The 56,559-nt window shown below is 72.0% G+C and carries 48 protein-coding genes and 1 riboswitch; of the genes, 15 read left to right on the forward strand and 33 right to left on the reverse strand.

What is annotated here, in order from left to right; translation table 11 throughout:
- Positions 1–202: 202 nt before the first annotated feature.
- On the reverse strand, positions 203–616 hold the full coding sequence (locus ACWCQM_RS16210; RefSeq protein ID WP_073744384.1) for a cobalamin B12-binding domain-containing protein: 414 nt from the start codon (positions 614–616) through the stop codon (positions 203–205).
- 345 nt (positions 617–961) lie between these two features.
- On the opposite strand from ACWCQM_RS16210, the gene ACWCQM_RS16215 reads away from it, so the two are divergent.
- Both ACWCQM_RS16215 and ACWCQM_RS16220 read left to right on the forward strand, forming a co-directional pair.
- Positions 962–1,915, forward strand: coding sequence for an esterase/lipase family protein (locus ACWCQM_RS16215; protein WP_450915944.1), 954 nt, complete (start codon positions 962–964; stop codon positions 1,913–1,915).
- Between the two features lie 305 nt (positions 1,916–2,220).
- Positions 2,221–3,804, forward strand: coding sequence for a peptidoglycan DD-metalloendopeptidase family protein (locus ACWCQM_RS16220; RefSeq protein WP_450915945.1), 1,584 nt, complete (start codon positions 2,221–2,223; stop codon positions 3,802–3,804).
- Positions 3,805–3,885: 81 nt separating this feature from the next.
- Here the strand turns inward: ACWCQM_RS16220 and pcrA are convergent, their stop codons facing one another.
- A complete protein-coding gene (pcrA, locus tag ACWCQM_RS16225; protein ID WP_450915946.1) occupies positions 3,886–6,360 on the reverse strand; it encodes a DNA helicase PcrA in 2,475 nt (824 codons plus the stop codon).
- Positions 6,361–6,617: 257 nt separating this feature from the next.
- Positions 6,618–6,776, forward strand: a riboswitch (cyclic di-AMP (ydaO/yuaA leader).
- Here pcrA and ACWCQM_RS16230 point away from each other — a divergent pair.
- Positions 6,775–7,929, forward strand: a complete 1,155-nt coding sequence (locus ACWCQM_RS16230; RefSeq protein WP_450915947.1) for an NlpC/P60 family protein — start codon at positions 6,775–6,777, stop codon at positions 7,927–7,929. (Overlaps the previous riboswitch by 2 nt.)
- Positions 7,930–8,001: 72 nt before the next feature.
- Here ACWCQM_RS16230 and ACWCQM_RS16235 read toward each other — a convergent pair whose 3' ends face one another.
- A complete protein-coding gene (locus ACWCQM_RS16235; protein ID WP_073744376.1) occupies positions 8,002–8,355 on the reverse strand; it encodes a hypothetical protein in 354 nt (117 codons plus the stop codon).
- Positions 8,356–8,712: 357 nt separating this feature from the next.
- Between ACWCQM_RS16235 and ACWCQM_RS16240 the strand changes: the two genes are divergently transcribed.
- Entirely contained in the window at positions 8,713–9,780 is a 1,068-nt protein-coding gene (locus ACWCQM_RS16240) for an NlpC/P60 family protein (protein ID WP_450915948.1), read from the forward strand.
- A 12-nt stretch (positions 9,781–9,792) separates the two neighbouring features.
- Positions 9,793–10,548, forward strand: coding sequence for a GNAT family N-acetyltransferase (locus ACWCQM_RS16245; protein ID WP_450915949.1), 756 nt, complete (start codon positions 9,793–9,795; stop codon positions 10,546–10,548).
- Positions 10,549–10,572: 24 nt separating this feature from the next.
- Here ACWCQM_RS16245 and ACWCQM_RS16250 read toward each other — a convergent pair whose 3' ends face one another.
- Both ACWCQM_RS16250 and ACWCQM_RS16255 read right to left on the reverse strand, forming a co-directional pair.
- A complete protein-coding gene (locus ACWCQM_RS16250) occupies positions 10,573–11,268 on the reverse strand; it encodes a LuxR C-terminal-related transcriptional regulator (RefSeq protein WP_450915950.1) in 696 nt (231 codons plus the stop codon).
- Positions 11,265–12,551, reverse strand: coding sequence for a PspC domain-containing protein (locus ACWCQM_RS16255; RefSeq protein WP_450915951.1), 1,287 nt, complete (start codon positions 12,549–12,551; stop codon positions 11,265–11,267). The genes ACWCQM_RS16250 and ACWCQM_RS16255 overlap by 4 nt, the downstream gene beginning before the upstream one ends.
- A gap of 174 nt (positions 12,552–12,725) precedes the next feature.
- Between ACWCQM_RS16255 and ACWCQM_RS16260 the strand changes: the two genes are divergently transcribed.
- Complete coding sequence (locus ACWCQM_RS16260) at positions 12,726–14,060, forward strand: PspC domain-containing protein (protein ID WP_450915952.1); 1,335 nt, start codon at positions 12,726–12,728, stop codon at positions 14,058–14,060.
- Between the two features lie 156 nt (positions 14,061–14,216).
- Here ACWCQM_RS16260 and ACWCQM_RS16265 read toward each other — a convergent pair whose 3' ends face one another.
- The 5 genes from ACWCQM_RS16265 to guaA form a co-directional block, all read right to left on the reverse strand.
- A complete protein-coding gene (locus ACWCQM_RS16265) occupies positions 14,217–14,726 on the reverse strand; it encodes a DoxX family protein (RefSeq protein ID WP_450915953.1) in 510 nt (169 codons plus the stop codon).
- Between the two features lie 75 nt (positions 14,727–14,801).
- Positions 14,802–16,070, reverse strand: a complete 1,269-nt coding sequence (locus ACWCQM_RS16270) for a hypothetical protein (protein ID WP_267074083.1) — start codon at positions 16,068–16,070, stop codon at positions 14,802–14,804.
- Positions 16,071–16,199: 129 nt separating this feature from the next.
- A complete protein-coding gene (locus ACWCQM_RS16275; RefSeq protein ID WP_450915954.1) occupies positions 16,200–16,955 on the reverse strand; it encodes an SAM-dependent methyltransferase in 756 nt (251 codons plus the stop codon).
- 41 nt (positions 16,956–16,996) lie between these two features.
- Positions 16,997–17,605 carry a Uma2 family endonuclease gene (locus ACWCQM_RS16280; RefSeq protein WP_450915955.1) on the reverse strand — a complete coding sequence of 203 codons (609 nt, stop codon included), beginning with the start codon at positions 17,603–17,605 and terminating at the stop codon, positions 16,997–16,999.
- Positions 17,606–17,721: 116 nt separating this feature from the next.
- The gene (gene guaA, locus ACWCQM_RS16285; protein ID WP_450915956.1) at positions 17,722–19,308 is read right to left on the reverse strand and encodes a glutamine-hydrolyzing GMP synthase; all 1,587 of its coding nucleotides are present in this window, start codon (positions 19,306–19,308) and stop codon (positions 17,722–17,724) included.
- A 313-nt stretch (positions 19,309–19,621) separates the two neighbouring features.
- On the opposite strand from guaA, the gene ACWCQM_RS16290 reads away from it, so the two are divergent.
- Complete coding sequence (locus ACWCQM_RS16290) at positions 19,622–19,924, forward strand: chorismate mutase (RefSeq protein WP_450915957.1); 303 nt, start codon at positions 19,622–19,624, stop codon at positions 19,922–19,924.
- A 421-nt stretch (positions 19,925–20,345) separates the two neighbouring features.
- On the opposite strand, the gene ACWCQM_RS16295 is transcribed toward ACWCQM_RS16290, so the two are convergent.
- A complete protein-coding gene (locus ACWCQM_RS16295; protein ID WP_450915958.1) occupies positions 20,346–22,079 on the reverse strand; it encodes a peptidase in 1,734 nt (577 codons plus the stop codon).
- Positions 22,080–22,265: 186 nt separating this feature from the next.
- Here ACWCQM_RS16295 and ACWCQM_RS16300 point away from each other — a divergent pair, with 186 nt between their 5' ends.
- Positions 22,266–23,366, forward strand: a complete 1,101-nt coding sequence (locus tag ACWCQM_RS16300; protein ID WP_450915959.1) for an LAETG motif-containing sortase-dependent surface protein — start codon at positions 22,266–22,268, stop codon at positions 23,364–23,366.
- Between the two features lie 159 nt (positions 23,367–23,525).
- Here the strand turns inward: ACWCQM_RS16300 and ACWCQM_RS16305 are convergent, their stop codons facing one another.
- From ACWCQM_RS16305 to ACWCQM_RS16330, 6 genes are all read right to left on the reverse strand, one after another.
- On the reverse strand, positions 23,526–25,364 hold the full coding sequence (locus ACWCQM_RS16305; protein ID WP_450915960.1) for a GMC oxidoreductase: 1,839 nt from the start codon (positions 25,362–25,364) through the stop codon (positions 23,526–23,528).
- 53 nt (positions 25,365–25,417) lie between these two features.
- Positions 25,418–27,055: a succinic semialdehyde dehydrogenase gene (locus ACWCQM_RS16310; protein WP_450915961.1), complete on the reverse strand. Its 1,638-nt coding sequence runs from the start codon at positions 27,053–27,055 to the stop codon at positions 25,418–25,420.
- A gap of 227 nt (positions 27,056–27,282) precedes the next feature.
- Complete coding sequence (locus ACWCQM_RS16315) at positions 27,283–28,950, reverse strand: protein kinase domain-containing protein (protein ID WP_450915962.1); 1,668 nt, start codon at positions 28,948–28,950, stop codon at positions 27,283–27,285.
- A 117-nt stretch (positions 28,951–29,067) separates the two neighbouring features.
- A complete protein-coding gene (locus ACWCQM_RS16320) occupies positions 29,068–32,013 on the reverse strand; it encodes a protein kinase (RefSeq protein ID WP_450915963.1) in 2,946 nt (981 codons plus the stop codon).
- A 210-nt stretch (positions 32,014–32,223) separates the two neighbouring features.
- Entirely contained in the window at positions 32,224–34,344 is a 2,121-nt protein-coding gene (locus ACWCQM_RS16325) for a protein kinase domain-containing protein (protein WP_450915964.1), read from the reverse strand.
- Positions 34,345–34,749: 405 nt separating this feature from the next.
- On the reverse strand, positions 34,750–36,456 hold the full coding sequence (locus ACWCQM_RS16330; RefSeq protein ID WP_450915965.1) for a glycerol-3-phosphate dehydrogenase/oxidase: 1,707 nt from the start codon (positions 36,454–36,456) through the stop codon (positions 34,750–34,752).
- Between the two features lie 258 nt (positions 36,457–36,714).
- On the opposite strand from ACWCQM_RS16330, the gene ACWCQM_RS16335 reads away from it, so the two are divergent.
- Together ACWCQM_RS16335 and ACWCQM_RS16340 are read left to right on the forward strand one after the other, a co-directional pair.
- Entirely contained in the window at positions 36,715–37,977 is a 1,263-nt protein-coding gene (locus tag ACWCQM_RS16335; RefSeq protein WP_450915966.1) for a nucleotide sugar dehydrogenase, read from the forward strand.
- Positions 37,978–38,090: 113 nt separating this feature from the next.
- Positions 38,091–38,678, forward strand: coding sequence for a hypothetical protein (locus ACWCQM_RS16340; protein ID WP_450915967.1), 588 nt, complete (start codon positions 38,091–38,093; stop codon positions 38,676–38,678).
- A gap of 68 nt (positions 38,679–38,746) precedes the next feature.
- Here the strand turns inward: ACWCQM_RS16340 and ACWCQM_RS16345 are convergent, their stop codons facing one another.
- The 4 genes from ACWCQM_RS16345 to ACWCQM_RS16360 form a co-directional block, all read right to left on the reverse strand.
- Positions 38,747–39,871 (reverse strand): GuaB3 family IMP dehydrogenase-related protein, encoded by a 1,125-nt coding sequence (locus tag ACWCQM_RS16345; RefSeq protein ID WP_069171118.1) that lies wholly within the window; start codon positions 39,869–39,871, stop codon positions 38,747–38,749.
- 119 nt (positions 39,872–39,990) lie between these two features.
- Positions 39,991–41,493: an IMP dehydrogenase gene (gene guaB, locus ACWCQM_RS16350; protein ID WP_450915968.1), complete on the reverse strand. Its 1,503-nt coding sequence runs from the start codon at positions 41,491–41,493 to the stop codon at positions 39,991–39,993.
- 137 nt (positions 41,494–41,630) lie between these two features.
- The gene (locus ACWCQM_RS16355; protein WP_030123887.1) at positions 41,631–42,206 is read right to left on the reverse strand and encodes a sigma-70 family RNA polymerase sigma factor; all 576 of its coding nucleotides are present in this window, start codon (positions 42,204–42,206) and stop codon (positions 41,631–41,633) included.
- 472 nt (positions 42,207–42,678) lie between these two features.
- A complete protein-coding gene (locus ACWCQM_RS16360; protein ID WP_003948568.1) occupies positions 42,679–43,290 on the reverse strand; it encodes a response regulator transcription factor in 612 nt (203 codons plus the stop codon).
- A 420-nt stretch (positions 43,291–43,710) separates the two neighbouring features.
- Between ACWCQM_RS16360 and ACWCQM_RS16365 the strand changes: the two genes are divergently transcribed.
- Positions 43,711–44,040 carry a WhiB family transcriptional regulator gene (locus tag ACWCQM_RS16365; RefSeq protein WP_450915969.1) on the forward strand — a complete coding sequence of 110 codons (330 nt, stop codon included), beginning with the start codon at positions 43,711–43,713 and terminating at the stop codon, positions 44,038–44,040.
- Between the two features lie 123 nt (positions 44,041–44,163).
- Here the strand turns inward: ACWCQM_RS16365 and ACWCQM_RS16370 are convergent, their stop codons facing one another.
- The gene (locus ACWCQM_RS16370; RefSeq protein WP_450915970.1) at positions 44,164–45,054 is read right to left on the reverse strand and encodes a LysR family transcriptional regulator; all 891 of its coding nucleotides are present in this window, start codon (positions 45,052–45,054) and stop codon (positions 44,164–44,166) included.
- 82 nt (positions 45,055–45,136) lie between these two features.
- On the opposite strand from ACWCQM_RS16370, the gene ACWCQM_RS16375 reads away from it, so the two are divergent.
- Together ACWCQM_RS16375 and ACWCQM_RS16380 are read left to right on the forward strand one after the other, a co-directional pair.
- The gene (locus ACWCQM_RS16375) at positions 45,137–45,817 is read left to right on the forward strand and encodes an MOSC domain-containing protein (protein ID WP_450915971.1); all 681 of its coding nucleotides are present in this window, start codon (positions 45,137–45,139) and stop codon (positions 45,815–45,817) included.
- Between the two features lie 127 nt (positions 45,818–45,944).
- Positions 45,945–46,718 (forward strand): SDR family NAD(P)-dependent oxidoreductase, encoded by a 774-nt coding sequence (locus tag ACWCQM_RS16380; protein ID WP_450915972.1) that lies wholly within the window; start codon positions 45,945–45,947, stop codon positions 46,716–46,718.
- A gap of 77 nt (positions 46,719–46,795) precedes the next feature.
- On the opposite strand, the gene groL is transcribed toward ACWCQM_RS16380, so the two are convergent.
- The 3 genes from groL to ACWCQM_RS16395 all read right to left on the reverse strand — a co-directional run bounded on the left by groL (position 46,796) and on the right by ACWCQM_RS16395 (position 50,035).
- Positions 46,796–48,421 carry a chaperonin GroEL gene (gene groL, locus ACWCQM_RS16385; protein WP_450915973.1) on the reverse strand — a complete coding sequence of 542 codons (1,626 nt, stop codon included), beginning with the start codon at positions 48,419–48,421 and terminating at the stop codon, positions 46,796–46,798.
- A 101-nt stretch (positions 48,422–48,522) separates the two neighbouring features.
- A complete protein-coding gene (groES, locus tag ACWCQM_RS16390) occupies positions 48,523–48,831 on the reverse strand; it encodes a co-chaperone GroES (RefSeq protein WP_003966899.1) in 309 nt (102 codons plus the stop codon).
- A gap of 289 nt (positions 48,832–49,120) precedes the next feature.
- Positions 49,121–50,035, reverse strand: a complete 915-nt coding sequence (locus tag ACWCQM_RS16395) for a polysaccharide deacetylase family protein (RefSeq protein ID WP_450915974.1) — start codon at positions 50,033–50,035, stop codon at positions 49,121–49,123.
- A gap of 123 nt (positions 50,036–50,158) precedes the next feature.
- Here ACWCQM_RS16395 and ACWCQM_RS16400 point away from each other — a divergent pair, with 123 nt between their 5' ends.
- A complete protein-coding gene (locus tag ACWCQM_RS16400; RefSeq protein ID WP_450915975.1) occupies positions 50,159–51,373 on the forward strand; it encodes a THUMP-like domain-containing protein in 1,215 nt (404 codons plus the stop codon).
- On the opposite strand, the gene ACWCQM_RS16405 is transcribed toward ACWCQM_RS16400, so the two are convergent.
- From ACWCQM_RS16405 to tsaB, 7 genes are all read right to left on the reverse strand, one after another.
- Positions 51,374–52,021, reverse strand: coding sequence for a hypothetical protein (locus tag ACWCQM_RS16405; protein ID WP_450915976.1), 648 nt, complete (start codon positions 52,019–52,021; stop codon positions 51,374–51,376). It lies immediately after the preceding gene.
- Between the two features lie 67 nt (positions 52,022–52,088).
- On the reverse strand, positions 52,089–52,361 hold the full coding sequence (locus tag ACWCQM_RS16410) for a DUF1876 domain-containing protein (protein WP_450915977.1): 273 nt from the start codon (positions 52,359–52,361) through the stop codon (positions 52,089–52,091).
- Positions 52,362–52,435: 74 nt separating this feature from the next.
- Positions 52,436–52,900 carry a VOC family protein gene (locus ACWCQM_RS16415; protein ID WP_450915978.1) on the reverse strand — a complete coding sequence of 155 codons (465 nt, stop codon included), beginning with the start codon at positions 52,898–52,900 and terminating at the stop codon, positions 52,436–52,438.
- 108 nt (positions 52,901–53,008) lie between these two features.
- A complete protein-coding gene (locus tag ACWCQM_RS16420; protein WP_450915979.1) occupies positions 53,009–53,278 on the reverse strand; it encodes a hypothetical protein in 270 nt (89 codons plus the stop codon).
- The gene (gene tsaD, locus ACWCQM_RS16425) at positions 53,275–54,399 is read right to left on the reverse strand and encodes a tRNA (adenosine(37)-N6)-threonylcarbamoyltransferase complex transferase subunit TsaD (RefSeq protein WP_450915980.1); all 1,125 of its coding nucleotides are present in this window, start codon (positions 54,397–54,399) and stop codon (positions 53,275–53,277) included. The genes ACWCQM_RS16420 and tsaD overlap by 4 nt, the downstream gene beginning before the upstream one ends.
- The gene (gene rimI, locus ACWCQM_RS16430; protein WP_073744306.1) at positions 54,399–54,890 is read right to left on the reverse strand and encodes a ribosomal protein S18-alanine N-acetyltransferase; all 492 of its coding nucleotides are present in this window, start codon (positions 54,888–54,890) and stop codon (positions 54,399–54,401) included. The genes tsaD and rimI overlap by 1 nt, the downstream gene beginning before the upstream one ends.
- Entirely contained in the window at positions 54,887–55,534 is a 648-nt protein-coding gene (tsaB, locus tag ACWCQM_RS16435) for a tRNA (adenosine(37)-N6)-threonylcarbamoyltransferase complex dimerization subunit type 1 TsaB (RefSeq protein ID WP_450915981.1), read from the reverse strand. The genes rimI and tsaB overlap by 4 nt, the downstream gene beginning before the upstream one ends.
- 170 nt (positions 55,535–55,704) lie before the next feature.
- On the opposite strand from tsaB, the gene ACWCQM_RS16440 reads away from it, so the two are divergent.
- A complete protein-coding gene (locus tag ACWCQM_RS16440; RefSeq protein WP_450915982.1) occupies positions 55,705–56,262 on the forward strand; it encodes a hypothetical protein in 558 nt (185 codons plus the stop codon).
- Positions 56,263–56,291: 29 nt separating this feature from the next.
- On the opposite strand, the gene ACWCQM_RS16445 is transcribed toward ACWCQM_RS16440, so the two are convergent.
- Positions 56,292–56,486, reverse strand: a complete 195-nt coding sequence (locus tag ACWCQM_RS16445) for a hypothetical protein (protein WP_450915983.1) — start codon at positions 56,484–56,486, stop codon at positions 56,292–56,294.
- Positions 56,487–56,559: the final 73 nt, after the last annotated feature.

Genomic DNA, 56,559 nt, shown 5'->3' on the forward strand with positions numbered 1-56,559 from the left:
CAGCACGCCGGACCAGGTACGCCGACGCGGGCGCAAGCACGCCGGACCAGGTACGCCGACGCGGGCGCAAGCACGCCGGACCAGGTACGCCGACGCGGGCGCAAGCACGCCGGACCAGGTACGCCGACGCAAGCCAGGCAGCCGGACACCGCGGGCGGCGAGTCCGTCTGCTCAGGCCTCCGCGGGCGGCGAGCCCGTCGGCTCAGGCCTCCGCGGGCTGGCGGACGTTTGCGTTCACCCAGTCGACGATCGAGGCGGTCGTCGCGCCCGGGGTGAAGATCTCCGCGACGCCCTGCTCCTTCAGCGGCGCGATGTCCGCCTCGGGAATGATGCCGCCGCCGAAGACCTTGATGTCCTCCGCGTCGCGCTCCTTCAGCAGCTCGATGACCTTGGCGAACAGAGTGTTGTGCGCACCGGAGAGGATCGAGAGCCCGACGGCGTCGGCGTCCTCCTGGATCGCCGTGTCCACGATCTGCTCGGGGGTCTGGTGGAGCCCCGTGTAGATGACCTCCATGCCCGCGTCCCGCAGCGCCCGTGCGATGACCTTGGCCCCTCGGTCATGGCCGTCGAGGCCCGGCTTCGCCACCACCACACGGATCGGACCGGTCACACCCATCAATGCCTCCACATGCGTCTCCCGCGCCTGGCGGCCCGGGGATGTGAACGAACGTTATCCACAGCATCCCGCACGGCGTCGTTTCGCGGTGGACCGGGAGGGGGAAATCACACATGGGACATGTTCGCCAAGCGTCGTTCCCCGCATCGAGCGGCCCACGGGCCTCGCGGAGACCGCCGCCAGGGGAGCCGCAACGAGGTCGCCGTACCACCGCGCCGTCAGCCGCACGGCACGGTGGTACGGCCCCCGGCCGCACCAGAGCCGCCGACCGCCTCCGCAGCGACCCGATGAGGGCGTACGGGGAAGGGAGCCGCCTCCCCCGCATGCCAGTGCAGGAGGTCGGCCATGAAGGTCCTGTCCTTCCTACCCCTACTGCTGCGCAGCACCTGTCTGCGCCCCGCCTGGCTGTCATCGACGCTGGTCAGAGCCACCGCGCTGGAGCTGGTGATCCTGGCCGGGCATGTACTCATCTACCCCTCGGGCCTCACCCCCGAGCGCCGCGGCCCCGCACCCGAGCCCGGCGACGGCGACGGGGACGGCGCCCAGGGCGGCACGGGGGACGGCTCCGGCGACGGCGCCGGGCTCGGCGCGGCCATGGGGCCGGACACTTCCGACGGAATCACCCGTTCGGCCGACACGACCGCGCTGCCCACCAGCATCGGCGAGCATCCACCCGTCGTCCTCCTGCACGGTTTCATCGACAACCGCTCCGTCTTCGTGCTGCTGCGCCGCTCCCTGGCCCGGCACGGCTGGCGCCATCTGGAGTCGCTCAACTACTCGCCGCTGACCTGCGACATCCGCACGGCGGCCGAGCTGCTCGAACGCCACGTCGAGGAGATCTGCGCCCGCACGGGGCATCGCCGGATCGACATCGTCGGCCACAGCCTCGGCGGCCTGATCGCGCGGTACTACGTGCAGCGGCTCGGCGGTGACCGGCGGGTGCGCACCCTCGTCACGCTCGGCACCCCGCACAGCGGCACGGCGGTCGCCCCGCTGGCCGGCGCGCACCCCATCGTCCGCCAGATGCGCGGCGACTCCGATCTGATCGCGGAACTGCGCCGCCCCGCCCCGGGCTGCCGGACGCGGTTCGTCAGCTTCTGGAGCGAGCTGGACCGGGTGATGCTCCCGGTCGAGACGGCCTGCGTCGACCACCCCGACCTCGACGCCGTGAACGTGCGCGTCACCGGTATCGGTCATCTCGCGCTTACGGTCCATCCGGCCGTCGCGTCCGCGATCCGTCAGGCACTCGAGTCCGACGGTGCGGCCATCAACGTCCCGGGAGCCGCTTCCGTCGCCTGAGCGGGACCGCTTCCGTCGCCTGAGTGGAGCCGCCTCCGCCGCCCGAGCGGGACCGTCTCCGCCGCCCGAGGCCGTCCCCCCGCACGCCCAAACCCCCGGAAAAATAGAACTACTTTCGAACATAGAGCCAAGCCTGGCTCCGCCGTCCACCGAAAGGCGTCCGATTGCCCGTTTCCTGAGGGGCCGGAAGCCGCCGAAGATTGTCGTCCCCTCGTACTGCCGGGTACAGTCGCGGCCACTGCTCACCCCGGGATCCCCCACCGGACCCCGGAACAGGTCCTGCTGCCGAGGCGAGAGAGAAGTTGGTGAACGACCAGCACCCCCACGCCGGGTATGCCGGATACGACAGCCATTCCACCGGCTTCGACACCGACCCGCTCTTCGGAACACTGCCGGGTCAGCACGACACCAGCCCTGAGACGGCGTACGGCAGCGGTTACGCCACGGCGTACGACAGCAGCGGCTACAGCGCTTACGACGCCTCCCCGTGGGAGACCGGAGCGCATCAGCAGGCCTCGTACGACGCCTACGGCGCGCAGGCCCACCCGCAGGCGCCGCAGGGTTACGACACCACGGCGGCCTGGATGCCCGAGGACGGGATCCCCGCGCAGGCCCCCGCCCCGGACGCCACGGGCCAGTGGGACACCAGCGGCTGGGACCACACCGGCCAGGCCGACCAGTGGGCGACGGGCGACACGGGCGCCTTCCCCACCACGACCTTCGACACCACGGCCTACGCGACCGGCACGTTCGCCGTCCCCGCCTTCGAGGGCACGGGATACGAGGGCTTCGAAACCGCCGACACCGGTGCCTACGACGCGACCGCCTGGAACACCGGCGCCACGCCCGAGACCACGGCGTACGCACCCGAACAGACGTCGTATCCCGCGCACGAACACCAGTCGGCCGCCTACGCCCCGTACGAAACAGCCGAGTTCGGCGCGCACGACGCCCGCGGTCACGATGACACGCCCGGCCTGCACGACACGCTCGGCGCCCACGACACGACAGCTGACGCCTACGACGAGGCCCCGGTGGCCGACGAGGCCGATCCGCTGCCGGACGTCATCGATCTCACCGCGGGCCACGCCTCCGGGGCCGCCTCCACCGCCGCCCGCCCGGTCGGCCGGTCGGCCGCCCCGCGTGGCGGAGGCCGAGGACGGCGGCGTACCCCGGCGAAGCGTTCCGCGCTCCTCACCGTGGCCGTGCCCTCCGCCTGCGTCATGAGCGTCGCGGGTATCGCCGCGGCCTCCGTGAGCGGCATCGGCGGCGAGGAGACGAAGGGCGAGACCGCCTCCATGACGGCTGCCGACGTCGTCAAGCCGGCCGTGGCCAACAACGAGCTGGACACCCAGCTCGCCGCTCTCAACGCCGACGCCGAGAATTTCGCGGACCGCGCCAGCCGCACCCAGGAGCGCATCGACCTGAGGGAGCGCCAGGCCGCCGAGAAGAAGAAGCGCGAGGAGGAGGCGGCGCGCCGCGAGGCCGCCCGTCCCAAGTTCGCACTGCCCGTGAAGCAGCACGGCCTCAGCGCCACCTACGGCCAGGCCGGGGTGAACTGGATGTCCGCGCACACGGGCATCGACTTCCCGGTCTCCTACGGCACCCCCGTGATGGCGGCGACCGACGGCACCGTGCGCACCCAGTTGAACAGCGCGTACGGAAACATGGTGATCGTCACCGCCGCCGACGGCACCGAGACCTGGTACTGCCACCTCAGCACCGCGCGCATCCGTTCCGGTTCGGTCAAGGCCGGTGACGTCATCGCCTACTCGGGAGACTCCGGCAACTCCACCGGACCCCACCTGCACTTCGAGGTACGGCCCGGTGGCGGCTCTGCGATCGACCCGCTGCCGTGGTTCCGCAGCCACGGCATCAACCCGTACTGAGCCCTGCGCCGGAACCCGCACCCGGACCCGTGCCGCGTCAGGGGCAAGGGCTGCTGCCCCCGCCCCTGACGCGCCGGCGGGTCAGAGCTTCTCGACCGGGGCGTACCGCAGCAGGAGCTTCTTGGGCCGCTCGTCGCCGAAGTCGACCGTCGCCTTCGCCTGGTCGCCGAACCCCTCGACCGCCGTCACCGTGCCCAGCCCGAACTGATCGTGCGTGACCCGGTCCCCGACCACCAGGGTGACCACCGGCTTCTCCGAGGTGCGCCGGGTCGCGAACCCCGAGGGACCGGACTTCGAGCGCGACGAGGACAGCGACGACGTGATCCCCGACGTGGGTCCCGCCGGAGCGGCCATCGGTCCCTTGCGCTTCCACTCCAGGTGCTGGTCCGGGATCTCCTCCAGGAACCGCGAGGGCGGGTTGTACGAGGGCTGGCCCCAGGCGCTCCGCATCGCCGCCCGGGTCAGATACAGCCGCTCGCGGGCGCGCGTGATGCCCACATAGGCGAGCCTGCGCTCCTCCTCCAGCTCCTTCACCTGGCCCAGCGCGCGCATGTGAGGGAAGACGCCGTCCTCCATGCCGGTCAGGAACACCACCGGGAATTCGAGGCCCTTGGCCGTGTGCAGCGTCATCAGCGTGATGACGCCCGAGCCGTCCTCGTCCTCGTCGGGGATCTGGTCGGAGTCGGCGACGAGCGCGACCTTCTCCAGGAACTCGGCGAGGGTCCCCGCGCCCTCCTCCTCCGCGCGCTCCTGCTCGAATTCGAGGGCGACCGCCGCGAGTTCCTGGAGGTTCTCGACGCGGGTCTCGTCCTGCGGGTCGGTGGAGGCCTGGAGTTCGGCGAGATAGCCGGTCCGCTCCAGGACCGCCTCCAGCACGACGGCCGGGCCCGCGCCGGACTCCACGATCGTGCGGAGCTCCTCCATGAGGGTGTTGAACCGCTTCACGGCGTTGGCCGAGCGGGCCGCCATTCCGTACGCCTCGTCGACGCGGCGCAGCGCCTGCGGGAAGGAGATCTTCTCGCGCATCGACAGGGCGTCGATCATCGCCTCGGCCCGGTCGCCGATGCCCCGCTTGGGAACGTTCAGGATGCGGCGCAGCGGGACGGTGTCCTCGGGGTTGGCGAGGACCCGGAGGTAGGCCAGGACGTCCCTGACCTCCTTACGCTCGTAGAAGCGCACTCCGCCGACGACCTTGTAGGGCAGTCCGACGCGGATGAAGATCTCTTCGAAGACACGGGACTGGGCGTTCGTGCGGTAGAAGACGGCGACGTCGCCCGCCTTCGCGTCCCCCGCGTCCGTCAGCCGGTCGATCTCGTCGGCGACGAACTGCGCCTCGTCGTGCTCGGTGTCGGCGACGTAGCCCGCGATCCGGGTGCCCTCGCCGGCGTTGGTCCAGAGGTTCTTGGGGCGGCGGCTCTCGTTGCGCTCGATGACGGCGTTGGCGGCGGAGAGGATCGTCTGCGTGGAGCGGTAGTTCTGCTCCAGCATGATCGTGGTCGCGTCGGGATAGTCCTCCTCGAACTGGAGGATGTTGCGGATGGTCGCGCCGCGGAAGGCGTAGATCGACTGGTCCGCGTCACCGACGACGCAGAGCTCGCCGGGGGCCTCGGCCTCTCCGGACGGGCCCACCAGCTCACGCACCAGGGTGTACTGCGCGTGGTTGGTGTCCTGGTACTCGTCGACCAGGACGTGACGGAAGCGGCGGCGGTAGTGCTCGGCGACGTCCGGGAACGCCTGGAGCAGGTGGACCGTGGTCATGATGATGTCGTCGAAGTCCAGGGCGTTGGCCTCGCGCAGCCGCGCCTGGTACAGCGCGTAGGCCTGGGCGAGAGTCTTCTCGAAGCCTCCCCCATTCTCGGCTTCGCTCGAATGGGAGGTGCCCCCAGCGGCCTGCCCGGCGAACGTCTCCTCGTCGATCAGCTCGTTCTTCAGGTTCGAGACCTTCGCCGTGAACGACTTCGGCGGGTAGCGCTTGGGGTCGAGGTCCAGATCGCGGCAGACCAGCGCCATCAGCCGCTTGGAGTCGGCGGCGTCGTAGATCGAGAACGACGAGGTGAAGCCGAGGCGCTTGGACTCGCGGCGCAGGATGCGCACGCACGCGCTGTGGAACGTCATGACCCACATGGCGTTGGCCCGCGGTCCGACGAGCTGCTCGACGCGCTCCTTCATCTCGCCCGCAGCCTTGTTGGTGAAGGTGATCGCCAGGATCTGCCCCGGGTGCACCCCGCGCTCGGCCAGCAGATGGGCGATGCGGTGGGTCAGCACCCTGGTCTTGCCCGATCCCGCGCCGGCGACGATGAGCAGCGGGGACCCGGCGTGCACGACGGCGGCGCGCTGCTCGGTGTTCAGCCCGTCGAGCAGCGCGGCCGAGTCGATGACGGGGCGCGGGGCGCCGTCGCGGTAGTACGCGTCGCGCGGCGGCGGAGGCGCGTCGAAGACGTCCTCGAAGAGGCCCTCGGGCACGGCTTCGGGGGCGTGTTCCTCCGGGGGCGGCGGGGGTCCGTCGTCCGACTGCTGGAGGCCGGTCAGGAAACTGTCGTCAAAGAGGCTGCTCATCGCCTCACGAGTCTAGGCGGCCGCACCGACAGCCCGGGGCCTCATCGGCGACAAGGGCCAAGGCCGTGCGCGTACCGAGACGGAACACCCACGGTGGGTGAGATTCCGGATACGGTCCGGGGCGCGCGGACCGCCTTCCGGAAAAGGTCACGAAAATGTATCGGGCATATCGAACATCAACCTTCACAGGGACACCACGGGTTGGCTAGCGTGCTCCGACGGGTGCCCCGTACCCCCTTGAGGCGAACCGCGCCGCACGGGCACCCCCGCCGAATCCGCACTCCCCCGGGAGCCCGGAACCGGGGACCCACACGCAGCACCGGGGTGAATCGGTCCGTCTCCACCGGACCGTAGGGCAGCCTTCCGTTCCGCCCGAACCCGACAGCTAACCCGGTAGGCGGTCCACGGAAGGAGATGCCGGCCTTGGCGTCGCATCGCAAGCCGCGCACCCGGGTGCGCACCACCACCCCTGCCGTCGGTCTCACGACCGCGGCGCTCGCCTCCGTCACCCTGCTGTCCACGCAGAGCGCCACGGCCGCCCCCGCCGAGCCGAAGCCCAGCATCGAGGAAGTCCAGAAGAAGGTCGACGCCCTCTACCGGCAGGCCGGCACCGCGACGCAGAAGTACAACGAGGCGAAGGCCGCGCAGACCGAGCAGCGCTCCAAGGTCGACGACCTGCTGGAGGCCGCCGCGAAGCGCGCCGACAAGCTCAACGAGACGCGCCGGGAGCTGGGCAACTACGCCGCCGCGCAGTACCGCAGCGGCTCGATCGCCCCGACGGCGACGTTCTTCCTCGCGGACGACCCGCAGTCGTATTTCGACCAGGACCAGCTGATGGCCCGGATGACCAGCCAGCAGCAGAAGGCGGTCGCCGACTTCCGTACGCAGCAGAAGGAAGCCGCGGCAAAGCGGGCCGAGGCGACGAAGAGCCTGGAGACGCTCACCGAGTCGCAGGCCACGCTGCGCACCAGCAAGCAGGACGTGCAGGCGAAGCTCTCCGAGGCCCGCACGCTGCTGTCGAAGCTGACCGCCGAGGAGAAGGCACGGCTGGCGGAGCTGGAGCGCAAGAAGGAGGCGGAGGCGAAACGCAAGGCCGAGGAACTGGCCAGGCAGCAGGCCGCCGCCGCGAAGGAGAAGGCCGACCAGGCGGCCGAGGAGGAGGCCGCGAAGGAGGAGGCGGGCACGGAGACCGGCGGCACGGGCTCCGACAGCGGCTACGCCTCGAAGGCCGACAAGGTCCTCGCCTTCGCCGCCGCCCAGATCGGCAAGCCGTACGTCTGGGGGGCGACGGGCCCGTCCTCGTACGACTGCTCCGGGCTCACCCAGGCCGCCTGGAAGGCGGCCGGCGTCGATCTGCCGCGCACCACGTGGGACCAGGTCGAGGTGGGCACCCGGGTGGCCACGGCGGACCTCCAGCCGGGGGACCTGGTCTTCTTCTACGACGACATCAGCCACGTCGGCATCTACAAGGGCGACGGCATGATGATCCACGCGCCGAAGCCGGGTGCGAACGTCCGCGAGGAGTCGATCTACTACATGCCGATCTACGGCAGCGTGCGCCCGGCGTAGCCTCGCCGCCCGCACACGGCGGGGGGCCCGGAAGTGATCCCCCGGGCCCCCCGCCGTGCGACCGCCTGCCGCTCAGGTCCAGAGCGTGGCGATGAAGATGTTGGCGACCGTCAGCCCGCCGACCGCGGCGAACGCGCCCTTCTCCACCTTCTCCTCGTCCCGCTTCACATAGACGAGCGCCAGGATCACGATCAGGACCAGCAGCTTCACGCCGATCTTGATGTTGTTCACGGTCTGGTCGTCGGCCTGGTTGAGGCCGACGAGGGCGACGCCCGTCACGAGCATGGTGAGCGCGCCGTGCAGCATGGCCGGCACGAAGCGCGCCGTACCCGCCCCCATGGCCTTCATCTGGGTCAGGAAGCCGCCCAGCAGGGAGGCGATACCGATGATGTGCAGGGCCACGAAGACATTGATGAGTACGTCCATGGCCGCAGCCTAACCACGCCCATACCAGCACTCTTCGGCCAGGTACGACTTCCCGATGAATTGCCCCCGAGCCTGCGCGGATTGTCGGACTCCGGTTGATTTTTCCGGTCACTCGGCGGAAGTGAAACAGCACATGCGGGCAATAGCTGTCATTACGCCTCTTCCCGGCGCCCCGGGTTTAGCGTCCCTCCCAGGTGACCGACTCTGCACCGCCGCCCCGTACCGGGTGGCACCCCGGTCACCCCGCCGGGAGATCCGGCGGCGGGCCGCTCCCCCCTGTGGTGGCCCGTCGCCGGACCCGGGCGGGCCCGCCGGTACCCCCCGACGGGCAGTCGAACGGAAGGACGCACCACCCTCGTGGCCGCGCATCGAAAACCCGCTCACCGCAAGCCCAAGCAGAGTCTGTTCTCCGGCCCTGCTGCCCGCACCGCCGCGACGCTCGCCCTGGCCGGGGCCGCCACCGCGACCTGCCTGGACGGCGCCGCCCAGGCGGAGCCCCAGCTCACCCCGGCCCAGGTCAAGGCCAAGGTCGACCGGCTGTACCACGAGGCCGAGGCGGCCACCGAGAAGTACAACGGCGCCAAGGAGACGGCGGCCCGCTCGGAGAAGTCCGTCGACGCGCTGCGCGACGAGGCCGCCCGCAGGACCGAGCGCCTCAACACCGCGCGTGACGCCCTCGGCGCGTACGCCACCGCCCAGTACCGCAGCGCCGGCGTCGACCCCGCCGTGCGGCTGGCCCTCTCCTCCGACCCGGACGAGTATCTGGAGCGCGCCTCCTTCGAGGACCGGGCGGGCGACCGTCAGGCGGGCGCGATCAACGGCGTACGCCGGCAGATCAGCGACCTCGCGCAGGTGCGTGCCAGGGCCGAGGACGAGCTGGAGGTCCTCGCCGCCCGCCGGGCCGACCTGAAGAAGCACAAGGACGAGGTCCGGACCAAGCTGTCCGGCGCCCGGAAGCTGCTGGCCACCCTCACCGCCGCCCAGCGCGCCGCCTACGAGCGTTCCGCCGACGCCGCGCACGGCGGCACGGACCGCGCCGACCGGAGCGCCCCGCGCGGCTCCGTGGCCGCGCCCAACGCCCGCGCGGCACAGGCCGTGGACTTCGCGTACGGGGCGCTCGGCAAGCCGTACGTCTGGGGCGCCACCGGGCCCTCGTCCTTCGACTGCTCGGGGCTCACCCAGGCCGCGTGGCGCGCAGCGGGGGTGTCCCTGCCGCGTACCACGTACACCCAGATCAACGCGGGCCAACGCCTCTCCCGCTCCGAACTGGCCCCGGGCGACCTGGTGTTCTTCTACCCGGGAGTCACCCATGTCGGGCTCTACATCGGCGGCGGGCAGATGATCCACGCCCCGCGCCCGGGCGCGCCCGTACGTATCGCGCCGATCTCCGAAATGCCTTTCGCGGGAGCGACCCGCGTCGCATAGGCTCCCGGCCTCATGGACACAGCCATCCAGAACTACGTGCGTACGCTCACGCTCAGCTCGCCGGACCACTACCGGGTGGGCCCGTTCACCGTGCGCCACAACCCGGGCTGGGAGCTGAAGTTCGCCAACTACGCCATCCCGGACCAGGGCGCCGAACCGACCGCCGGGGACATCGCCGACCTGGTCACGGCGTTCCGCGAGCACGAGCGGCTGCCCCGGCTGGAGTTCCTGCCCAGCTGGGCGCCCGCCGTCGAACCGGCCCTGCTGGCGGCCGGTTTCACGGTGGAGAGCCGCGCCCCGGTCATGGCCTGTGCCCCCGACGGCCTCCTCCCGCCGAAGCCGGTGGACGGCCTGCGCGTCTCCGAGCCGGTCACCGCCGATGAGTTCACCGCCGCGGCGGCCGTCCAGCACACCGGATTCGGCGGTGAGGGCGGGCCGGACGACGGAGAGATCGCCTGGCTGCGCGGGGCGAGCGCGGGCGGTGGGGTCTCGGCCCTCGCCACCCTGGACGGCCTGCCCGCCGGCGCGGGCGGCTGCTCGGTGCCGGCCGACGGCATCGGCGAACTGGCCGGACTGGCCGTCGTCGAGGCCTTCCGCCGCCGGGGCGTCGGCGCGGCGCTCTCCGCCTGGCTGACCCGCACCGCCTTCGAGCGCGGTTTCCACACCGTCTGGCTGGAACCGGGCGGCCCCGACGTCGAGCGGGTCTACGCGGGCATCGGCTACCGCAGGACCGGCGAGAAGCTCAACATCTCGCTCGGTCCCGGGTGAGCGCGTACCGGATGAGCGCGGGGCTCAGACCAGCCGCCGCGCCGTCGCCCACCGGGTCAGCTCGTGCCGGTTGGACAGCTGGAGCTTGCGCAGCACGGCCGAGACGTGTGATTCGACCGTCTTCACCGAGATGAACAGCTGCTTGGCGATCTCCTTGTACGCGTATCCCCGGGCGATCAGCCGCAGCACCTCGCGCTCGCGCTGCGTCAGCCGGTCCAGGTCCTCGTCGACGGGGGGCGCGTCCGTGGAGGCGAAGGCGTCGAGGACGAAGCCGGCCAGCCGGGGCGAGAACACCGCGTCGCCGTCCTGGACCCGGAAGACGGAGTCGACGAGGTCGGCGCCGGTGATGGTCTTGGTGACATAGCCGCGCGCACCGCCCCGGATGACGCCGATGACGTCCTCCGCCGCGTCCGAGACGGACAGCGCCAGGAAGCGCACGGGGTTCTCCACCGCCCCCATCATCGGGGCGCAGCGCCGCAGCACCTCCACGCCGCCGCCGCCCGGCAGGTGCACGTCGAGGAGCACGACCTCCGGGCGGGTCGCGGTGATCACGGTGACCGCCTGGTCGACGTCGGCGGCCTCGCCGACGACCTCGACCCCCGTCTCGTCGGTGCGGCCGATCTCGGCCTGGACGCCGGTGCGGAACATCCGGTGGTCGTCGACGAGCACCACCCGTACCCGGCGCTCCGGACCCCCGGCCGCTTCGGTGTTCTCGGTCATTGACTCGCCCTCTCCATCTCCAGCTCGACTTCCGTGCCCCCGCCGGGCACCGAACGCAGCCGCGCGGTACCGCCGTTGCGCTGCATCCGGCCGATGATCGATTCCCGTACGCCCATCCTGTCGTCCGGGACGGCGTCCAGGTCGAATCCCGGCCCCCGGTCCCGTACGGAGACGAAGACCGTGCGGCCCTCGACCTCCGCGTACACCTGGACGGCGCCGCCCTCGCCACCGTACTTGGCGGCGTTGACCATCGCCTCGCGTGCGGCCTGCATCTGTGCCACCAGCTTCTCGTCGAGCGGGCAGTCGCCGACGACGACGACCTCCAGCGGGACGCCGTGCTTGTCCTCGACCTCGGCGGCGGCGCGTTTCACGGCCTCGGCGAGGCTCGACGGCTCGTCGTCCTCCTCCTTGCCCGTGCCCGCCGGGTTGTAGAGCCAGTTGCGCAGCTCGCGTTCCTGGGCGCGGGCGAGCCTGCGGACCTCGCCGCCGTCGTCCGCGCTGCGCTGGATCAGGGTGAGTGTGTGCAGGACGGAGTCGTGGACGTGGGCGGCGACCTCGGCTCGCTCCTGGGCCCTGATGCGCATCAGGCGCTCCTCGGAGAGGTCCTGCGTCATCCGTACGAGATAGGGGCCCGCGAGCAGCGCGATGCCGGTGAGCACGGCGATGGCGGCGGTCAACGCGGTGCCGAGCTGGGCCGCCGAACCCCGCACCACGATGAAGGCGGCCAGGCCGAGGCCGACGAGCGCGACTCCCGCCAGCCCTCGGGCCAGGTGCAGCACCCGGCGGCGGCGGCCGACCTCGATCCACTGGGCGCGGCGCGCGTTGTCCGCCTGGCGCCACACCAGGACGGAGCCCGCTCCGATCAGCAGCGCCGGCCAGACGTAACGGTCCGCCTTGCTGCCCATGTCGACGTTGCCGACGAAGACGGCGGCTCCGATGAGGAGCGCGATCAGCGCGAAGACCTGGCCCTTGTCGGGCTTGCGGAGTCTGCGCCGTCCGTCGGGGGCGGTCTCGAAGAGGGACTTCGGTGTCTCCACCCCGCCGACGCCGAGCGGGACGACGATCCAGAACACGGCGTAGAGGAGCGCGCCGAGCCCGTCCGCGAGGAACAGGCCGAGGAAGACGAACCGGACCCAGACGACGGGCAGGCCCAGGTGTCCGGCGAGCCCGCGCGCGACACCGCCGAGCATCCGCCCGTCGGCGCTGCGGTACAGCTTGCGCGGCGCCGGTTCCTCCGGCTCCGGGGCGTGGGAGCTCGGCGCTCGGGTCGTGGCTGCTGGCATGGTCCGATCGTCACACGTCCGGGGCCGCTCCGGCATCAGGGTCTGCCCGGACTCGACCCTGAGTGCCTGGCCTCCGCACGCACGGGCCCCCAGGGGCCGGCGGGGCGCAATATCAGGGACGGGCCAGGGTCGTCGCGGGTCCCACACGGGCGTACGGACCGTCACCATGGACCCATGAGCGTTCCCCAGGACACCTCGCCGGGTGTCACTCCGCAGCCCGAACCGGCTCCGCGGCTGCGGCGCAGCCCGCGGCAGAAGGTGGTGGCCGGGGTCTGCGGCGGGCTCGGCCGGTACTGCGACGTGGACCCGGTGATCTTCCGGATCGTGCTCGGCGTCCTCGCGGTGACGGGCGGCATCGGACTGATCTTCTACGGCTTCGCCTGGCTGCTGCTCCCCCTGGAGGGCGAGGAGGAGAACGAGGCGCGACGGCTGCTGTCGGGGCGGGTCGAGGGTGCCTCGCTGATCGCCCTGCTCCTGGCGCTGGTCGGCTGCGGGCTGCTGCTGTCGATGCTGCACAACGGCGGGATGCTGGCCTTCGCCGCGATGCTCTCGCTGAGCGTCGTCGGTTTCTCGGTCTGGACGCAGCACCGCAGGACGGCGGTGCCCGAGGACGCTCCGGGTTCCTCTCCGAACGTCCCGAAGGGCCCACCGCACGCGCCAGGACACGGCGCCCCGCCGGAGGTGAAGGCACCGCCCACCCCGGGCGGCCCGTCCTGGTGGCGGGACCCGATCGTCAAGGACGGCACGACGGGCCCGGCGGGTACCGCCTATCTGTGGGGCCCCGCGAGCGCGGCGACCGAGGCATCGCGGCTCGGCAGGACCGGGGCGACGCCGCAATCCCCGTACCGCCCGCCCTACCGCGCTCCGGGCAACCGGGGGCCGCGTTCGATCGGCGGTCCCGTCTTCCTGGCCGCCCTGGTGGCGGGCGGTCTGGGCACGGGTCTGAGCTGGGGCACCCATCCTCTGGGGACGAGCCTGCAGTTCGGCCTCGCCGCTGCGCTCGCGGTGTTCGGCCTCGGCCTGCTGATCGCCTCGGTGATCGGCAGGACCGGGTTCGGCACGGTCCTGCTGGCCGTGATCACGGCGGGGCTGCTGGCGGGCGCGTCCGCCGTCCCGGAGGACATCGGCACCGACTGGGTCCGCGAGGAGTGGCGCCCGGCCTCCGTCGCCACGGTCGAGGCGCGCTACGAGCTGGGCACGGGGGACGCGAGGCTCGACCTCTCCCGGGTGGCCGTCCCGAAGGGCGACACCCTGCGTACGCACGTCGAGATCGGCGCGGGCCGTGCCCGGGTCGTGGTGCCCGCGGGGGTGACGGTGGAGGTGGACGCCCAGGTGGGCCTCGGCGACATCCGGCTCCCCTCGGACCCGCGCCAGGACGTGGACGTCGCCCCCGACCGCCACCGCCGGCAGACCCTCGAACCCTCCGGGGGCGGCGAGGCCGCGGGGACCCTCGAACTGCGCCTGGAAGCCGCGATCGGACAACTGGAGGTCATCCGTGCCACGTCATGAGTTCCGTCCCGGCCGCGCGGTGGCGGGCCTCGTCATGCTGGCCCTTGCCGGCGGTTACGCGGCGGACGCCGCGGGTGCGTGGAACGCCCCCTGGACGTTCTTCGCACCCCTGCTCCTCGGCGGGCTGGGGCTCGCGGCCACGGTGACGTGGGTGAGCTACAGGCTGCGCCGGCGCCGCGCCGCGAGCAGGGCGTCGGCGGAGGGCCCGACGGACCCCGCGAGCACGAGCGGCAGCCAGGCCATGAGGTAGACCAGGTCGTTGCCGTAGTAGTACGGCTCGGTCTGCCAGCTCACGGTCAGCCACAGGCTCAGCGAGATCAGGGCGCCGCCGAGGGCCGCGAGCCGTGACCAGAGGCCGGCCAGGGTGCCGAGACCGACGAGGAGTTCGCCGATCGCGATGGCGTAGCCGAAGCCTTCGGGGTTCTTCAGGGCCAGGTCGACGAGGCCGGGGATCGCCGAGCTGTCGCGCACGGCGCGCATCATCTCGCCGATGGAACCGGCCCCGCCCGCCGAGAAGAACGCGCTGTCGGTCAGCTTGTCGATGCCCGCGTACACGAAGGTGACACCGAGGAAGATCCGCAGGGGAAGGAGCGCGTACCGCCCCGCCTGGTCCCTGAGACCTCGCGGCCCGTCCACGCCGTAGGAACCGCTCCCGTACCCATGCATCACTGCCCCGCCTTCCGTTGGCCCTCCGTCAGACCATACGTACGTCAGTACGGCGCCGCTCACCAGGTGTGCGGGTCAGTCCGTGACGTCGATGAGGCAGGAATTCGTCTCCACGCCCGCCGCGGTGACGACCTGGACCTCGACGGTGCCGGGTTCGACCTCGACGGGCACCGGCACGGTGAGCACGGTGTCCGAGGGATTGGCGAAGCCTCCGTTGACCGGGATCAGGGGAACGTGGACGTGCACCCGGCCGATCCTGACGACGACCCGCGCCAGCCGGTCGGGGCTGCCCGCGCCCGGCGGCACGAACCCGGCGCCGCGGATCTCGATATCGTCGCCGGTACGGATCGGGGCGTCCAGGTCCCCCGCCTCCCTGGCCCGGACGACCGACAGGACGACCGGACGGCCGCCCTCCGCGTACTTGCCGGCGAAGTACGTCGCCGCCGAGACGGCGACCAGCACCGCCAGGCCCCACGGAAGGTCGGGCAGCTGTTCGGGGCGGCGGGCCAGCCGGACCGCCGAGAAGAGCACGGCGACAGCGCTGATCAGCACGTACTGCACATCGGTGAAGCTGCCCCGCCCGGAGTCGTCGGTCAGCAGGTCGGCGGCCCGGGGCCGGTCGGCGCGCAGCTTCTGCAGCCGCTGGGCGAGCACGCGCACGGTCACCACCCGGCGCACGAGGACGGCGACGGCGCACACCAGCGCGAGCACGGTCAGTACGCCCGCCGAGCGGACCAGGTCCAGCCCCTCGATCAGTTCGTCCCGGTCGGCGTGGTCGGAGGCGCCGGCCAGTTGCAGCGCGAGGACGAGGACGGCGAAGACGGCGAGCAGCACCCACGAGGCGGCGACCGTACGCGAGGTGGAGAGCCGGTTGTCCTCGCCGATCAGCGGGGCGAGGAGGCCGCCGCGGGCCCTGTGGAAGCGGGCGGCGCCGGTCAGCAGGCCCGCGGTGACGAGGCCGGCCACCAGGCCCGCGGTGCGGGCGGTGGACCAGCCGGCGCCGATGGCGGTGACGGCCTCGCCGATGACCAGCAGGGCGACGCCGCCCCAGACGGCCACGAGGGTGCGCACCCAGAGCGTGTGGAGCCAGGCGTCGCCGGCCTCACGGCTGTGCTCGGCGACCGCGCGGGCGGACTCGGTCAGCTCGTCCGACACCCACTGCCGGGACGCCGAGGCGGACTGTGCGACGCCTGCGGGAAGTCCCTGGCCCGCGGCGAGTTCGTCCCGCTTGGCGAGGAAGGCCGCCACCGCCCGCCGGTGCCCTTCGCGTGCTCCGTGCGGGCAGTCACCGCACGTACAGCTGCCGCCGTGCGCACTCTTCGCCCTCGCCTCGTCCAACGCCACGGAGAACGCCGCCCTTTCCCGCCCCGGTACAACCAACTCGCCTCTGATTCCTGCGAATTGTGCCGTACGGGGCGGCTCCGCCCCGCATCGGGGCGGCTCGGGGCCGCCAGGTGTACGGATGTGCGATTGTCAGCCGGCGAGTACGAGGTAGGCGAGGCCCAGCGTCCCCCGGTATCCGCCGTAGTAGCCGGTGCGGCGGTCGTCGACGGCCTCGGTCACCGCGGGGTGCAGCGGATGCTCCGGGTGGGCCAGGGCCCAGCGCTCGCCCCGGCCGATGTTGGCGGCCGACTCGAAGAGGTCCCACTCACGCTGGTCGGCCACGGTGACCTGGAGCGCCCTGAAACCCGCCGCCTCCGCCTGCCGGATCAGCTCCAGCAGCGAGCCGAAGTCCTCGGGCACGGCGCCCAGTCCCTCCAGCGCGGCGGGCGAGGGTTCGCGCTCCCAGAAGCCGTCCCCGAACAGCACCCGCCCACCGGGCCGCACCGCTGCCCGCAGGGCATTCAGCGCGTCAGGGGTTCCGCCGGGCCAGGCGTGCGAGGAACCGATGCAGACGGCGAGGTCGTAGCCGTCCCCCGTGTGTTCGGTGGCCGGGGTCTCGTGGAAGCGGACCCGGCCGGTGAGCCCCCGCTCCTCCGCGAGCCGCAGGCCGCGGGCGACGGCTTCCGGGTCGGTCTCGATGCCGTCCCCGGTGGCGTCCGGCGCCGCTTCGACGAGCCGCATCAGCAGCTCGCCCCAGCCACTGCCGAAGTCGGCGATGCGCGCGCCCGGGGCGGGCGCGCAGGCCGCGATCAGCGCGGCGGCGTGCTCCTCGGACAGCGGGGTGTTCCAGGTGAGGCGGTCGTTCCCGGGGGCGGACATGAGGGCGCGGACTTCGTCGTCGGACATCCGGGCAGCTTGGCACGGCGGCTGCGCGGCGGGCCATGCCTTTATCGCCGCCGGTTGATCGCCGTCAGGTCGATGTCCAGCGGGAACGGGACGGTCAGCGTGAGCTTGTCACGGTGGATGCCGGTGGGTACGTAGACCTCCAACGCTGGATCGATTTCGTAGACGTACACGATGGGCATGCCTTCGTCGTCCGCTTCCACCCGCCAGAAGTGCCGTACGCCGGCGGCGGCGTACTTCCGGGGCTTGACGTCGCGATCGCGTTCCACCGAGTCGTCCGAGACCACCTCGACTGCCAGCACGATGTCCTCGGGCCGGAACCAGGTCTGGCGGTGGCCCGTGTTCGCCTCGACGGGGAACACGAGCACGTCCGACTCGGGCCTGTTCTTCTCGTCCAGCTTGATCGTCATCTCGCGCAACACGTCCAGGTGAGCCGGCGCCTGGTCCAGAAGCGCGTTCTCGAACAGACGCATGGCACGCCCGTGAAAGGCGGTCTGCGGACTCATGAAGACGAGACTCCCGTCGATCAGCTCGGTGTGGGGCGGGAGGCCCGGAATTCGGTCGAGGTCGTCCGCGGTCCAGCCGCCTTCCGGCGGGACGGGCCACCGGTACGGCTGCTGCTGCTCGAGCCTGGGCTCGGGTGCGGCGCTCATGATTACTCCCATACGCCGAAGTCTCGTCTCTTCACTCAGCGTACCCAGTGGATACGACGATGCCGCCGCCCAAACAAATGAGCGACGGCATCGGCATTGACCTCAGGGGGCGGGGGTCACTCCCACTCGATCGTCCCCGGCGGCTTGCTCGTCACGTCGAGCACCACGCGGTTGACGTCGGCGACCTCGTTGGTGATGCGGGTCGAGATCTTCGCCAGCGTCTCGTACGGCAGACGCGACCAGTCGGCCGTCATGGCGTCCTCGGAGGAGACCGGGCGCAGCACGATCGGGTGGCCGTAGGTGCGGCCGTCGCCCTGGACGCCGACGCTGCGGACGTCCGCGAGCAGGACCACGGGGCACTGCCAGATGTCGCGGTCCAGGCCGGCGGCGGTCAGCTCCTCGCGGGCGATGGCGTCGGCCTCGCGGAGCAGGTCGAGCCGCTCCTTGGTGACGTCGCCGACGATGCGGATGCCGAGGCCGGGGCCGGGGAACGGCTGGCGCTGGACGATCTCCTCCGGCAGGCCGAGCTCCTGGCCGACCATCCGGACCTCGTCCTTGAACAGCTGGCGCAGCGGCTCGACGAGCTCGAACTCGATGTCGTCGGGGAGGCCGCCCACGTTGTGGTGGGACTTGATGTTGGCGGTGCCGGTGCCGCCGCCGGACTCGACGACGTCCGGGTAGAGGGTGCCCTGCACGAGGAAGGCGACCTCGGGGCCCTCCTCCTGGAGGATCTCCAGCTGCGCCTGCTCGAAGACGCGGATGAACTCGCGGCCGATGATCTTCCGCTTCTGCTCCGGGTCGGACACACCCGCCAGGGCGTCGAGGAAGCGCTTCTCCGCGTCGACGACGACCAGCTTCGCGCCGGTCGCGGCGACGAAGTCCTTCTCGACCTGCTCGGTCTCGCCCTTGCGCATCAGACCGTGGTCGACGTACACGCAGGTGAGCTGGGAACCGATGGCCTTCTGCACGAGGGCCGCGGCGACCGCGGAGTCCACGCCGCCGGAGAGACCGCAGATGGCGCGCTTGTCGCCGACCTGCTCGCGGATGAGGGCGACCTGCTCCTCGACGACGTTGGTGGTCGTCCAGGTCGGCTCGATGCCCGCGCCCCGGTAGAGGAAGTGCTCCAGGACCTGCTGGCCGTAGGTCGAGTGCATGACCTCCGGGTGGTACTGGACGCCGTAGAGCTTCTTCTCGTCGTTCTCGAAGGCGGCGACCGGCACGACGTCCGTGGAGGCGGTGACGGTGAATCCCTCGGGGGCGGCGGAGCAGGCGTCGCCGTGCGACATCCAGACCGGCTGCTCGGTGGGCGTGCCCTCGAAGAGGGTGGAGCCCGCCTTGGAGACGGCGAGCGGGGTGCGGCCGTACTCGCGTGCGCCGTTGTCGTCGACCGTGCCGCCGAGGGTGGTCGCCATCAGCTGGAAGCCGTAGCACATGCCGAAGACCGGGACACCGGCCTCGAACAGCGAACGGTCGATGCTGGGCGCGCCGTCCGCGTACACCGAGGACGGGCCGCCGGAGAGGATGATCGCCCGGGGGTTCTTGGCCAGCATCTCGGCCACCGGCATCGTGGACGGGACGATCTCGCTGTAGACCCGGGCCTCACGGACGCGGCGGGCGATGAGCTGGGCGTACTGGGCGCCGAAGTCGACGACGAGGACCACGTCGGTGGTGATGTCGGCGGCGGCGGGGGGTGCTGCTGGCACGGGGCGGCCTTCCGGCGGTGAAGAGGGGTCGGTCCTCCCAATTCTACCGGCCGTGGAGCGACGCCCCGCCGGGCTCCCGTCTCACCATCCGGGCCCGGCGTGGACCGGGCACGGGGGCGGGGTCCATACTTGCCCCCATGCGTCAGCACACGACCTTCGTCTTTACCTATGGCACCCGGCCCGCCGGCTGCCATGGTCGTGCTGCTTGAGCAACTGACAAGCAACGTTCCAGGCGCCCCGGGCCGACAGGCTCGGGGCGTTCTGGCGTTCCGGACCTGTCGCTCCGGGGCCCGCAAGCCCCCAGGAGTCACGGATGACCAGCACCGCACCCACGAAGACCGCCGCCGAGCGGACCGGCGCGCACACCGACGAGGCCGCCTCCCTGATCGGTGACGCGCGGGGCCGGATCGACGCACTGGACGACCGGATCATCGGCCTCGTCCAGGAACGGATGGCCGTATCGGCGGTCATCCAGGAGGCGAGGATCACGTCCGGCGGCCGCCGGGTGAACCTCTCCCGGGAGATGGACGTGCTCGCCCACTACAGCGACGCGCTGGGCAGGCCGGGCACGGCACTCGCCATGACGCTGCTGGAGCTGTCGCGCGGCCGGGTGTGACGTACGGGCGGGGAGCACGGCCGGGTGTGACCTACGGGCGGGAACCACGGCCGGGTGCGACGTACGGGCGGGAAGCGCGGCGGCCGGGTGTCACACACGTACGGGAGAAGCGCCCGGCCGGGTGCCGCGTGCGGGAGGGTGCACGGGCGCACCCGCGTTCGGGCCCGGTCTCACCCGTACGGTGCGTGACCGGGCGCCCGAGGGCTTCGTTGGTCCAGGTGTCCGCGCCAGCCAGGGGCGGCAGCATCGGCAGGAATCCACGCGTGGCTCCGCCGGGACGTGTGGCGTGCCGCTGGTACGTCGTGGGACCGCGTTCCGGCGCGTGTGACCGGTCGGCAGGGGACAGCAGCCCGGTCACCCATGTGCGGCCGGCCCCGGGGACGCCCGGGACCGGCCGCCCTCGGACTTCGTATCGCGGGCGTCAGACCCGCTCGGCGCGGCGCCTGGTCGTCGCGTACAGCACGCATCCGGCGGCCAGGGCGATCACCGCGGCCCCCGCGACCGTCAGCGCGGCCGACCCCGTGGAGGCGAGGCCCCCGGTGTCCGTCGACGCGGAGCCGGACGTGCCCGTCGTACCCATGGCGTCCGGGCCCGACGCGGACGCGGCGCCCGCGGTGCCGGAGGACGGGGAGCCCGGACCGCCCGCCGCGCCCTGAGTGCCGCCGGTGGCTCCGTCCGACGTACCGCCGTCGCTCTCGGAGCCGGGGTCCGCCGCGTTGAGCACGAGCCGGGCGGTGTTGTCGGAGCCGTCGGGGTCGAAGGGCAGGGCCGGGTCGCCGGGCCGGGTGCTCCGGACGGTGACGACGCCCGAGGCGTCCGGGACGGACTCCTCGATCCTCAGCTCGAAGGGGAGCGCGATGTCCGCGCCGTCCCGCACGGTCATCGACGAGTCGCAGAGGTAGCGAGGCGCGCCGAGCTGTTCCTCGCGGTGGCCGCCGGCCGCCGTCACGCCCCGGCAGGAGACCGGCTTTCCGGTGACCACCGCGCCCTCGGGCACGGTGACGTCGAGCGTGGCCACGGGCTCGCCGGAGCGGAGGTTGCCGATCCAGGCGGGGCCCTCGTTGCGGAAGCCGACCTCGGCCGTCACGGTCTCGCCCTCGGCGCCTTCGGCCTCGGCTCCGTACGCCCTGAAGCCGGCCGTGTTCTCCGTGCGGAAGTCGGCCTCCTGCTGGTTGTCCCCCGGCTCCAGGTCCAGGCCCCGGGCGGCGGAGGTGACCTTCTGCAGGGTGAGCTCCGGGCCCGTGCCCCGGGTGAAGGGCGCTCCTGCCCGTTGCGCCGGGCGCTGCGCGGCGCCGCCCTCCTGGATGCGGTAGAGGAACGTGTCGTAGTACGCGCGCTCGGTGGCCTCGACCGAGAGCGGCACCGCGAGCGTGTAGGTGGCGCCCGGTTCGAAGGAGCCCTCGACGGAGCAGAGGGCGGTGGACCAGGCGAAGCCGTCCTGGGGCTCCTCCCCCGCCTCGTCGTCGTACGCGCAGTTGGCGTACCGCTCGGGTATCTCCAGGCCGCGGGTGTACATCAGGGTCAGCAGGACACCGTCGGCGGCCGTCGTCCCCTGGTTGCCGAAGGTGACCGGGGCCGGCTGTACGTCGCCGGGCCTCATCTCCCCCTCGAAGGCGATCCGCTTCATGACCAGGTCGGGTCCGCCGACGGTGACCTTCGTGGTGAAGGGGGCCAAGGTGGCCCCCTCCGACTCGCCGGTCACCCGGATCATGCCCGACGCGCCGTCCGCGCTGCCCTCGGCGGCGGTGAGGTCGAGGTCCGCGATGCCGCTGAGCCCGGGGCGGACGCCGTTGTCGTGGCAGACGGCGGTGGCACCCGTGATCGCGCACTCCGCGCCGGTGTCCTCGGCGACGGAGACGTCGGCGACGCCCGCGACGCCGCTGAGGTCGACGGTGTACGTCACCGCGCCCTCGTGGCCGGCGCCCTCCTCGTCGCCGTCCGGGTTGCTGACGGTGAGGCCGAGCGAGGTCTTCCGCGGGGAGCCGCTCTCCGGATACGGGTGCAGGGCCGTGTCCGCGGGGCCGCCGATCGTGAGGACGGGACCGTCCGCCCGTGCCGGGGTGCCGACGGCGAGCGAGCCGGCGGCCAGCAGCCCGGCGGCGGCGAGCCCGCATGCCGTACGGAGCGGCGCGGTTCTCGGGGAAAGGCGTGTCATCGCGAACCTCTGGGGATCGACGGAGCTGTGTGACTGCTGTGACTCGGTACGGGTTCGACCGCACAGCGGCGCGAAGAGTTGCGCCGGTCACGATCACGGATTGGGCACGGCGGGCGGATGTGGCGAGCGCCACATAAGGATTGTGTGAAACGTGGGACAACCGTTGCCCCGGTTCACAGGTCATGCATGGCGAACACCACCGGCTCGTCCGTACCCCACAACGGAGATCCGCTCATCTTTCGGCCGTACCGCAGCCAGCGCGGTACCACGGACCTGCTGAGGCCCCCTATGAAGCTCCGCCGCACCCTGGCACTCGCTGCCGCCACCGCCGTCATAGGCCCGGTCGTGCTGCTCTCGGCGCCGGCCGCGTTCGCCGACACCGAGACCACCACGACCGAGACCGTCTCGCCCACTCCGACCGAGACCGAGTCGGAGACGGCGTCCCCGACGGTGACGCCGGAGGCCACGGAGACGGCCGAGGAGACGGAGACCGCGTCCCCGACCCCGACCGAGACGGAGACGGAGACGGCGTCCCCGACCCCGACCGAGACCGAGTCGGAGACCGCCTCCCCGACCCCGACGCCCACCCCGTCCGAGACCGACGACGAGGAGGAGGGCGAGGACCTCGGCGAGTGCGAGCCCCAGCCCCTGGAGCTCTCCATCAACGGCCTCTCCGGCAAGATCGCCCGGGGCAGCGGCTGGGACCGCTTCACCTTCAACGTCTACAACGACTCCGACAAGACCGTGAAGAACGTGGCGTTCTTCGCGGGCGCCGCCGCCGACAAGGCGGGCGAGCAGCTCTTCACCTCCAAGCAGGTCCGCCTCCAGGCGCTCAACGACGGCACCTGGGAGGACCTGGACGAGCTGGGCACCTCGTCCGGTTACGTCGGCGAGACGGACGAGATCAAGCCGGGCTACGAGGTCGACATCGACCTGCGCCTCAAGGTCGAGGCGAGCGCCCCGATCGGGGCCGGCTTCAGCCTCGGCGGCGGGCTCGTCTTCGGCGAGGAGCTCGAGGCCGTTCCGTGCTTCACGGACGTCGCCTACAAGTTCCAGATCGTGAAGGCCGGCGGCGAGGACGGCACGAAGCCCCAGGAGGGCGGCAAGGTCCCCGTCCCCACCACCCCGCCGACCGGCGACACCGCCCAGGTGACCGGCAGCCTCGCCGAGACCGGTTCGTCCTCCAGCACCCCGGTGTTCGCCCTCGCGGGCGGCGCGGCCGTGGTTCTGGGTGCCGGCGCGATGTTCATCGTGCGGCGCCGCAGGAACGGTGACGCCGCCGCGTAAGGCGTGTCACCGGTAGGTACGTGAAGGGGCTGCACTCGGAGGGGGGTGCAGCCCCTTGGCGTTCGTACGGACGGCCCGGTCGCGACGTCCGTATCCACGGGCACCCCGGTCCGTAAGGGCGCCCCGTCGCGGCCTCGTCCGTACCGGCGCCCCGGTCGCTCAGGCCTCGGAGGCGGCCTTCCTCGGCGGGACCGTCGGCATTCCCAGGAACGGCAGCTTCAGCGCGCCGAACGCCTCCTGCGGCACCGCGGGTGCCTTGGGCGCCACGGCGGCCAGCCTTTCGTAGGCCGCGTCCTGCGCCGGGCGCGGGTCCTCCTCGCCCTTGTTGGGCCAGAAGGACATCGCCCGCTCCGCCTGCGCCGTGATGGTCAGAGACGGGTTGACGCCGAGGTTGGCGGAGACCGCGGAGCCGTCGACCACGGAGATGCCGGGGTGTCCGTACAGCCGGTGGTACGGGTCGATAACCCCCTCGTCCGGGCCCGCTCCAATCGGACAGCCGCCCAGGAAGTGCGCGGTGAGCGGGGTGCCCATCAGCTCCCCGATGTTCGAGCCCGCGAAGCCGTTGATCTCCTGGGCGAGCAGCGTCGCGCCCTGGGTGGCCTCGGCTATCTGGGTCGGGTTGGGCGAGCCGTGGCCCTGCCGGGCGGTGAGCAGACCCTTGCCGACGCCGCCGGGCTTGCGGTACGCGGTCAGCGAGTTGTCCAGCGACTGCATGACGAGGCCGATGATGGTCCGCTCCGACCAGCGCCGGTTGGACAGGGAGCGCATGGTGAGCCACGGGTGCCTGGCCACGTTGCCGAACCAGCTCAGCACCCGGTGCGTGCTGTAGGGCACCTGGAGGATGGTCAGCGCGCCCATCGCGTTGGAGCCCTTGCCGTATCGCACCGGCTCGATGTGGGTGTTCTCGTCGGGGTGGATCGACGAGGTGATCGCGACGCCCTGGGTGAAGTCGGCCTTGGCGGTGCCGTGTTTCTTGCGGTAGCGGCGGTCGCTGGTCTGCGCGCCCACCAGGCCCTCGGAGTTGGTGCGGGTCAGCTCCCCGAGCCGGGGCGAGAGTCCGGGCAGCAGCCCTTCGTCCTTCATCGTGTGCAGCAGGGTCTGCGTGCCGTACGTCCCCGCCGCGATGACGACCTTCCGGGCCCGCAGCACGGACGGTGCCGCCTTGCGCCGCCGGTTCGTCGGCACGGTCGACACGCGGTGGCCGCCGTCCCCGTCCTCGGTGACCGCGACGACGGAGGTCATCGGGTGGATGACGGCGCCGGCCTTCTCGGCGAGGTACAGGTAGTTCTCGTTGAGCGTGTTCTTCGCGCCGTGACGGCAGCCCGTCATGCATTCGCCGCACTGGGAACAGGCCTTGCGGGCGGGGCCCGCGCCGCCGAAGTAGGGGTCGGCGGCCTCTCCCCCGGGCTTCGTCAGCGCCGTCCCGTCGGCGTCCTGGCCGTCGCCGAAGAACACGCCGACCGGTGCGAGGTGGAAGCTGTCGCCGACGCCCATGGACTCGGCGACGGCCTTGAGGTGGACGTCCGCCGGGGTCACGGTCGGGTTGAGCCGCACCCCGAGCATCCTCTTCGCCTGGTCGTAGTACGGCGCGAGCTCGGCCTTCCAGTCGGTGATCCCGGCCCACTGGCTGTCCTCGAAGAACGGCGCGGGCGGCACGTACAGCGTGTTGGCGTAGTTGAGGGAGCCTCCGCCGACCCCGGCTCCCGCCAGCACCATCACCTTGCCCAGCAGATGCACGCGCTGGATGCCGAACAGGCCGAGGGCGGGAGCCCAGAGATAGTTCTTGATGTCCCAGGAGTTCTTGGGGAGCGTCTCCCGCGTGAACCGCCGTCCCGCCTCCAGGACGCCGACCCGGTATCCCTTCTCGCTCAGCCGCAGGGCCGTGACCGCGCCGCCGAAGCCCGATCCGACGACGAGGACGTCGTAGTCGTACGCGTCGCCGTCCGTCGCCGGAGGGGCAGGTACGGCCTGATTCTGGGCAGGGCTGTCCTGGGACATGGCTCTCCTCGGTACGAAAAGGGCAGGTAGGGGGCGGGGCGCTGAGGTGGTGCTCAGCGCAGCCGGAAGGCCTTCATCGCCTTGAGGCTGCGGCTCATGAAGGCCGCGTACTTCTCGTCGTCCATCCCGAAGGCCGGCGCGAGGGGGATCAGCCGCTGCTGGGCGACCGTCTGCGCCTCGGTGTACTTGAGGATGCCCTCGGAGCCGTGCCTCCGGCCGAGACCGGAGTCCTTCATGCCGCCCATGGGCGACTGGACGCTGCCGTACGCGGGTGCGTAGCCCTCGTTGATGTTGACGGTGCCGGTCCGCAGCCGCGCGGCGACGCGGTGGCCGCGTCCCGAGTTCTTCGTCCAGACACTGGAGTTGAGGCCGTACGGGGTGGCGTTGGCGAGGGAGACCGCCTCGTCGTCGTCGCTGAAGCGGTAGATGGAGACGACGGGTCCGAAGGTCTCCTCGCCGCACACCGCCATGGGTGCCTCGACGCCGTCCAGGATGGTCGGCTCGTAGAAGAGCGGGCCGATGTCGGGACGGGCGACACCGCCCGCGACGAGCGTGGCGCCCTTCTCGACGGCCTCGGCGACATGCCGGCTGACGGTCTCCAGCTGCCGCTCGCCGACGAGGGAGCCCATGTCGGCCCCGTAGGCGAGGGAGTTGCCGAGCCGCATGGCCTTCGTACGGGCGGCGAAGCGCTCCACGAAGTCGTCGGCGACGGACTCGTGGACATAGAGCCGCTCGATGGAGATGCAGAGCTGTCCGGCGGAGGAGAAGCAGGCGCGGACGGCGCCCGCGGCGGCCTTCTCCACGTCGGCGTCCTCCAGGACGAGCATGGCGTTCTTCCCGCCGAGTTCGAGGGACACCCCGACCAGCCGGGCGGCGGCGCCCTGCGCGACCTCGCGGCCGGTGCGGGTGGAGCCGGTGAAGGAGACGTAGTCGGCGCGGCTGACGACCGCGGGGCCGACGACGGGGCCCTCGCCCAGGACGACCTGGAAGACCTCGGCGGGCAGCCCTGCCTCGATCAGCAGGTCACGGGCCCACAGCGCGGTGAGCGCGGTCTCCGTGTCCGGCTTCATCACGACGGCGTTGCCGGAGACGAAGGCGGGCAGCGCGTCGCCGACGGAGAGTTCGAGCGGGTAGTTCCAGGGGGCGATCTGGCCGATGACCCCGCGCGGCTGGCGCAGTTCGGTGACCTTGGTGAGGGTCGGGACGACCCCGGTGTGCCGCTTCGGCTTCAGATAGGAGACGGCCTTGCGCCCGTAGTGGCGGGCAGCGACGGCGACGGCCTGCACCTCCTCGTGGGCGTGCAGCCTGGCCTTGCCGGTCTCCAGCTGGATGAGGTCGAGGACCTCGGACTGGCGCTGGAGCACCAGGTCGTGGAAGCGGAGCAGCACGGCGGCCCTGGCCCGGACGGGGGTCGCGGCCCAGACGGGCTGGGCGGCACGGGCCCGGTCGAAGGCGGTGTCGACGTCCTCGGGGGTGGACTCGGGCAGGTCGGCCAGCTTCTCCCCGGTGAAGGGGCTGTGGTTGGCCGTGCGGCCCGAGCCGACGACGTCACGGGTCAGCTGGGCGACCACCTCGGGCGTCACCACGTCGGCTGCGGTGCGCGCGCCCGCGGGGGCCGCGGCCACCGGGTTGGTGCCGACGCGGGTGCCGGGGGCGGCGGAGGTGTTCGTGGAGGCCTGCGAGTCCGTCATGAGGGCGAGAGTATGTCCAGCCGCCCACTTTGGGTACCCGTGGGTAACAGGTTTTCACAGACCCCGCCGGAGACGCGTCCCCCGTCCGGCCATACAGCCAGTGATCACTGGCGGCATATCCGCTGATCAGGAGTGATGCGCCACGCATCCGGGCCTCGGACGTCAGGAATCGTGAATCTTCGGACACCCGCGCGCCCCGTACGGACGGAGCCGCGCCGCAGGGGCGCTCAGCCCGCGCTCCGGGGCGGCTGCCAGCTGCGCAGCATCGTCTCGAAGCGCTCCAGGCTCTCGTCCCAGTCCTCCTCGGGCCCCGTCATGTAGAGCGCGTACTCGGGGCCGCCCTCCTCGGCGAAGTACATCTGGTCGATGCCGTAGCGCTGGCCCGGATGGTCCTTGGACTCCACCCAGGTGAACTCCCAGAGGGAGCCGGGGCGGTCGCGGAAGACGTTCCGTTCCATGGAGAGGCGTTCGTAGCCCGGCAGGCGTACGGACAGGTCCCTCTCAAGGCTCTGGGTGTGCGCGTACGCGCTGTCGAAGTCGGGCTCCGGGTCGAGGCTGATCCGGATACGGTGCGCTCCGCCGTCCGGGGTGTAGTCGATCTGGCCGTTCTCCGTCTGCCGCACCCAGCCGTCGGGCACGAGGAGGCTGAAGCCCTCGGGGTCCTGGACCCGGCTCCAGCCGTCGGGTATCTCCGTGGAGGCCACCGGTTCGCCCGATTCCGAGGGCTCCTGGCCCTTCGACGGGTCCGCGGAGGAGGAAGGGGAGGGCGCCGGGCCGTCGGTGACCCGGTCCTCCGCGCCACCGGCCGTGCTCACGCCGTTGTCCCCGTACTTCATCGCGACGAGCCCGCCCCCCGCGCCGATCAGCGCGGCCACGACGACCACCAGCAGGACGGTGCGCCACCGGTTCCCCCCGCGCCGGGCCGTGGACACGGAGGTGTACGGGGGCGCGGGCGGCGGCTGAGCGAGCCTGGCCGTCGAAGCCTCCGGGGTGGAGAGGGCGCGCAGGTCCTCGTCGGAGATCCGCTGCGTCGGCACGTGCGCCTGCGCTGCCCGGGGCCTGCGCCCCTCCATCGCGTCCAGCAGCATGCGCTCGGCCTCTTCGGCCGTCGGGCGGTCCTCGGGGGCCTTGCGCAGCAGCGCGGTGATCACGGGCGCCAGCGCGCCGCCGCGCTGCGGCGGGGGCGGCTCCTCGGTGACGACGGCCTGCATGGTGGAGATGGGTGAGGTCCGGCGGAAGGGCGAGCTGCCCTCGACCGCCGTGTAGAGCGTGGCGCCCAGCGACCAGAGGTCGGAAGCGGGGCCGGGGTCGCCGCCGCGTACCCGCTCGGGCGCCAGATAGTCGATGGAGCCGACCAGTTCGCCCGTCCTGGTGATGGTGGAGTCACCCTCGATGGCGGCGATCCCGAAGTCGGTCAGCAGCACCTGCCCGTCACGGGCGAGCAGCACGTTGCCCGGCTTCACATCGCGGTGCAGCACCCCGGCGCCGTGGGCGGCGCGCAGGGCGCCCAGCACATGGAGCCCGATCCTGGCGGCCTCACGGGGCTCGATCTCGCCGGACTCCTTCGTGGCGTCGGCGAGCGAGGGCCCGTCGACGTACTGCATGACGATCCAGGGCCGGTTGTCGTACTCGATGACGTCATGGACGGTGACGACCCCGGGGTGCGTGATGCGCGCCGCCGCCCGTGCCTCCTTCTGCGTACGGGCGTGGAGCACGGCCCGGTCCGCCTCGGCGGCGTACAGTCCCGCGGTCAACTCCTTGACGGCGACGGTCCGGTGCAGCACTTCGTCATGGGCGCGCCACACCTTGCCCATGCCGCCCCGGCCCAGGACGTCACCCAGCCGGTACCGCCCGGCCAGTACGATTCCCGCGTCCGTTCCCTGCCCGTTGTCCACGTGTGTCCCCGCCCCGTTCCTTGGGACGACAGGTTACGGACGGGAGGCGGCGCGACGTAACCTCGCACCGCTCACGAGACCGCACTGTGATGCTTGTCGCGCACAGCCGCCGTCCCGTCAGGAGCCCACCCTGTACGAGGAGATGGCCTGTTCGTAGATGTCGGAGACCTTGTCCCGCTCGTTCTCCGGACCGATGACCTGCACGATGTGGTACCTGCCGTCCACGATCATCACCAGGTTGCGGACGTACACCTGACGGCCACCGCTCTCCTGCCAGGTGAACTGCCCCTCGGCCATGGCCTGTTTGCCGACGTCGATGCGGCGGACGCCCGTGGAGGTGGCCCAGCTGGACTCCCGGAAGGGCTTCAGCTCGGGCTCACCGGTCCGCTGGTAGTCCAGCGGGTCGTTGCCGTGTGCCTTGACGGTGTCCCGTCCGGGCACGACCAGCACGCTGAACCCGTCGCTGCCGTAGCGGATCTGGCGGTCCGCGTTGGCCGGGCTGCGCTGCCAGTCCTCGGGCACACCGATCTCGAAGCCCTCCGCGTCCTTGCGCAGCTTGTAGCCCGCCGGGAGGGCGACCGCGGAACGGCTGGTCTGCGGTTTCTGGGTCGAGCCCGAGGACTCCGGCGCCTTCGAGGACGGCGACGCCCCGGTGGACGCGCTGTCGCCGGGCTGCTGGTCCGCGGGTGCCGCGGAGTCCGCGGGCGCCGCTCCGGCTCCCGTCCCCGAATCCGCCTTGGGCATGAACATCACGGCGTAGGTGATCGCCGCTGCCATCGCCAGCAGGATGAGCACCAGCAGCAGCCTGCCGAGCCGCCGAGGCGCCCTGCGGCCGGGTGCCGGCTCGCGCAGGACCTTGGGGCCCTTGGGCTCGCGGGGTGCGCGCGGCGGCTTCTCGTACGCCTGCCGCTTCTCCTGGCGCCGCTCCTGGCGCGTCTCCTGCCGCTGCGGCTTCCCCTGCCGGTGCCGGCCGTGCGCGGCGCCGCGTCCCCGGCGGCGGCGCACGAGCTCGCCACGGCGGCGCACGATCGGCAGACGGGTGGCGTCGGCGGGCGGCATCTCGACGAGGTCGGTGCCCGCCTCGGGCTCGGGGGCCGAGCGCACGAGGGAGCGCAGCCAGCCGCGCAGCTCCTCGAAGTCGGGGCGCTCGGTCGGATCCTGGCGCAGCAGCGACTCGACGACGGGGCGCAGCGGGCCGCACTCCTCCGCGAAGGCGGGCGGCTCGCCGCAGACCATCTGGACGAGCTCGGCGGCGTTCTCCTCGGGATACGGGGCATGGCCCTGCACCGCGCGGTAGAGCAGGGCGCCGAGCGCCCACAGGTCGGTGGAGGGGCCTATGGGCGGGGCCAGCTGCCAGTTGTCGTGGACCGGGCCCGCCTGCTCCGGCGCCCACCGCTCGGTGACGGCGCCGACGACGGCGATACGTGCCTGCCGGGCGCGTTCGGCGGCGAGGGGGGTGGCGGGGCCGCGGTAGGCGGGCGTGGTGCCCCTTCCCGCGACGACCTCGTCCCATCCGCCCGCGGGCCGGCCTGCCGGGACGGGCTGCGGCAGCCGGTCCCCGCGCTCCACGGAACCGCTGCCGAGGCGCTGGGCATCGGCGCGCAGCGCGTCCTCACCGGAGCGGCCGGGGCCGCCGGAGCCACCGGCGGGCACGGGGCGGCCGGAGCCGGGGCCGTCGCCCCAGGTGCCCGCGAGGTGGACGCGGCGGGGAGGCGGCGGGCCGCCCGGGTCCTCGTCGTCGTCCTCGTCATCCTCGTCGTCGTAGCCGTAGGGATGCGGGCCCTCGGCGGGGCGGCCCCAGGCGCCGGTCAGCTGCGGGGGGCCCGGGACGGGCGGAGCGGCGGGCTCCTCCCGCTCGCCCGTGCCCGTTTCGTGCTCCTGCTCCTGCTCCTGCTCCGGGGCGGACGTACCCGCCTCGCGCCCGTGATCCGCTTCCGCGCGCTTGCGGTCCTCGCCCGCGCGGGCGGCTGCGCGGGCTCCCGCCCGGTAGGCAGCGATGGCCCCGGCCCTGGCGGCGCGCAGCTGCGCGGCGCTGCTCGCTCCGGGCTGCGCCACGGGAAGCGCCGCCGGGGGCGACAGCTCCACCTCGGCGCGGGTCCCGGGGGCCGGCACTCCGTCGGTGGACGCCCTGGGTGCGGGCAGGGCGTCGGGCACGCCGGGGCCGTCCTGGGCGGGCGGGGCGCCAGGCGCGCGGAACGACTCGTGCCCGGACGGCGGCACGCGGAACGCGTCCTGCCCGGACGGCGGCACGCGGAACGCGTCCTGCCCGGACGGCGGACCATGGAACGCGTCCTGCCCGGACGGCGGTTCCGGCGCGGGCTCCGGCTCGGCGGCGGGCAGCTCGAACGTCTCGGCCGGGCCGGGCTCCACGGCGTACGGACCGGCGGGGCCCGGCTCCACGGCCGGCGGCTCGTACGGACCGGTGGGGCCCGACTCCACCGCGGGCGGCCCGTAGGCGTTCTCGTCGTCCGGCTGCGGTACGGGGACATAGCCGCACAGCGCTTCCTCTGCGGCCCCCGCCGCGAGCCCGGTCAGCACGACCCGGCCGTCGTCGCAGACCAGCACCGTGCGGACCGTGATGTTGCGGTGCGTCCAGCCGTGCGCGTGCAGGACCCGCAGCGCCGTGAGCACGTCGGAGCCGATCTCGGCGGCGCGGTAGGGGTTGAGCGGGCGCTCGGCGAGGAGCGCGGCGAGCGGCCGGGCGGCGACCAGTTCGCTCACTATCCAGAGCGATCCCGCCTCGGCGAACACGTCGAAGACCTGGTCCAGGCGCGGATGGTCGGGCACCTGGGCCGCCGCCTGCGCCGCCTCGATCGCCCGGCGGACGGCGGGGTCCGTGGACCTGCGCACCGTACGTCCGGAAGCCCGCCTGGACGCCGAGGGCAGCCCGTCGGCGTCGAGCACCTCCGCGTCCACGACCTCCGGCAACGGCACCTGCCGGACGAGGACTTCCTGCCCGCTGTATGTGTCGAACGCCCGGGTCTCGACCAGTTCGTACGCATCGGACGGGGGCAGCGGAAGGCGGTAGCGGTCGGCAAGCACCCGACCCGCGTAGTCGTCCACGACGCCTCCCCAGAGCGCGCTGTTCCCCCGGTCATGAAGACCGCATGAATCCATCAATTGCGGTCACTTATCGTGCAATTGACCCATCATTGCGGCTGCGTACGGTCCTCGGCCTCTCACAATACGTGGCAAGTCCCGGCCGCGCGGCCGGGTCACCACAACCCGGCCACAACCCGTCCACGACCCGGCCCCTTCCGGGCCCCGTGCGGCTCAGTCGGTGGGCCCGAAGGTGGCGAACGCCGTCTCACGCAGGGTCCGGCACTCGTCGCCGTCCCACTCGTCCGCCTTGCAGCTGATCATGATCGAGTAGCCGTGGGTGGCGTCGGCCTTGAAGCCCCGGTTGAGGACCCTGACCCTCGTACCCTGCTGGACGCGTGTGAACTCCCAGTCAGCGACGGTCGGATAGCCGTTGTACTCGACCTTCCGTATCCCGATGTGCTTGTAGCCGCTGCTCAGACTCCTGGTGGCCGCGACAGCACCCGCCCAGGCGGCTGCCGCGTCGTCCTTCGGGGAGGCGTTGTAGTCGATCTGGATGCGAGGGAAGCCGCCGTCGGCGTTGTAGATCGCGCCCGAGTTCCGGCCCGCTATGGCGTCGAACCTGAACTTCTCCGGCATCGCGACGGAGAAGTGGAACTGCTTGTTCGTGACGGTTCTGAACCCGGCGGGAAGCGCGTCGGGGTCCGGTTCGCCGGACTCGGCCGCCGATGCCGAGGGCTCGGTGCTCGCCTCGCCCTTGCCCTGGCCGGTCTCGCCGCCCTTCTCCGTCCCGCTGTCCTCGCCCTTGCCCGAGCCGCCGGTGTCCGCCGCGGCGTCACCCCCGGCCGTCGTGCCGGCCGATGCCGTGGTGCCGTCCTTGGCCCCGCCGCCCTCGTCGCCCGCGCTGTCGTCGCCGAGGGTGAGCGCGAGGACCGTGCCGAGCACGGCCAGCACGACCACACCCGCGATGACGGCCAGCGTGCGGCGCGGCACGACATCGGTGATCGACGCGGTGGTCCTGGCGGGCTCCCCCGCGGGGCGCGACGGTGCGGCGGGCCCGGAGGCCGAGGCGGTGGCCGTCCTGGAGCCCGGCGCCTGCGACGGCGCTGCCGCCGCGCCTGCCGCCGGGGTCTTCGCGTTGCGCACGGACCGCAGCGCGCCGCGCAGCCGTTCCCGGGTGCTGTCCACCGCACCGGAGACGGCGCCGGAGACCGCACCGGCACCGCCGGCCGCGGCTCCAACGGCGCCCGGCCCCGCGGACGCGGGGGCGGAACCGGAGGCCGGGGCCCCTGGTGCGGAACCGCCTGCGGCCGGGTCGCCCGCGCCATGTGCCGTGCCGGCCGCGGAGGCGGCGAGACCGGCAGCCGCAGCGGTGCCGGCCGCCTTCTTGCCGTTCCTCGCATCGCTCCGGCCGGACGTGCCGCTCCTGCCGCCCGGTGAGTCGTCGACCGTGGGCAGCGCCATGACCTGGGTGGCGTCGGCGGGGGGCGGGACGGGCTTGTCCGGGGCGTTGATCACCGCGTTGAGCAGGACCCGAGCACCGGCGTCGTCGAGGCGCTGGTCGGGGTCCCTGGCCAGCAGGCCGTAGATGACCTCTTCCAGCGGGCCCGCGTGGACCGGCGGTTCGACCGGCTCCGTCATCACGGCGGTCAGGGTGGCGATGGCCGAGCCCTTGTCGTACGGCGGGCGGCCCTCGACGCTCGCGTACAGCAGCCCGCCGAGCGACCAGAGGTCGGCGGGCGGGCCCGGCTTGTGCCCGCGTGCGCGCTCGGGCGAGATGTAGGAGGGGGCGCCGACGAGCATGCCCGTCGAGGTGACGGAGGGGTCGCCCTCGACCTGGGCGATCCCGAAGTCGGTCAGGACGACGCGGCCGTCCTCGGAGATCAGCACGTTGGACGGCTTCACGTCGCGGTGGAGGATGCCCTCGCGGTGCGCCGAGCGCAGCACGTCGAGGATGGCGAGTCCGACCTCCGCCGCGCGCCTCGGTGTCAGCGTTCCGTCCTCGCGGATCACCTCGGCGAGCGACTTGCCCTCGATGAGTTCCATGACGATCCACGGCCGGTCGTCCTCGTCGACCACGTCGTAGACCGTCACCGCGCTGGTGTTGCGGATCCTCGCGATGGCCTTCGCCTCGCGCAGGGTCCGCGTGATCAGACGCCGCTTCTCGTCCTCGTCGATGGAGGACGGGAACCGGAGTTCCTTGACCGCGACCGTACGCCCCAGCGTCTCGTCGGCGGCACGCCAGACCGTGCCCATGCCGCCCCGGCCGAGCACCTCCCCAAGGCGGTACCGCCCCGCGAGGAGACGTCCGTCCTTGTCCCGTTGGGGCTCCTGCGCCTGCTCCGCCTCCGACATGCGTCCCCTCTGCGATCAACCCGCCCTGGCAGAGCGTCCATTGTCCCTCACCCCGGGACCGGTCATGGTGCCGGGTCCGGGGACGGCCATGACACGGCCCGGGGGAACGGCCCCCCGCCGCGCCGATGTCCAGGGCGCTTTCCGCCACCCGTACGCTCCGGCTCCGCCCGCGCGGTGAAGCGCGGGCCCGCCCCAGCGAACCACATCCCGCTCCCGGCATCGTCCTGCCTCCCCCGCCCGCCGTCGAGAGCCGCGCCCCGCCAGCCGCCCCGCAGTCACGCCGGAGGGCCCCGCGGCAACGCGCCACGACGGGCTCAGCCCTCGCTCCCCTCTCCCCAACACCCCTGACGGGACAGCCCGTACAAGGCGGGCGTCCGCCCCGCACCACCGTGGCCCGGCGGGTGCTCAGATCGGCACGATGTCCGGCGCCCCCAGCCGTGCCGCGTCCGCCGTGAGGTCGTCCGGCTGCCGCTGCGACTCCCGCTCCGCCTCCACCCGCTTGCGGTAGTGCTCCACCTCCCGCTCGACCTGGTCCGTGTCCCAGCCGAGCACCGGAGCCATCAGGTCCGCGCACTCGCGGGCGCAGCGGGTGCCGCGGTCGAAGGTCTCGATGGAGATGCGGGTACGCCGCGTCAGGACGTCGTCGAGGTGGCGGGCGCCCTCGTGCGAGGCGGCGTAGACGACTTCGGCGCGGAGATAGTCCTCGGCCCCGGCAAGCGGCTCGCCCAGCGAGGGGTCGCCCTGGACGAGATCGAGGAGTTCCTCCGTCATCGAGCCGTACCTGTTGAGCAGATGCTCCACCCGGACCACGTGCAGCCCGGTCCTGGCGGCGATCCTTGCGCGGGCGTTCCACAGGGCGCGGTAGCCCTCGGCGCCCAGCAGCGGGATGTCCTCCGTGACGCAGTCGGCCACCCGCTGGTCCAGGGCGTGCACCGCCTCGTCCACCGCGTCCTTCGCCATCACCCGGTACGTCGTGTACTTCCCTCCCGCGACGACGACGAGCCCCGGTGCCGGATGGGCCACCGTGTGCTCGCGCGAGAGCTTGCTGGTGGCGTCCGACTCCCCGGCCAGCAGGGGCCGCAGTCCGGCGTAGACGCCCTCGACGTCGTCCCTGCCCAGCGGGGTGTTCAGCACCGAGTTGACGTGTTCGAGCAGATAGTCGATGTCCGCGCTGGAGGCGGCCGGATGGGCCTTGTCGAGATCCCAGTCGGTGTCCGTCGTGCCGATGATCCAGTGCCGCCCCCACGGGATCACGAAGAGCACGGACTTCTCGGTCCGCAGGATGAGCCCGGTCGAGGAGTGGATGCGGTCCTTGGGCACGACGAGGTGGATGCCCTTCGACGCCCGCACGTGGAACTGCCCGCGCTCGCCGATCAGCGCCTGGGTGTCGTCCGTCCACACCCCGGTCGCGTTGACCACCTGCTTGGCCCTGACCTCGTACTCCCCGCCCCCCTCGACGTCCTGCATCCGCGCCCCGACGACCCGCTCGCCCTCCCGCAGGAAGCCGGTCACCCGCGCGCGGTTCGCCACCTGGGCGCCGTACCCCGCGGCCGTGCGCACCAGGGTCGCCACATAGCGCGCGTCGTCCATCTGGGCGTCGTAGTACTGGAGGGCGCCCACCAGGGCGTCCTTCTTCAGGGCGGGGGCGACCCGCAGGGCGTGGCGGCGGGAGAGGTGCCGGTGCACGGGCAGGCCCCGGCCGTGGCCCGAGGACACCGACATCGCGTCGTACAGCGCGACGCCCGAGCCGGCGTACAGCCGCTCCCACCCCTTGTGCTGCAGCGGATAGAGGAAGGGGACGGGCTTGACGAGGTGCGGAGCCAGCCGCTCCAGCAGCAGCCCCCGCTCCTTCAGCGCCTCCCGCACGAGCGCGAAGTCCAGCATCTCCAGATAGCGCAGCCCGCCGTGGATCAGCTTGCTGGACCTGCTGGACGTCCCCGAGGCCCAGTCGCGCGCCTCGACGAGCCCGGTGGAGAGTCCTCTGGTGGCCGCGTCCAGCGCGGTCCCGGCGCCGACCACGCCCGCTCCCACGACCAGCACGTCCAGTTCGCGCTCGGCCATCGCGGCCAGCGCCTCGGTGCGCTCCGCGGGTCCCAGTGTCGCTGTCCTCACTGCTGCCTCCCGGTAATCCCGGTGCATCGGGGTGGGTGGTACGGCACGGGAGCGGGGCCGGCCAAGCGGCCGGGCGCCCGTGCCCACCACTCGATTCTGTCCGCGGTCCACGACTTCAGCCACTGCCTGTGGACAACACCCGCCCTACAAGAGTCACAGAATGCGACATATAGGTCATATTTACGCCTAGTCTGACATTGCGCTGTCCCCAGCAGTTGCGCTTTCTGCCTTCTTGGTCTTAGGGAAAGGACGGCCCACATGCCGGCAGACCTTGCTGTCATCGGACTCGGTCACCTCGGCCTGCCCCTCGCCCAAGCAGCCGTCGGCGCGGGAATCCAGACCGTCGGCTACGACACCGATCCACGCCCCTTCGCCGAGCTCTCCGCGGGCCGTACGCCGGTCGAGGGATCTCTCAGCGCCTCCGACATCCGCAGGATGGTCGCGGGAGGTTTCCGGCCCACCGCCGATCCCGCCGAGCTGGGCCGGGTCCGCACCGCCGCGATCTGCGCCCCCACCCCGCTGGGGCCGGACCGTACCCTCGACCTCGGCGCCGTCACCGACTCGGCCCGGGCCCTCGCCGCGAGGCTGCGGCCGCACACCACCGTCCTGGTCGAATCGGCCGTGCCGCCCGGCACCACCGAGAACGTCGTACGCCCCCTGCTGGAGGAGGGCTCCGGGCTCCGCGCCGGACGCGACTTCCACCTCGCCCACTCCCCCGGCCGCCTCGACCCCGGCAACCGCACCCACGTCTACGGCAACACCCCCAAGGTCATCGGCGGCCTCACCCCCGCGTGCACCGAGTCGGCCGCGGCCTTCTACGGGCGGCTCACGGACAAGGTCGTACGGGCCCGGGGCCCGCGCGAGGCGGAGATGACGAAGGTCCTCGAAACCAACTTCCGGCACGTCAACATCGCGCTGGTCAACGAGATGGCGGTGCTCTGCCACGATCTCGGGGTGGACCTCTGGGACGTCATCAGGTGCGCCGAGACCAAGCCGTTCGGCTTCGAGCCCTTCCGTCCCGGGCCCGGTGTCGGCGGCCACGGAGCTCCGGTGGACCCCGGCTACTTCCCGTACAACAGCCGTACGCCCGGCCACCCGTTGCGCATGGTCTCGCTCGCCAAGGAGATCAACGACCGGATGCCCAGCTACGTCATCCAGCGCTGCGCGACCCTGCTCAACGAGCACGGCAAGTCCGTGCGGGGGGCCAGGGTCCTGCTGCTCGGGGTCACCTACAAGCCGGACCTCGCCGACCAGGAGGCGTCCCCCGCCCGTGAGATCGCCACCCGGCTGATGGATATGGGCGCCCAGATCGGCTACCACGACCCGCACGTCCTGGACTGGCGCGTGCGCGACCTGCCGGTGCCGCGCGCCGACTCGCTGTACGAGGCCGCCGCCGGGGCCGACCTGACGGTGCTTCTGCAGCACCACCGGACGTACGACCTCCAGGGCCTCGCGGTGAAGGCCCAGCTCCTCCTGGACACCCGGGGCGCGACCCCCGCGGGCGCCGCCCACCGGCTGTAGCGCGGCCCCGGGCGGTGCCCGCCGGATTCCGGTGGGCCGTGTCGGCGCGGGCTGCTAGCCTGCGGCGTCACTTCTCGCACAGCCGTGCGCACCGTCCCAGGGGGAACACCACCATGAGCCAGCCCGTGCAGCCGCCGAACCCGCAGCAGCCCGGCGGCGGCAATCCGTACGCCGCCCAGCAGCCCAACCCGTACGCCGGCCAGCAGCCTCCGGCCCCCACGGGCAACCCGTTCGCGGGCCAGCAGGGCCAGCAGCCCGGCCAGTTCGGCGGCGGCTCCTTCCCGCCCGCCCCGCGCCCGGCCGGCGGCAACGTGGGCCTCGGCGTGCTGGTCGCCCTGGGCGCCGCGGTCGTCGCCGCGATCCTCTACGGCGTCCTCGCGGGCTCCATCGAGCGCGAGGTCGGCTACGCGGCCGTCGGCGTGGGCTTCCTGGTCGGCTTCGTGGCGAGCAAGGTCTCCGGCCCCAGCCCGGCCGTGCTCGGCGCCAGTGCCGTCTTCTCCCTGGTCGCCGTGTTCCTCGGCCAGCTGATCGGCATGTCGATGATCCTCGCCGACGGTCTGGGCGTCGGCTTCTCCGAGGTCTTCTTCGACCACTTCGGCGACCTCGTGGACGTCTGGAAGCAGGAGGCCGACTTCATGACGTACCTCTTCCTGCTCCTCGGCCCCGTCGCCGCCTTCGGTGGAGCCCGCAAGGCCGGCTGACCTCCCGCACACGCACCGCGGCCCGGACCATCCGATGGTCCGGGCCGCGGTGCGTGGTGCGTGCGGTGTCAGCGGCGGTGCTGCGAGTCCGCCACCGTCACCTCGACGCGCTGGAACTCCTTGAGGTCGCTGTAGCCCGTGGTGGCCATCGCCCGGCGCAGCGCGCCGAAGATGTTCATCGAGCCGTCGGGGGTGTGCGAGGGGCCGGTGAGGACCTCCTCCGTCGTGCCGACGGAGCCGAGGTCGACCAGCTTGCCGCGCGGCACGTCCTCGTGAACGGCCTCCATGCCCCAGTGCCGGCCGCGGCCGGGCGCGTCCGTGGCACGGGCCAGCGGGGAGCCCATCATCACGGCGTCCGCGCCGCAGGCGATGGCCTTGGGCAGGTCGCCGGACCAGCCGACGCCGCCGTCCGCGATGACGTGGACGTAACGGCCGCCGGACTCGTCCATGTAGTCACGGCGCGCGCCGGCCACATCGGCGACCGCGGTCGCCATCGGGACCTGGATGCCGAAGACGTTGCGCGTGGTGTGCGCGGCGCCGCCGCCGAAGCCGACGAGGACACCGGCCGCGCCGGTGCGCATCAGGTGCAGGGCGGCGGTGTACGTGGCGCAGCCGCCGACGATGACCGGGACGTCCAGCTCGTAGATGAACTGCTTCAGGTTGAGCGGCTCGGCCGCACCCGAGACGTGCTCGGCGGAGACCGTCGTACCGCGGATGACGAAGATGTCTACGCCGGCGTCGACGACGGCCTTGGAGAACTGGGCGGTGCGCTGCGGCGAGAGCGCGGCGGCGGTGACGACACCGGAGTCGCGCACCTCCTTGATGCGCCGGCCGATCAGCTCCTCCTGGATGGGGGCGGAGTAGATCTCCTGGAGCCGCGGGGTGGCGGTCTCCACGGGCATCTCGGCGATCTCGTCGAGGAGCGCCTGCGGGTCCTCGTGCCGGGTCCACAGCCCCTCGAGGTTGAGGACACCGAGGCCGCCGAGCTCGCCGATGCGGATGGCGGTCTGCGGGGAGACCACCGAGTCCATGGGCGCGGCCAGGAAGGGAAGCTCGAAGCGGTAGGCGTCGATCTGCCAGGCGATCGAGACCTCCTTCGGATCACGGGTGCGCCGGCTCGGTACGACAGCGATGTCGTCGAACGCGTATGCCCGCCGGCCGCGCTTTCCGCGCCCGATCTCGATCTCAGTCACGATGGTGTGGCCTTTCCCTCTACGTCTGCGCTGTCCAGTATCCCCGACGCACACCTGAGGGGCGGTCCCGGGAACCCGGGTCCGCCCCTCAGCCGCTCGGATGCGTGTGCAGGCCGGGCTTACTTCCTGCTGTAGTTCGGTGCTTCGACCGTCATCTGGATGTCGTGCGGGTGGCTTTCCTTGAGACCCGCCGACGTGATCCGCACGAAGCGGCCCTTGCTCTCCATCTGGTCGACGGAGGCGGCGCCGACGTAACCCATGGTCTGGCGGAGGCCGCCGACCAGCTGGTGGAGGACGTTGGCCAGCGGGCCGCGGTAGGGCACCTGGCCCTCGATGCCCTCGGGGACGAGCTTGTCGTCCGAGGACACCTCGGCCTGGAAGTAGCGGTCCTTGGAGTACGACCGGCCCTGTCCACGGGACTGCATCGCGCCGAGCGAGCCCATGCCGCGGTACGACTTGAACTGCTTGCCGTTGATGAACATCAGCTCGCCCGGGGACTCCTCGCACCCCGCGAGGAGGCTGCCCAGCATGACGCTGTCCGCGCCGGCGGCCAGCGCCTTGCCGATGTCGCCGGAGTACTGGAGGCCGCCGTCACCGATGACCGGGACGCCCGCGGCACGCGCGGCGAGCGCGGCCTCGTAGATCGCGGTGACCTGCGGGACGCCGATGCCGGCGACCACGCGGGTGGTGCAGATCGAGCCGGGGCCGACGCCGACCTTCACGCCGTCGACACCGGCGTCGATGAGGGCCTGAGCGCCGTCACGCGTGGCGACGTTGCCGCCGATGACGTCGACGCCGACGCTCGACTTGATCTTCGCCATCCAGGCGAGGGCGTTGCTGTTGTGCCCGTGCGAGGTGTCGACGATCAGGAAGTCGACCCCCGCGGCGGCGAGCGCCTGCGCGCGGTCCAGCGCCTCGGGGCTGGCACCGACGGCCGCGCCGACCAGCAGACGGCCTTCGGCGTCCTTGGCGGCGTTCGGGTACTGCTCGGCCTTCTTGAAGTCCTTGACCGTGATGAGGCCCTTGAGGACCCCGGCCTCGTCGACCAGCGGGAGCTTCTCGATCTTGTGGCGGCGCAGCAGCTCCATGGCCTCCACGCCGGAGATCCCGACCTTGCCGGTGACGAGCGGCATCGGCGTCATGACCTCGCGCACCTGGCGCGACCGGTCCGACTCGAAGGCCATGTCACGGTTGGTCACGATGCCGAGGAGTTTCCCCGCCGGGTCGGTGACCGGGACGCCGCTGATGCGGAACTTCGCGCAGAGCGCGTCCGCCTCGCCGAGCGTCGCGTCGGGGTGCACGGTGATGGGGTCGGTGACCATCCCGGACTCGGACCGCTTGACCAGGTCGACCTGGTTGACCTGGTCCTCGATCGAGAGGTTGCGGTGCAGCACGCCGACGCCGCCCTGGCGTGCCATGGCGATGGCCATCCGGGCCTCGGTCACCTTGTCCATGGCGGCCGACAGCAGGGGGATGTTCACCCGTACGTTGCGCGAGATGAGAGTCGAGGTGTCGACCGCGTTCGGCAGAACCTCGGACGCGCCGGGCAGCAGCAGCACGTCGTCGTATGTCAGCCCGAGCGTCGCGAATTTCTCGGGCACTCCGTCGACGTTTGCAGTCATGACACCTTCCCCAAATGGCCTTGATCGGTGCGGATGTCCATGCTAACGGCCTCGCGGGGCGTCTCATTCCACGAGCAAGATCACCTAGCGGTTCTGTGCCTTCCTACAGAACCGCGGGGCCGCGCCGCCGGGCCTCGTCACTGGCCCGCGAGGGCCCTCAGCCTGCTCAGCGCACGGTGCTGGGCGACCCGGACCGCGCCCGGGGACATTCCGAGCATCTGCCCGGTCTCCTCCGCGGTCAGACCGACCGCGACCCGGAGCACCAGCAGCTCGCGCTGGTTCTCCGGAAGATTGGCGAGAAGCTTCTTGGCCCAGGCCGCGTCGCTGCTGAGGAGCGCGCGCTCCTCGGGGCCGAGCGAGTCGTCGGGCCGCTCCGGCATCTCGTCGGAGGGCACGGCCGTCGATCCGGGGTGCCGCATCGCGGCCCGCTGGAGGTCGGCGACCTTGTGGCCCGCGATGGCGAAGACGAAGGCTTCGAACGGCCTGCCGGTGTCCTTGTAGCGCGGCAACGCCATCAGGACCGCGACGCAGACCTCCTGCGCGAGGTCCTCCACGAAGTGACGGGCATCACCGGGGAGCCGGTTGAGCCGGGACCGGCAGTAGCGCAGGGCGAGCGGGTGGACGTGGGCAAGGAGGTCGTGCGTGGCCTGCGCGTCACCGTCGACGGCACGGTGCACCAGAGCACCGATCACCGTCGTTCCGTCCTCACGCATCGGACCATGGTGCCCTGATGCCGTCCGGTCCGAGGCATCGCGTCCCGAGTTGTGCACCGAAGCGTTATCAGCGGGCGCGCCGGAGCCTCCGGCGCGCGCCTCACCGGCGGGCGCCCCGGCGGGTACGCCTCCGAGGCGATCGGCGGCGGTCGCGCCGCCGGCGCGATCAGCGGCGGTCACGTCGCCGCGGCTGTCGGCGGATGCTTCGCCGGCACGGTCGGCAGGTGCGCCGCCGGCGTCGTGAGCGAGTGCTCCAGCGTGTTGAGCGGGTGCGCCGGATGTCATGTCCTGCGCCCTCCCCTTCCGCTCGACCCAATGCTCCCCGAGGAACTCCACACCTCAAGGATGCGGCATCGGCCGGGAAGCGTCACATAGCGCTGATGGGGAGGGCCCGGCCGCAGGTCCGCCGCCACCGTCGCCCCGTCCGCCGCCGTGCGGACGGGATCGCACGACTACCGGCCACGCCGGGGCATCAGCGGACCAGGCCCCAGCGGAAACCGAGCGCGACGGCGTGCGCGCGGTCCGAGGCCCCGAGCTTCTTGAACAGACGCCTGGCGTGCGTCTTCACCGTGTCCTCGGAGAGGAACAGCTCACGTCCGATCTCCGCGTTGGAGCGGCCGTGGCTCATGCCTTCGAGCACCTGGATCTCGCGTGCCGTGAGCGTCGGCGCCGCACCCATCTCGGCGGACCGCAGCCGGCGCGGGGCCAGCCGCCACGTCGGATCGGCCAGCGCCTGGGTCACGGTCGCGCGCAGCTCGGCGCGCGACGCGTCCTTGTGCAGATAGCCGCGGGCCCCGGCGGCGACCGCGAGCGCGACCCCGTCCAGGTCCTCGGCGACGGTCAGCATGATGATCCTGGCCCCGGGGTCCGCCGAGAGCAGCCGCCTGACCGTCTCCACACCCCCCAGACCGGGCATGCGTACGTCCATCAGAATCAAATCCGAACGGTCGGCTCCCCAGCGGCGGAGGACTTCCTCGCCGTTGGCCGCCGTCGTCACCCGCTCGACACCGGGCACGGTCGCAACCGCGCGGCGGAGCGCTTCTCGGGCAAGCGGGGAGTCGTCGCAGACGAGGACGGATGTCATGACCGTCCTCCGCAGCTGATGCGCGTCACCTTGAGCCTCCAGGCTGATTCAAGTCGTCACCTGTGCGGTTGACCCCCTCGGACATCTGCCCGAGCTCGATCTCCGTCAACCGCCTCGCCCTCATCAACGACGGTCACTCGAAAGAGTTACGGGTCACAGCATCCGGTTCGGCACTCTAAGTGAGGGGCCGCACACGGAGGAGAACGACACGGGATCATTCACCCGTCAACCGATCACTCATGGAGCGACCTGCCCCATTTAGCGGGTTTTCTTCCCTTTTGCTGGCGTCTGAGGCTAGATTCGCAATCAGTCATATTTACATCTACTAACACCGTAGATGTACCGTCGGGACTCCGGTCACCGACGAACGACGGTCGAGGATGCCGTTTCCGACTCAGCAAGGTTTCGAGGGGACACGCAATGGCAGATTTCTCCCGCCTTCCCGGACCCAACGCGGATCTGTGGGACTGGCAGCTGCTGGCCGCCTGCCGCGGGGTCGACAGTTCACTGTTCTTCCACCCCGAAGGTGAACGCGGAGCGGCCCGGAGCGCCCGTGAGACCTCGGCGAAAGAGGTGTGCATGCGGTGCCCGGTACGCGCCGAGTGCGCGGCGCACGCACTCGCGGTGCGGGAACCCTACGGCGTGTGGGGCGGCCTCACCGAGGACGAGCGCGAGGAGCTCATGGGCCGGGCCCGCAACCGTCTGATCTCCGCCCACTCGGGGCCGGCCCCCGATGCGGACAGCGCCTGACACCCAGCAGGAACCGCCGACCGAAGAAACGTTTCTTTGGACCCGGTACCCCCAGACCCGGTGCCCCAGACCCGGTGCCCGCCCCGTCGGACACGTGGCACCGGGTGCGGCGGAGCGCGCCCGTCAGCGCGCGGCCGCCAGGGACAGCTGGTCCAGGGTCGCCGCCACCGCCGGCACCCGTGCGAGGTCGGGCAGGGCGAGGGCGACGATCTCGCGCTCCACGGCCGGCTCCACCGTCACGGTGCGTGCCCCCTTGGGCCGTACCGACTCGATGGCCAGCTCCGGCAGCACGGCCACGCCCAGGCCCGCGCCGACGAGCCCGATCACCGCCGGGTAGTCATCCGTGGCGAAGTCGATCCGGGGCGTGAATCCGGAAGCCTCGCAGACCTCCACGAGCTGACGCCTGCACCGGGGGCAGCCCGCGATCCACGGCTCGTCGGCCAGCTCCCCGATGCCCACCGCTTCCGCCCCGGCCAGCCGGTGCCCGTCGGGGACCAGGCCGATCAGCCGGTCCCTGAGCAGCGGGCGCACGACCAGGTCGTCCCACTCGCCGCCGGTCGCCCCGTAGCGAAACGCCAGCGCGATGTCGCAGTCGCCGTCGCGCAGCATCTCCACCGAGCGCGGCGGTTCCGCCTCGACGAGCGAGACCCGGGTGCCGGGGTGCGCGGCGCGCAGCGCCGCGAGTGCGCCCGGGACCAGGGTGGAGCTCCCGCTCGGGAACGACACGAGCCGGACCCGGCCGGCCCTCAGACCCGCGATCGCGGCGACCTCCTCCTCGGCCGCGGTCAGCCCCGCGAGGATGCCGGACGCGTGCCGCACCAGCGCCTCGCCCGCCTGAGTGAGCCGCATCTCGCGGCCCGTACGGATGAGCAGCGGGGTGCCCGCCGAGCCCTCCAGCGCCTTCATCTGCTGGCTGACGGCGGGCTGGGTGCAGCCCAGCTCGCGCGCGGCGGCGGAGAAGGAGCCGGTGGTGGCCACGGCGCGCAGGACTCGGAGATGACGGGCTTCGATCACCCCTCAACCATAAGCGCTTCTTGCAGCGTCGGCCGATTAACCCTGAGCGGCTTTGAGGCCCGCGCGGCTAGCCTGTCCGTCCATGAAGGTCCTCACCGTGAACACAGGCCGTCCCGCCCTCTCGTCCCACTCGGACGGGCCCGGCGGCCTCACCGGAATCGGCAAGCAGCCGGCCGACGGCCCCGTCCTGGTCACCGACCCCGGCCCCAAGGGCACCGGCAGCAGCGGTCTGGCCGGGGACGCGGTGTGCGACCTCCGGCACCACGGAGGCACGGACCAGGCGGTGTACGCCTACGCCCGCGAGGAGCTCGACGCCTGGGAGGAGCGGCTCGGCCGCCCCCTGCCCAACGGCGCCTTCGGCGAGAACCTGACGACCCTCGGCGTCACGGTGAGCGAGGCGCGGATCGGGGAGCGCTGGCGGATCGGCGACGAGCTGGTCCTGGAGGTGACGGGTGGCCGTATCCCGTGCCGTACGTTCGCGGGCCACGTGGGCGAGCGGGGCTGGGTGAAGCGGTTCACCCGTGAGGGGGTGACGGGGGCGTACCTGCGGGTGATCGAACCGGGCACGATCCGTTCCGGCGATCCGGTCGAGCTGGTGCACCTGCCCGCCCACGACATCACCGCCGCCATGGAGTTCCGGGCGACGACCACGGAGCGGGAGCTGCTTCCGCGACTGCTGGCGGCGGGGGACGCGCTGCACACCGAGACCCTGCGCGCGGCGCAGGAGTACGTGGCGAAGTACGGCGCCAGCACGGCTTCCTGACGGTACGTCCGGTGAGGGGCGGTACCACTGGCGCGGGACGCGGGGCGGACGGCGGGTGCGGGAGCCGGGCCGGCCTGGCGCGAAGGCGGGTCGGTGGCCCTCCTCACGGGGCACTAACGTGCCGCGTATGACGACTGCACTGATTACGGGCGCGACGGCGGGCATCGGGGCCGCCTTCGCACGGCGGCTCGCGGGTGACGGGCACAATCTGGTGCTGGTGGCCCGCGACACGGAGCGCCTGCGGGCCCAGGCCACGGAGCTGCACGACGGACACGGCATCGAGGCCGAGGTGCTGACGGCCGACCTGTCCACGGACGCCGGGATCGAGGCGGTCGAAGCGCGGTTGACGGACCGTGTGAGCCCCGTCGACCTGTTGGTCAACAACGCCGGGTTCGGCAACAAGGGGCGCTATCTCGACGTCTCGCTGGCCGACGAACTGACGATGCTCAAGGTCCACTGCGAGGCGGTGCTGCGGCTGACCTCGGCCGCGGCGGGCTCGATGCGCGAGCGCGGCCGGGGCGGGGTGGTCAACGTGGCGTCCGTCGCGGCCTTCCTGCCCCGGGGCACGTACGGGGCGTCGAAGGCGTGGGTCGTGCAGTTCACCCAGGGCGCGGCGAAGGACCTGGCGGGTTCGGGGGTGCGGCTCATGGCGCTGTGCCCCGGATTCGTGCGGACCGAGTTCCACGAGCGGGCCGGGATGGGGACGGGCAACATCCCGGACTGGATGTGGCTCGACGCGGACAAGCTGGTGACCGCGGCTCTGGCGGATCTGGCCAGGGGCCGGACGGTGTCGGTCCCGGACCCGCGCTACAAGGCGCTGATGGGCCTGGTGAAGCTGACGCCCCGCAACGTCCTCGGCGGAGTGACCTCACGCGCGGGCCGGACGTACGGCCCGCAGTAGATCCGGCTCCGTACGAACACCGAGGCCCGGTGCCCCCGCGACGGGGGTACCGGGCCTCGGTGGCGTACGGAGCCGTACTAGTGGGAGTGGCCGTGGCCGCCGTGGCCGGCCTCTGCCTCGTCCTCGGCCGGCTTCTCGACGACCAGGGTCTCGGTCGTGAGCAGCAGCGACGCGATGGACGCGGCGTTCTCCAGGGCGGAGCGGGTGACCTTGACCGGGTCGATGACGCCGGCCTTCACCAGGTCGCCGTACTCGCCGGTCGCGGCGTTGAAGCCCTGGCCCTTGTCGAGCTCGGAGACCTTCGAGGTGATGACGTAACCCTCGAGGCCCGCGTTCTCGGCGATCCAGCGGAGCGGCTCGACGGCGGCGCGGTGCACGACCGCGACACCGGTGGCCTCGTCTCCGGTCTTGCCGAGGTTGCCCTCGAGGACCTTGACGGCGTGGACCAGAGCGGAGCCACCACCGGAGACGATGCCCTCCTCGACCGCGGCGCGGGTCGCGGAGATGGCGTCCTCCAGACGGTGCTTCTTCTCCTTGAGCTCGACCTCGGTGGCGGCACCGACACGGATCACGCACACGCCGCCGGCCAGCTTCGCGAGGCGCTCCTGGAGCTTCTCGCGGTCCCAGTCGGAGTCCGTGGACTCGATCTCGGCCTTGATCTGGTTGACCCGGCCCTTGACGTCGGCGGAGTCGCCGCCGCCGTCGACGATGGTCGTGTCGTCCTTGGAGACGGTGACGCGGCGGGCGGTGCCCAGCACGTCCAGACCGGCCTGGTCGAGCTTGAGGCCGACCTCCTCGGCGATGACGGTCGCACCGGTGAGGGTGGCGATGTCGCCGAGCATGGCCTTGCGGCGGTCACCGAAGCCCGGGGCCTTCACCGCGACGGCGTTGAAGGTGCCGCGGATCTTGTTGACGACGAGGGTGGAGAGCGCCTCGCCCTCGACGTCCTCGGCGATGATGAGCAGCGGCTTGGAGCCACCCGCCTGGATGACCTTCTCCAGCAGCGGGAGCAGCTCCTGGATCGAGCCGATCTTGCCCTGGTGGATCAGGATGTACGGGTCGTCGAGGACGGCCTCCATACGCTCCTGGTCGGTCACCATGTACGGGGAGAGGTAGCCCTTGTCGAAGGCCATGCCCTCGGTGAACTCGAGGTCCAGACCGAAGGTGTTGGACTCCTCGACGGTGATGACACCGTCCTTGCCGACCTTGTCCATCGCGTCCGCGATGAGCTCGCCGACCTGCGGGTCCTGCGCGGAGAGCGCGGCCACGGCGGCGATGTCGGCCTTGTCGTCGATCGGGCGGGCGGTCGCGAGGAGGTCCTCGGACACGGCCTTGACCGCGGCGTCGATGCCCTTCTTCAGGGCGGCCGGGGAGGCACCCGCGGCGACGTTGCGCAGACCTTCGCGGACGAGGGCCTGGGCGAGCACGGTCGCGGTGGTGGTGCCGTCACCCGCTACGTCGTTGGTCTTGGTCGCCACCTCCTTCACCAGCTGGGCACCGAGGTTCTCGTACGGGTCGTCGAGCTCGACCTCGCGCGCGATGGTGACACCGTCGTTGGTGATGGTGGGGGCGCCGAACTTCTTGTCGATGACGACGTTGCGGCCCTTCGGACCGATCGTCACCTTCACCGTGTCGGCAAGCTTGTTGACGCCGCGCTCAAGGGCGCGACGGGCGTCCTCGTCGAACTTCAGAATCTTCGCCATGGGCTGCTTTCTTCCCTCTCAAAACGAACTGCGCCCCTCGCCGCCCGGCTAGTGATTTCGCAGGGGGCCAGGGGCGCAGAACAGAAGCAAACGTGGGTGAACTACTTCTCGACGATCGCGAGGACGTCGCGCGCCGAGAGGACGAGGTACTCCTCGCCGTTGTACTTCACCTCGGTGCCGCCGTACTTGCTGTACAGAACGACATCGCCGGTCTTGACGTCGAGCGGAAGGCGCTCGCCGTTCTCGAAGCGGCCCGGGCCCACGGCCAGGACGACGCCCTCCTGGGGCTTCTCCTTGGCGGTGTCCGGAATGACCAGGCCGGAAGCCGTGGTCTGCTCGGCGTCGAGCGGCTGGACCACAATGCGGTCCTCGAGCGGCTTGATCGCAACCTTGGAGCTGGTGGTCGACACGATCCGGTCTCCCCCTTCGGAGATCTCACGGGGTTTAACAGTCTGTGGGTGGCGACCAGGTCGATCCGTCGTCGCGGGTGCCGGACCTGCCATGTCGCACGGTGGTGCTGGCACTCTCCCTCGGGGAGTGCCAGCACTGAGACTATGGCGGCGATTAGCACTCGGTCAAGCGGAGTGCCAATTCACCACCCGCGCGTGGCGTCGTGCGACCGGCGCACGCCCCGGACAACGCGGGAGAGGGCCGCGGTGTTCCGGCGACGTGCGGCCGGGCGCGCCGGCCTCACCCCGCTCAGACGTAGTCCTCCAGCCTGGCCACGGCGTAACCCTTGTCCGTGATCGTCTTCATGACGTTGCGGATCATGTCGGCCATCGAACCGTCCCAGTCCTCACGGCCCCGGAAGTGGGTGAGGACGATGTCGCCGGGATGCAGGTCCCGGTCCCACTCGCGCCACTCCATGCGGTCGGGGAACGCCTCGGCGGCCCAGAGCGGCACGGCCTTGATCCCGCAGGACGCGGCCACGCGCAGGGTGTCGCCGTTGTAGTTCCCGTACGGCGGCCGGAAGAGGGTGGGCCGCTTCCCGAAGTGCTTCTCGATCCTGTCCTGCTCGCCGCAGATCTCCTGCCGCTGCTCGGCCTCGGAAAGCCCTGGCAGATACCGGTGGTTGAGCGTGTGGTTGCTGAGGGTGACCCCCCTGGCCTGCATGTCCTTGAAGTAGCCGTAGTCGTCGCTCACCACGTAGTCGCTGAGGAACGCGCTGTACGGGATCTTCAGTTCGGTCATCATCCGCAGCAGTTCGGGGTCCTTCTCCGCCCCGTCGTCCATCGTCAGGAAGACGATCCGCTCCTCGGTGGGAACGGTGGTGAAGACCGGGGGCAACGACTCCCCGCCCTCCACCTCGAACCCCTCGCGGGTGGTGATGCGCGGCTTCACGGCGGGCGGCGCGGGTGCGGTGAGCGGGACCTTCGCCAGCCCCCACTTCTTCGCGGCGGCGACCCGGGCCGCCTGCTGCCGCTTCAGCTTCGCGGCCCGCGCCTCGGCCGCCGCGGCGTCCGCCTCCCCGGCGGCCCCGGGCTGCCCGGCGGCCGGCGGGGCCGCCTTCCCCCGGCCCGCCGCACCCTCGTCCGTACCGTCGGCGCACCCCGACGCGGCCGCGGCGATCAGCAGGGCGGCCAGCACGGCGCAGGCCGTTCTGTACCGCTTCATGACAGACTTTTCGTTTTGTCCTACTAGTTGCATGGCGCCGCATCCTGCCACCGGGGCCCCGGCACCCCTGGGCGACACCGCCGCCGGACCCGCCACGTCCCCCGGCTGGCTCACAATGGAGGCGTGAACGCCCTTCCCCCCGCCGATCAGGCCGGCCCGCTCGCCGCCTTCGCCGCGCTGCGCACCCCCGAGGGCGCGGCACTCCTGGACGAGTTGCGCGACCACGACCCCTCCCAGGAGCTGGCCACCGCGACCCGGCTGCGCCGCACCCACCCCGCCGCCCTCGTGTCGGCGGCGCTCGGCCAGGCGCGGCTGCGGCAGCGCGCGGTCGCGAAGTTCGGGGCGGCGGACGCGTACCGCATGTTCTTCACCCCGAACGGCGTGGAGCAGGCGACCCGGACATCGGTAGCGGCCTACCGCGCCGGCCGGTTCGCCGACCAGGGCGTACGGAGCCTCGCCGATCTGTGCTGCGGCATCGGCGGCGACGCGATCGCGCTGGCCAGGGCGGGCATCTCGGTACTGGCCGTGGACCGCGATCCCCTCACGGCGGAGGTGGCCCGCGCCAACGCCGAGGCGCTCGGCCTCCAGGAGCTCGTCGAGGTGCGGTGCGCCGACGTCACGGAGATCGACACCTCTCCGTACGACGCGGTCTTCGTCGACCCGGCGCGGCGCGGCGGACGCGGCAGGATCTTCGACCCCGAGGCCTACTCGCCGCCGCTCTCCTGGGCGACCGGGGCCGCGCTGAAGGCGCCCCGCGCCGCGCTGAAGATCGCTCCCGGCGTCCCCCACGAGGCGATCGACCCCCGGGCCGAGGCCGAGTGGATCTCGGACGGCGGCGATGTGAAGGAGGCGGTGCTCTGGTTCGGCGAGGGCTTCGCCCCCGGCACCTTCCGGGCCACGGTGCTCCCGTCCGGAGCCACGCTCTCGTATGACGGCCCGCCCCCCGCCCCGCCGGTCGGCCCCGTCGGCCGGTATCTGCACGAGCCCGACGGAGCCGTCATCCGCGCCCATCTGGTGGCCGACGTCGTGGAGCGGTGCGAGGGCAGGCTGATCGACGAGACGATCGCGTACGTCACGAGCGACGCGCCGTACGCCTCCGAGGTCACGACCGCGTACGAGATCACCGACCAGCTGCCCTTCAACATGAAGAAGCTGAAGGCCCTGCTGAGGGAGCGTCAGGTCGGTGTCCTGACCGTCAAGAAGCGCGGCTCCGCGGTCGAACCCGAGGAACTGCGCCGGAAGATGAAGCTCCAGGGCCCGCACGCGGCCACGGTCTTCCTGACCCGGGTGGCCGGGGCCCCGACGATGCTGGTCGGGCAGCCGGTGAAGCGCCCCTGATCAGCCGCCCGCCCCGGCCGGCGGCGCCTGCCCGCCGACCAGCACCCGCAGCACCCAGCGGCGGTGGGCGAACGCCTTGACCAGCCCGGTCAGTCCGGTCAGCCAGCCGAGGAAGCCGAGCCCCACCAGCCAGGCCACCAGCCCGTACGTCTCCTGGCCCGCCCTCGCGGTCGCGGGTACGGCGACGCAGCCGAACAGTCCCGCGGCGCAGAGCGTGAACGACAGCAGCAGCCAGGCGAGAGCGGCCCGCGGCCTGCGCAGGGGCAGGTCACGGGCCGGGTCGCGGTCGAGCCCGCCCCACTGCACGAGAAGGCGGTGGACCCGCAGGTCCCTCGCCACGCCCATGGACAGCAGGATGGCGGCGGGCACCAGCACGGCGGCGCCGATGGCGACGCAGATGACGCCCGGGATCATGCCGAGGGGGTCGTAGGCGTCCTCGAACATCAGGAACGCCGCTCCCACCAGGGACCAGCCGATCGCGGCGACGCCCGCCCACATCCACAGGATTCCGAGCCGTCCGGGGCCGATGAACATCTTCACCAGCTCGCCGAGTATCAGCGCGCGGTCCCTCAACAGGGCTTCCCTGTCGGGCCATGAACGGATCTCGGCAGGCGGGGGCGGTGGCGGAAGCGGTGAACTGCTGGGCATGGCCCAGACATTACCGATCGCGCGCACCGGGCTGCCGCCGCTGCGTGACCCCGCGGCGGCGAGGGCGTCAGGACAGCGGGTGCGAAGTCCTGCCGGAGGCCTCGTCGATCTCGTCGTGCGCCTTGGTGAGCAGCTTCATCGCCAGTTCGTTCAGCGCGCGGGCCCCGGCGATCTCCTCACCCACCCGTGGCTGTTCCTTGTCGGAGGGGTGACGGCTGGCGTAGCCGTGCGCCCGTACCTCCGACCCGTCGCTGAGCCGTACGAGAGCCGCCGCGCGGGTGCGGTGGGTGTCCTCCTCGAATTCCAGCTCGACGTGCCATCCGACGACTGTCTCCATCATGACGGTCACCTCCCGGAGATCCTGCTTCCAGGGTGCGCCCGTTCACCCGCCAGCGCACGGCGTGGAACGCGGGCTCAGGCGTTCTCGATGGCCCGCACGTCCAGCTTGACCATTCCCATCATCACCTTCATCACGCGGTCCGCCCTCTCCCGGTCGGGACCGGCGATCAGCTCGGGCAGCACCCTCGGGACGATCTGCCAGGACAGGCCGAACTTGTCCTTCAGCCAGCCGCACCGGCTCTCCTCGCCGCCCTCGGTGAGCTTCGCCCAGAACCGGTCGACCTCTTCCTGGTCCGCGCAGTCCACGCTCAGCGAGACGGCCTCGCTGAACGTGAAGGCTGGGCCGCCGTTGAGGCCGGTGTACTCCTGGCCCGCGAGCACGAAGTCCACCGTCAGGACCGAGCCGGCCTCCCCGGGCGCCGAGCCGGTGTTGCGGGTGACGCCGAGGACGCGGGAGTCACCGCCGAAGACGGACACGTAGAACTCGGCCGCCTCCTCCGCACGGCCGTCGAACCAGAGACAGGGCTTGATCTTCTGCATGGCCTTCTCCTTGCGTGAGGAACGTCGTCGTCCGCTGTGCAAGGTAGACCGGCCCGGGACCGGAAACTCATCGGCACGGACCGGGCCACACCGGGCCGTGCCGGGCTGTCAGCCGGACGCGGGACCGAGGGACTCGAAGCGCCAGCGGTGCACGGCGCGCGTGATGAGCGCGGCGTCGGGCTCCGGCAGCTCCGGCAGCTCCGCGTCGTACGCCGCCTCCCACCAGGTCAGGACGAGCACCCGGTCCTGCGGGGCGCGCAGCAGCTCGCTGCGCAGCGGTTCCCGGGCCAGTTCGGCCGTACGCGCCCTGGCCCACTCCAGGAGTTCCGCGCCGCGGCCGTCGGTGGCGCGGGCCTCCCACATCAGGGCGACGGTCATGAGTAGAGGTTGTCCTTGCTGATCTCGTGCACGTGGTCGTGGTCGTGGCTGTGGCTGTGGCTGTGGCTGTGGCCGTTCGTACCCGGCACATGGGTCTCGGTGACCGGGAGCGAGGAGTCCGCGGACAGGTCCAGGTCGGAGACCGGGCGGTTGCGCGCCACCATCTCCGCGCCGAGCGCCGCGACCATCGCGCCGTTGTCCGTGCAGAGGCCCGGCCTGGGGACCCGCAGCCTGATCCCGGCCTTCTCGCACCGCTCCTGGGCGAGCGCCCGGAGCCGCGAGTTGGCCGCGACACCGCCGCCGATCATCAGGTGGTCGACGCCCTCGTCCTTGCACGCCCGGACAGCCTTGCGGGTGAGGACGTCCACCACGGCCTCCTGGAAGGACGCCGCCACGTCGCGTACGGGAACGTCCTCGCCTGCCGCGCGCTTCGCCTCGATCCAGCGGGCCACGGAGGTCTTGAGGCCGGAGAACGAGAAGTCGTACGCGGGATCGCGCGAGCCGCTCAGGCCGCGCGGGAAGGCGATCGCCTTCGGGTCGCCCTCCCTGGCCAGCCGGTCGATGACCGGTCCGCCGGGGAAGCCGAGGTCCAGCACCCGGGCGATCTTGTCGAAGGCCTCGCCCGCCGCGTCGTCGATGGTCGCGCCGAGCGGCCGTACGTCGTTGGTGATGTCCGGGGCCAGCAGCAGCGAGGAGTGCCCGCCGCTGACCAGCAGTGCCATCGTCGGCTCGGGCAGCGGGCCGTGCTCCAGCTGGTCGACGCAGATGTGCGAGGCCAGGTGGTTCACCCCGTAGAGCGGCTTGTTCAGGGCGTACGCGTACGCCTTGGCGGCCGACACCCCGACGAGCAGCGCCCCGGCGAGCCCGGGGCCGGCCGTCACCGCGATGCCGTCGAGGTCGCGGGCGCTGATCCCGGCGTCCTTCAGGGCGCGCTCGATGGTGGGGACCATCGCCTCCAGGTGGGCGCGGGACGCGATCTCCGGGACGACCCCGCCGAAGCGCGCGTGGGTGTCGACGCTGGACGCCACGGCGTCGGCGAGGAGGGTCGTCCCGCGCACGATGCCGACGCCGGTCTCGTCGCAGGAGGTCTCGATACCGAGTACGAGAGGTTCGTCAGCCATCAGTCTGTCTCTGTTCCTTGTACGGTCAGGCGCATGACGAGTGCGTCGATGTTGCCCGGCTGGTAGTAGCCCCGGCGGAAGCCGATGGGTTCGAAGCCGAAGCGTTCGTAGAGCTTCTGCGCGCGGGTGTTGTCGACCCGGACCTCCAGGAGCACCGCGGTGCACTCGAAGGCGGTGGCGTGCCGGAGCAGGTCGCCGAGGAGTTCGGAGCCGAGGCCGCCGCCCCACTGGCTCCGGCTCACGGCGATCGTCTGGACGTCGGCGAGGTCGCCGGCCGAGGCCAGGCCCGCGTAGCCGACGATCCGGCCGTCGGCGGGGTCCTCGGCGACGACGTAGCGGTGGGTGGCGCGTGGTCCGCGGGCATGGGCGAGCTCGGACCAGAACATCCCCGCCGACCAGGCGTCGTCGGGGAACAGCTCGTGCTCCAGCTCCAGCACCGGGTCGATGTCCCACCAGCGCATCTCGCGGAGCACAGCGGTCGCGGTGGTCACTGCGGGGTGACCACCTTGTAGTTCTTCGGGACCTGGGCGTCGGGCCTGCGCAGATAGAGCGGCTGCGGGGGCAGCAGCGCGGCACCGGCGGCCAGCCGTTCGGCGGCCAGGGCGGCGAGCGCCCCGGCACCGACGTGCTCGGGACCGCGGGCGTCGGGGAAGGCCTCGGGGTAGAGCAGGGCGCCCGCGCCGACGACGGGCAGTCCGGCGAGCCGTCCCGCGATGTCGGCGGGCCGGTCGACGCCGGGCTCGCCGTCCCGGGTGCGGCCGTCCTCGTAGCGCGCCCAGTAGACCTCTTTGCGGCGCGCGTCGGTCGCGACGGCGAAGGGGCCTTCGAGGCCGTCCCGCCCTGCCGCGTACGCGAGGGCGTCGAGCGTGCACAGGCCGTGCACCGGCACGGAGAGGGCGGATCCGAACGTCGCCGCGGTGACGAGGCCGACGCGCAGCCCCGTGTACGGTCCGGGGCCGACCCCGACGACCACGCCGGTCACGGCGTCGAGCTTCACTCCCGCCTCGGCGAGGACCCGGTCGACGGCGGGCAGCAGCAGCTCCCCGTGTCTGCGGGCGTCGACCTGGCCGGTCTCGGCGACGACGGAGTCCCCGTCGTGGAGGGCGACGGTGACGGCGGGGGTTGCGGTATCCATGGCGAGCAGCAGCACACAAACAGCCTACGGCTCCGCCGACTCGGCCATGGCTGCCCGTGGAGCGTCCCGGTCTGCCCTTCCGCTGCTGGTACCGTCGCCCGGGTACACGCGTGTACGACGTAAATGCTTGTACGACATGCGACGGACGGCATTCGAAAGGGGAGCTCACGGTGGCAAGGGGCAGCTCGGGAATCGTGGCCGGGCTCACTGCCGCGGCGGTGGCCGTGGTCTGTTTCCTCGCCTACCAGGCATCGGCGAACGCGCCCGACACGCTCGCCGTCCCCTCCCCCGCGGCGTCCGGCTCGGCCGCCCTGCCCTCGGAGAAGCCGAAGGCCACGAAGGATCCGCTCGCGGTCCCCGCGGACTCCGACACGGGCGCCCGTGTCGTGTACTCGCTGAAGGACCGCCGGGTATGGATCGTGGACGGCGAGGAGAAGTCGCTCCGGACCTTCACCGTCATGCCGAGCTCGGTGAGCCCCCTGCCCGGTGTGTACCAGGTGACCTCGCGCTCCGGCACCATCAAGGGCTCGGACGGCGTCCTGATCGAGCACGTCGTGCGTTTCGCGAACGTCGACGACATCTCGGTGGGCTTCAGCGCCGCGCAGGACGGCTCGATGCGGAGCCCGGACCCGACGATGAAGACCGGCGGCGTGCGCATGAAGCGGGCCGACGGCAACGCGCTGTGGACCTTCGCGACGGTCGGCGTGAAGGTCGTCGTCGTCCCGTAGCCGGGCCTGCCCGCTTCTGACGAGAGCTGCTAGGCGGCGTCGCGGTCGGCCGCCGGCCGGGTCGCGTCCTCGTCGTCCTCGCCCGCCTGCTCGTCACGCGGCGGCGTCGAGACCGCCGTCGCGGCCGCGCAGGAGGCCAGCAGATCCTTCATCGACACGGCGGACACCGGTGGTGGCTCCGCCCGCGACGACTGCGGCTGCACTTCACGCTCGGGTGCCGGCATGCTGCCTCCTCGGGCTTCGTCGAGGAACGTGGTTAGGTAGACCTAACCAAATCCCTGTAGCCATGGGACCACG

The organism is Streptomyces sp. NPDC002125 (genome assembly GCF_053593715.1).

Excerpts from the sequence above, each read along its gene's own strand:
- ACWCQM_RS16210 (WP_073744384.1), bottom strand. The coding sequence starts at position 616 with ATGGGTGTGACCGGTCCGATCCGTGTGGTGGTGGCGAAGCCGGGCCTC.
- ACWCQM_RS16215 (WP_450915944.1), top strand. The coding sequence starts at position 962 with ATGAAGGTCCTGTCCTTCCTACCCCTACTGCTGCGCAGCACCTGTCTG.
- pcrA (WP_450915946.1), bottom strand. The coding sequence starts at position 6,360 with ATGAGCAGCCTCTTTGACGACAGTTTCCTGACCGGCCTCCAGCAGTCG.
- ACWCQM_RS16230 (WP_450915947.1), top strand. The coding sequence starts at position 6,775 with ATGCCGGCCTTGGCGTCGCATCGCAAGCCGCGCACCCGGGTGCGCACC.
- ACWCQM_RS16235 (WP_073744376.1), bottom strand. The coding sequence starts at position 8,355 with ATGGACGTACTCATCAATGTCTTCGTGGCCCTGCACATCATCGGTATC.
- ACWCQM_RS16245 (WP_450915949.1), top strand. The coding sequence starts at position 9,793 with ATGGACACAGCCATCCAGAACTACGTGCGTACGCTCACGCTCAGCTCG.
- ACWCQM_RS16250 (WP_450915950.1), bottom strand. The coding sequence starts at position 11,268 with ATGACCGAGAACACCGAAGCGGCCGGGGGTCCGGAGCGCCGGGTACGG.
- ACWCQM_RS16255 (WP_450915951.1), bottom strand. The coding sequence starts at position 12,551 with ATGCCAGCAGCCACGACCCGAGCGCCGAGCTCCCACGCCCCGGAGCCG.
- ACWCQM_RS16260 (WP_450915952.1), top strand. The coding sequence starts at position 12,726 with ATGAGCGTTCCCCAGGACACCTCGCCGGGTGTCACTCCGCAGCCCGAA.
- ACWCQM_RS16265 (WP_450915953.1), bottom strand. The coding sequence starts at position 14,726 with ATGCATGGGTACGGGAGCGGTTCCTACGGCGTGGACGGGCCGCGAGGT.
- ACWCQM_RS16275 (WP_450915954.1), bottom strand. The coding sequence starts at position 16,955 with ATGTCCGACGACGAAGTCCGCGCCCTCATGTCCGCCCCCGGGAACGAC.
- ACWCQM_RS16280 (WP_450915955.1), bottom strand. The coding sequence starts at position 17,605 with ATGAGCGCCGCACCCGAGCCCAGGCTCGAGCAGCAGCAGCCGTACCGG.
- ACWCQM_RS16290 (WP_450915957.1), top strand. The coding sequence starts at position 19,622 with ATGACCAGCACCGCACCCACGAAGACCGCCGCCGAGCGGACCGGCGCG.
- ACWCQM_RS16295 (WP_450915958.1), bottom strand. The coding sequence starts at position 22,079 with ATGACACGCCTTTCCCCGAGAACCGCGCCGCTCCGTACGGCATGCGGG.
- ACWCQM_RS16300 (WP_450915959.1), top strand. The coding sequence starts at position 22,266 with ATGGCGAACACCACCGGCTCGTCCGTACCCCACAACGGAGATCCGCTC.
- ACWCQM_RS16305 (WP_450915960.1), bottom strand. The coding sequence starts at position 25,364 with ATGTCCCAGGACAGCCCTGCCCAGAATCAGGCCGTACCTGCCCCTCCG.
- ACWCQM_RS16310 (WP_450915961.1), bottom strand. The coding sequence starts at position 27,055 with ATGACGGACTCGCAGGCCTCCACGAACACCTCCGCCGCCCCCGGCACC.
- ACWCQM_RS16325 (WP_450915964.1), bottom strand. The coding sequence starts at position 34,344 with ATGTCGGAGGCGGAGCAGGCGCAGGAGCCCCAACGGGACAAGGACGGA.
- ACWCQM_RS16335 (WP_450915966.1), top strand. The coding sequence starts at position 36,715 with ATGCCGGCAGACCTTGCTGTCATCGGACTCGGTCACCTCGGCCTGCCC.
- ACWCQM_RS16340 (WP_450915967.1), top strand. The coding sequence starts at position 38,091 with ATGAGCCAGCCCGTGCAGCCGCCGAACCCGCAGCAGCCCGGCGGCGGC.
- guaB (WP_450915968.1), bottom strand. The coding sequence starts at position 41,493 with ATGACTGCAAACGTCGACGGAGTGCCCGAGAAATTCGCGACGCTCGGG.
- ACWCQM_RS16355 (WP_030123887.1), bottom strand. The coding sequence starts at position 42,206 with ATGCGTGAGGACGGAACGACGGTGATCGGTGCTCTGGTGCACCGTGCC.
- ACWCQM_RS16360 (WP_003948568.1), bottom strand. The coding sequence starts at position 43,290 with ATGACATCCGTCCTCGTCTGCGACGACTCCCCGCTTGCCCGAGAAGCG.
- ACWCQM_RS16365 (WP_450915969.1), top strand. The coding sequence starts at position 43,711 with ATGGCAGATTTCTCCCGCCTTCCCGGACCCAACGCGGATCTGTGGGAC.
- ACWCQM_RS16375 (WP_450915971.1), top strand. The coding sequence starts at position 45,137 with ATGAAGGTCCTCACCGTGAACACAGGCCGTCCCGCCCTCTCGTCCCAC.
- ACWCQM_RS16380 (WP_450915972.1), top strand. The coding sequence starts at position 45,945 with ATGACGACTGCACTGATTACGGGCGCGACGGCGGGCATCGGGGCCGCC.
- groL (WP_450915973.1), bottom strand. The coding sequence starts at position 48,421 with ATGGCGAAGATTCTGAAGTTCGACGAGGACGCCCGTCGCGCCCTTGAG.
- ACWCQM_RS16395 (WP_450915974.1), bottom strand. The coding sequence starts at position 50,035 with ATGAAGCGGTACAGAACGGCCTGCGCCGTGCTGGCCGCCCTGCTGATC.
- ACWCQM_RS16405 (WP_450915976.1), bottom strand. The coding sequence starts at position 52,021 with ATGCCCAGCAGTTCACCGCTTCCGCCACCGCCCCCGCCTGCCGAGATC.
- ACWCQM_RS16410 (WP_450915977.1), bottom strand. The coding sequence starts at position 52,361 with ATGATGGAGACAGTCGTCGGATGGCACGTCGAGCTGGAATTCGAGGAG.
- ACWCQM_RS16415 (WP_450915978.1), bottom strand. The coding sequence starts at position 52,900 with ATGCAGAAGATCAAGCCCTGTCTCTGGTTCGACGGCCGTGCGGAGGAG.
- ACWCQM_RS16420 (WP_450915979.1), bottom strand. The coding sequence starts at position 53,278 with ATGACCGTCGCCCTGATGTGGGAGGCCCGCGCCACCGACGGCCGCGGC.
- tsaD (WP_450915980.1), bottom strand. The coding sequence starts at position 54,399 with ATGGCTGACGAACCTCTCGTACTCGGTATCGAGACCTCCTGCGACGAG.
- tsaB (WP_450915981.1), bottom strand. The coding sequence starts at position 55,534 with ATGGATACCGCAACCCCCGCCGTCACCGTCGCCCTCCACGACGGGGAC.
- ACWCQM_RS16445 (WP_450915983.1), bottom strand. The coding sequence starts at position 56,486 with ATGCCGGCACCCGAGCGTGAAGTGCAGCCGCAGTCGTCGCGGGCGGAG.